Below are 57,671 nucleotides of genomic sequence, written 5' to 3' on the forward strand. Positions count from 1 at the left end.
TTCCTCCCGGTATACGCAGATGATCTACTGGCAGATCCAGCGGCTGCACTCCTTCCAGCTGTTGCTGCCAGTAAGACAACTTCTTTTCCAATACTTCCCCGGACAAGCATTCCCTCTGCCATACCGCATAATCTGCATACTGCACAGCCAACCCCGGAAGTATAGCGTCAGTTCCTGAACCGTTATATAAAACAGACAATTCATTCAGCAGCAACCTTACAGACCAGCCATCAAAAGCAATGTGATGGACAAAACCGAACAACAGGTATTCTTCTTCAGTCAATTTTACCAGCACTGATCTTATCATCACATCCTCTGAAAGGTCCAGTGCCTGCCCTTGTACAAACTGAACATAATCACTGATTGCCGCATAGCCTTCAGCTATTACCTCTGCCTGTGTTTTTTGCTCCAGTTGCCATTTGCACCCATCGGTCAGTAGCTGGTAACCAACTCCATCTTCCTCAAGGATCACGGTACGTAATACTTCATGACGACGGATCAGTTCTCGGAAAGCATTCTCCAGCGCTGTAACGTCCAATATGCCTTTTATTCGCAGGGACCATGGTACATGATATTGAATACTTCCACTTAATTTATCAATGAACCATAAACGTTCCTGGCCAAAAGACAATGGAATATGATCAATGTAACTATGCTTTGTTATAGCAGGCAGTAAAACATTCTCTTCAGTACTATTTAGCCAGGAGGCCTGTGATGCAATTGTCGGATAACTGAAAACTGACCTGACTGAAATCTCTTTACCCAGACGTTTACGTACTAATGCCACAAACATCATTGCCATTAGCGAGTGTCCGCCCAGTTCAAAGAAGTTATCGTGGATACCGATTTGTTGTCTGGGCAGCAGTTGCTCCCATATCTGTGTCAATGCTTTTTCCAGAGGAGTACGGGCGCTTTCATATACTGTAGTCAGCGGCATGTCAGCCACTAGCCCGGATAATTTCTTTTTATCGACTTTACCGTTAGCGGTTAGCGGGATATTATCAAGTTCTATCAGCATTTCCGGCACCATATATCCCGGTAATCTTTCATGCATCCATGATAATATCGCCGCATGATCGCATTGCATTTCCGGTACTATATATCCAATGATACGACCATTCAATTTCTTCTCCTCATATAATATAACTGCAGCCTGTTTCACTCCGGGAGCCTGATGCAGTACATGTGTGACCTCATCCAATTCAACACGGAAACCTCTTATTTTGACCTGGTCGTCTGTACGCCCCAGGTATTCAAGTGTACCATCTGGAAGCCATCTTACGATATCTCCTGTGCGATACAAATGGCTGCTCTTTTTACTATCAAAAGGATTAGTTATAAATTTCTTAGTAGTAAGTTCAGGCAGATTGAGATATCCTCTGGCCACGCCCATGCCTCCAATAAAGAGTTCAGCAGGCACACCTACAGGAACAAGTTGCAGGCGATCGTCTAATACATAGAATTTTGTATTGTTTACAGGTCTGCCTATGGGGATTCCTTTTTCTATTTTTAATACTTCGTCCTTTATATTAAACACGTAGGTGCTACTTCCCACAGTTGTTTCAGTAGGCCCGTATTCGTTAATAATTTCTACAGATGTTGCATCGTCAAGCAAATGCTGCAGATGATGTGGATATAGTGCTTCTCCGCCTATCACCAGTCTGTGTGTCAGCAAATCACCATTTCCGATGATAATATTTTCCAACAAGGGAAGATGTGCTGGCGTCAGCTTGATAAAATCATAGGGAGCATATTTCTCAAACACGGTTGAGCTGAAAGCATCTATTCCCTTTCCAGGGGCAATAACAATTGTCTTTCCAGCTGCAAGGGGTACAAAAAGAGCTGTCAAAGAAGCATCAAAAGTTGGAGACAAATGCATGAAACTGCCTGCGTTATTTGTTGTGTTTCCGCAGTAGTGCTCAACTCCATACAACACATAATTCAGCAAACTTCCATGCTCAATCATGACTCCTTTAGGCCGACCCGTACTTCCGGATGTATAAATAATATACGCCAGTTGACCTGCATCGATTTTTGTATACCGGAACATTTTATCAAAGGCATTTATCTTATCCCAATCATTATCCATCAAAATAAGCTCCTGCTCAAAAAACAATGCCTCAGCGACTTCTTTTGTTGTGAGTATAATGGACGCTTTTATATCTTCTAATATATAAGCGACTCTTTCCTGAGGATATGAGGGATCTACGGGGACATATGCGGCTCCCGCTTTCAATATACCGATCACAGATATGATGAACATCCATGAAGATTCCATACATACAGGAACCAGATCTCCTCTTTCTATTCCTTTAGATTTCAAATATGCCGCCAGCTGATTACTGTATTCATCCAGCTCCCTGTAAGTAAGCTGTGTATCATCAAACACTACTGCAATATTATCGGGTACGGCGACTGCCTGTTCGTTCCACAAATCAATGATCGTCGCGTTTTTCCGATGCTGCCTGTCTGTGTTATTAAATGTAATTAGCAGTTGTTGTTCTTCTGATTCAGAGAGCATACGCAACTGTTCAATACTGCAATCAGGATCTGCAACAACGGACTCCAGCAATTGCGTATAGTGCCAGAGCATTTTGCTCATTGTTTCCGGCTCGTAAAGATCTTTCAGATAGGTCAGGGATAAATAAAGTCCGTCGGGACGATCATTCACACTGAGTGTGAGATCAAACTGAGATGTAATATGCGGAAGGGCCTCTGCGCGGACAGTAAGTCCTTCGAGGTCCGGAACTACCAACCCTTGCGACGGCTGCAATACAAACATTACCCTGAACAATGGGTTATGGCTACCTTCCCTGTCTATACCCAACTGTTCAACCACTTTTTCAAAAGGCACATCCTGATGTTGATATGCATCCAGTGTTGTTTGCCTGACTTCCTGCAGGAAACTGCGGAATCCCTTATAGCCATTCACCCGTGTGCGCAGGGCCAGCGTATTCAGAAAGAATCCGATCAGTCCGGAGAGTTCATCCTGTTGACGCCCCGTAACAGGACTCCCTACACAAATATCTTCCTGTCTGCTGTAGCGATATAGTAATATTTTAAATACTGCTAAAAGGGTCATGAACATAGTCACTCCTTCCCTGCGGGATAGTGCCTGTAAGCTATCTTTCAGATGACTGCTTATCAGAAGATCAGTATGAGCACCGTCAATGCTGTTATCCGCAGTACGAGGATGATCTACCGGTAATGTTAACGGCTCTATGTCTGACAACTGCTGCTTCCAGTATGCCAATGGCGAAGACAGGATCTCATCTGTAAAATGGTTGCGCTGCCAGTTCGCGTAATCCGCATACTGCAGCGGTAATGAAACCCGGGTTGGCTTTTCATTAAGGGTATACGTCTTATATAATGCAGACAGTTCTTTTAAAAGAATACCAGTTGACCAGCCATCAAATGCGATATGATGTACAAAACCACATAACAGATGTTCTTTCTCCGACAGCCTTATCAGGACAGCTTTCAGCTTTATATCAGAGGACAGGTCAAGTGGCCTTCGTAAATAGTCAGTTATATAAGCAGATACATTTTCAAATCCATCTGATATAATATCATCTGGCATCATATAGTCAAGCTCCCATGACTCTCCATCTGTTATGATCTGATAACCGGTACCGTCTTCCTCTCTGATCACCGTCCTTAGCACTTCATGCCTTTGAATGATTTCCCGCAAAGCACGCTCCATAGATTGTAGATCGAGAGTACCTTCTATGCGGAATAACCATGGCATATGGTATTGCACACTTCCCTGCAGATGGTCGATAAACCACATACGCTCCTGACCGAAGGATAGTGGTATTTTGCCGGGAAGCGTGCTGTCACGGCGGTTGATCTTTTGATATACCTTTTTTGTCAGTGAGGGCTGCAATAACAACTTGCCTTTCAGCAAGTCCTTATATTCCTGTATCAGGTTCAAAAGATGCCCATCAACTGATTGATTCTTTGGGACCCTTATTCTCAGCTTGTCTTCTTCTATTATCAGAAGTATGCCTGCTTCTTCAGCTTTACTGAGGATTAATGAAGTGATCTGTTCGTCTGACATAAAAATTTCTTGGGATCAAAAAAAAACAGGGTTATACCGCCGTGGACACGAAAGTTATACGAGTTCTACAGGAGCAGCCTGGCGATCATATAACAACTCTTTCTCACCATATAATCTTTCTGCAATGATATTTCTCTCCTGACAGTAATTCACCAGATTATTCGATTGAATAATTGGATTTGATTCATCAGTATACTTGATGCTACTGATAAACTCAACCCATGGTTCCTGCCCCATTGCATAGACATAGGCCTCTTTGGGATTGAATATATTTACAAGCGAAATACCTCTTGAACAATCTGAACCATTCAGGCGTCTGGTTGCATCCTGATCTCTGGTAATTTTCTTCGTAAATAAAGGGCCATACAACCAGGTGAGTGGAGCACCATCACATTCCATTCCAAGGAAGAGAACGTCCACATCTCCAATTACCTTATGAATATGTTTATATATTGCCGGTTCCATTATTCTCGAATCAGCCATAAACAATAGTTTAAAGTTGCTTATCTGTACGAGGTGACAACACTTTGTAAGAATATTCAGATCGCTGTGCTCACCAGTAAAGGGAATACCGGTAATAACCGTATCTACAAATTCGACTGTTTCCAGTTCAGAAATTTCCGTAACATTTTTAAAGCCGATACTGTTAAACATCAGTTTCAGATTGGGGTCTTCCACTCTTCCACCTTCAGTACGCGGCACTATAATATTTTTTATTTTGTGGCGCAATGGCAATAATGTTTCAAATAATATGTGGTCCTGATGATTATGCGTTATGAGTACATAGTCAATCACATCCGGCAGGTCCGAGTCTGAGAAGTGGTCTACTTCAGAATCGTAGCCATAATAACTTATCAGGGGATCTACCAGAATGCTTACATCTTTAGTCTCGACAAGAATACAGGCATGCCCGAAATAGCGCATGCGAATCTTGTCGCCGGTATATTTATTATATGCAGGTAGTGGTGTGGTAGTGAAAAATGTTTTAAAGAGCGCTTCATCTTTTTCACTGACACCAAGTTTTTCCCTGATGTAAGAGAAGGTTTGCGGGCTCCTTTTCATCCTTGCCAGTTCGTCAATCCCTTCATGAGAGAATGGTATGTTCAGGTGCAATACTTCCGGTTCGTTCAGTCTTGGTGTACTGAGACAGAACGGACGATGATCATTGTTGGTAATCCAGAAGGCCATGCTTTGTGCACTTTCGTCATAGAATTCGCCCTTGTATAATAATGATTCAAAGAAACGGAAGCCGGGATTGTTTGAGCGGTCATAGAACAGTTCAACATATCCCTGTAAGATGGGTGGCACTTTCTGATACAGATCTTCCAGACCAAATCCTTTTGCTTCGGTAGCCAGCATTTTGTCCAGTTCCTTCACTGCTTTTGAGAACAAAATCATGTTAGCACGACGGGTTTTGGTATCGTCATTCAATTTCTTCACTTCCTCAAGTCTGCCACCACCGAAGTCCATGAATGGTCCTCCTCTCATTTTAGGATTGAGCACGGCTTCTGCATGGATGGAGGGAGCAAGGATATAGGATTCCATAATGGAAAGATGTCTGCCTGTAATATTCAACGCAGCCGTAGCCGGTGAAATAAGATGGCTCCATGCGTACCATCTGTCAATAAGCGGTTCAAATACCACATTGGGTTTTAGATACAATTTTTCTTCGCTCATCTTTGAAAGATTTTAGAGTGAGTGGTTAATTTATCCGATATAATATCAATGATTGCTTCCGGATGTTTGAAAATGAAGAAGTGCTTTCCGCTCATTTTCCGGAAGTCGATCTCCCGGATAGTAACATTTTGCCAGCGAAGTATATCTTCATCTTTCATGTCTTCTTCATCACCGGTGATTACCGTTACTGGCAAATCGAAGGGCAGGCTTTCCCTGTGTACATATGTTTCTGTTGCTGTAAAATCGGCTCTTAAAATCGGTTCAAAATATTCGATCATCTCTTCGTTCTTAAGAATTTCCTCCGGCATTCCATCCAGTGCAATGATCTCTTCGATAAACTCTTTTTTGCTTAAAAGATGCCTTTTCTTTCCCTGCCTTGAGATGGCTGAAGGACCGGTAGTTCCTGTAATAAACAACGTAATGGGAGCCATATGCCCTCGCTCTAACAGTTTCTGTGTAAGCAGGTAAGCACCAAGGCCCCCCATACTGTGACCATATATGGCATAAGGTTGCAGATCTACGATGTCTTTTATCTGCCGGTACATATCTTCTACAATAACTGACATGCTGTACATCAATGGCTCCCGGATCCTCACTCCTCTGCCCGGAGACTCTACCGGAATCAATTTGATGAATGGCGGACATTTCAATTCATAATCCCGGTAGGAATATCTATTACCACCCGCGAACGGCAGGCAGATAAGATTTATGGATTTCATATAGATTGGGTTTGCAGGTTACAATACAAGTTCCGTGTCGCTGACGATCTTGCCATAATTAAATCTGATAACTCTGTCCGCGACATGAAAGAAATCATCATCATGAGAAATAGCAATGATCGTTTTACCCATACGTTTCAACATGGGCAACCATTCCAGGTAAAACAACCGTCTGTTTTCGGGATCCTGTTCTGCTGCCCACTCATCCAAAACAATAATTGGTTTATCTTCGGTCAGCGCCAGCATTAATGCAAGTCGTTTCTGCTGACCTTTCGACAATTTTGTACTGAAGTTGCCAGTCTTTGCTTCTTTACTCAAAATCCCATTCAGATTAAAAATCTCAATTCTTTCCTGCAATAACTCATTCTCATCTGACAGATCATGCTCATCATAATTCTCAGTAAACAGGTAATGGTCTGAATAAACAACGGCCATGCTGTTACTGAACAATGACATTTCTTCCCAGCTAAGTTCTTGCTCGTCCAGCCAAACCTTTCCGGTATCTACCCGGCAAAGGGCAGTGAGCACATTAATGAAAGTTGTTTTTCCACTCCCATTTCCCCCAACAACGAAAATGATCTCTCCTTTTGATATCCTAAAATCAGGCAGATGAAGCTCAAAGGACCTTTTTTCATCCGGACTGTACATGTAACTCACATTTTCAAAACGCAGTGAGGTAAAATCTCTAAACGGAGGAGGGGCTATTATTGCAGGTAATGCATCCACCTTCAGTTCTCCATCCAAACGGTTGATCCGTTCCAGCGCAATCCTGATACCTGTAAGCGAAGGAATATAAACGATCAACTGTGAAACAGGAGACATCATGAATAATATAGTAGTAATGAACACTGCCAGCTGAATCAGACTGATGTGAAATAATACAGGTAAAAGAAAAATGATTACTCCTAATACAAAGTACCAGCTATATACACCAATCAGTTCGTTAACAATGTATTTTCTGGATACCCCCATGCTCAGCTCCTTTGCCTTGTTCCTGTTTGTGAAAATGAACTTGTTAAATATGTTCAGATTACGCAGAGTAGACACCCGAATCTGTTTAAACCCTACGAGCAGTTCTCTTAAGGAGTTATAATAGTTATCCTGCAGATCTCTCACCTTGTTCAGGTCTTTTTCAATAATATTATTACGGTACAGATATACCAGTAATAAGCCAACCATCAGCAAAGTGATTGTAATTCCGGCCCAGAGAGATATCCAATACAGATATCCCAGCGAACAGATAAGTGTGACTGCAGCATTGAGAATTGCCACAAAAATCTCCGGAACGCGACCTAACACCCGGGCATCGCTTACCGCGGCATATAGTCTGCTACCTCCCATTTTTTCAAACGACTCATAGGAGGCATTGCGTACCTTTTCAATGATAGACAATTCAAGGCTATACATAATGTTATTGGTAAGCTCGGCCATATACTTCTGGAAGTACAAAGTAGTAAAAAATGACAGGACGATCAGCCCTGCAAAGGCAAGAACATTGTATTTACCAAAATAGGATGCTCCTCCACCCAAAGCGATGTTTATCTGCATCAGTATCCCGAGGTTCGTGAGGCTGCTTACCATACCCAGTATAACGAGGAAAACATAAAAGGTTCTGGATCTTGTCTGGAATAATTTTAAAAGATTCATCTTCAAATCTGTTTAATGAAAATTTCTGTTTCGCATTCCCTTCTATAACTCAACAAAATCGTATTGTTTCTGCTCCAGCTTCTCTATAAGTGCACTCATTTCTTTCACTGTTGCGTGTGTAAACACATCCGAAATGGATATTTCAACCGACAGATCTTTATAGATCTTACTGACCAACTGATTTGCCATGAGAGAATGGCCGCCTATGTCGAAGAAATTATCTGTGGTGCAGATCTCCTGTTTTTCAAACGCATGGCACCATATATCGATCAATATTTTTTCGATTCTTGTTTCCGGACGTTTTACTATTCTGCCAACCGGAACGGCCTCCACTTCCGGCAGATTAAGCAAAAACTGTTTATCTGTTTTACCACTCGATGTAAGTGGTATTTCTTTTACAGACAGATAGCTAACCGGTACCATATAATCAGGGAAATAACGACGCAGATAATTTCTCAGATCATTACTACCTGTTTTTTCTATTTCTTCCGAGACAATAAATGCTACCAGTTTTTTATCGTCATCTGCCATGGACCGGGCCAGCACTACCGCGCTATTGACTCCAGGGAATTCCAGAATCCTGCTTTCTATTTCACCTGATTCCACCCTGAACCCTCTTATTTTCACCTGATCATCCATCCTGCCTATATATTCCAATCTTCCATCAGGCAGCCAGCGTACCAAATCACCTGTAGCAAAAATTTTTCCAGGGTGAACCGCCAATCCGGTTACAAACCGCTGGTCTGTCATTTCTTTCTGAGAAAGATAACCTCGTGCCACGCCTTTTCCTCCTATAAATAACTGTCCGGTAACACCTGTCGTCACCGGCTGAAAATAGTCATCCAATACATATACAGTCGTATTTTCAAGCGGACCACCAATTGTGATTACCTCGTCTATATTCATCAGACGACAACCGGTTGAAAAAATGGTGGTTTCTGTAGGACCGTAAAGGTTCCACAGACTCCCTGTATTTTCCAGTAAATCCTTTAGCAGATCTCTGTTTACAGGCTCCCCGCATGTAATAGCCGTTAATGTTTTATTCCCAGACCATCCACTTTGCACCAGTAGCCGCCATAATGAAGGGGTAGCCTGCATATAGTCTGGATTTAGCGTTTTCATCAGCCCTTGCAATAGTCTAACATCCGTAATCTGTTCTGTTGTTGCCAGAATAAGTGTCCCTCCGCTTATCAGCGGAAGAAAGAATTCCGAAACGGAAATATCGAACGTATAAGCACTAACAGATAACATTGTGTCAGCCTCTTTGACGGACAACCGTTCCCTGAGTCCATACAGGATATTTATGATAGAATGGTGATAAACTTCTACCCCTTTGGGCTTACCTGAAGATCCAGATGTAAATAATATATATGCGATAGCTGCTGCAGGTCGTATAGAAAAGTACGTTTGTTGCAGGCCTGCGGGGATGTATGAACAATTGAAAACATTAACGCGGATTTCCTGCTGTAACGCCAGGCAGATATCCAGATTCCGTTCATCTGTGAGCAACAGGCTGCATGAGGACTGCTCCAATAATTGCGCTAGTCTCAGCATGGGTGTTGCAGGATTTACAGGAACATATGTAGCTCCGCACATCCAAACTGCGAGTATAGAAAAAATGATATTTTCGCTACGGTCCAATAGTAATACGACCCTGTCATCCGGCCGTACATGATATGTATCAGTCAGCATAAACGCAAGCAGACTTGCCTTCTCATTTAATTCTCTATATGTATAAGACTTCCCGTCACATATCAAAGCCGTTCTATCTCCGTGCAAAGCCAACTGCCTGCGGATAATCGAGGGAATATCCGCATCAGGAAAAGGCTTAACAGTATCATTAAACTCAATCAATATTCTATTGAGTTCAGCTGTACTCATGTAAGGCAGTTGTGCTATATGGAGATCAGGATTTTCACACATTGCCTTCAACAGATTATTGAGATGAGCTGCCATCTGCCTGATACGCTCCTTTGTGAAAAGATGGCTATCATATACAATATTGACATTAACCTCTTCTTCAAGTTCTTCAAAATAAAATTCCAGATCATACTTACACGCTGCAATAGCCGGCTTTATCTTTCTATATGGAATATTTACCGGAGAAGAACTACTTAATACTTCTCCCGGTGCCAGGTTGATAAGCACATCAAATAAGGCAGACCTGCCCGAATCTCTTCTCACAGGCACATCTGCAATTATAAACTCAAAAGGATAAGATTGATGGGTATATGCATCCAGACAAACTTCTTTCGAACGTCTTAATAAATCTGTCACACATTCGCCTGCCTTTCCCTGTATCCTTAACGGTAAAGTATTGATAAAGAATCCTGGCATATTCCTCAGATCAGGATGTTCTCTCCCTGCCACTGCCGCTCCAATGATGATATCATGCTGCCCTGAATAACGATTCAGCAATGCGTAAAGACCCGACAATAAAAACATGAAAAGGCTAACTTCCTGCCGACTACATAATGATTTTATATTTTTATATTTCTCCTTTTCTATTACTGCCGTAACAATTCCTGCTTCTTCCTTTTTCACCGCAGGTCTTGTATAATCAGTGTAAAGGTTCAAAATGGGTATTTCAGCACTCAACGTACGCTTCCAATACGCTTTGTGAAGCTGTATTTCCGGTTTACCTGAAATATTATTTGCCCATTGAGCATAATCTTTGTATTGTAATACCGCTGACACAGGTACCTGGATTCCTTGCTCTAATGCACGATAAGTTGTAAAGAATTCATTAATGAGGATTGTGCCGGACCAGTCATCTGTGATGATGTGATGCATAAAAACAGAAAGAAGGCTCCTTTCTGCATCTGTCTTAATTAATATCACTCTCAGTAATGGCCCCTCCCTAAGATCGAACTTTATGCCTGCCTGTAGCGCAATATAATCGTTCGCAATATTCAGGCGGTCTTCATCCCGACTGAGATCAGTGTATGAAAAATAAAAGCGATCATCATCCGCAGCATGAACAATCTGTACAGCACCTTCTTTGCTATGATGGAAAGTGGTACGAAGTATCTCATACTTTTTAACAAGCAACTTCAGAACTGATTTCACAAGGTCTGGACGGAGTGTCTGATTAACCTCATAGACGCTGCCTTCATTATATGCTACAGAAGTACTGTAGATATCGGACAATAAGAACAAGCGTTGTTGCTGGGGAGAGAGACTATAAGCGGACGCTGGCGACACTGTACTGATCTCCTCCTGTTTCTCTGTCGGCAATTCCTCTATCCGGCCAGACAACAGCCTGACGTCGGGATAAACGAATACGTCCTGAATAGTCAACACTTTGCCCAATTCCTTGCGGATCATACCATTGATCTTCAAAGCCAGAATTGAGTTACAGCCCTGTTCAAAAAAGTTGTCGTTCACCTGTATTGTCTCTGACTTTAATACCCTCTGTACAATCGAAAGGATCTTTTGCTCAGTAAAACTATGCGGGGAAATATGTTCTGTTATGTTATCCGACTTCCCGATCTGTTGCGACAAGGCTTTTCTGTCAACTTTCCCTGTCAGCGTCAAGGGTATCCCTTTCAATATCTCAAACCGATGCGGAATCATATAATAAGGGAGCTGCCGGCTGATGAATATCCTCAGTGCATTTTCGCTGAAAGTACCTCTTACTGTCATACAGGCTGTCAACAAGCCATTCTCTTTATCCAGCAGTACTCCTGCTATTTTCACATCTTCGTACTGACTGATCACACGTTCAATTTCTTCGGGCTCTACGCGGTGCCCTCTGACTTTGAACTGAAAATCTGCGCGTCCGCAAAAAGCGATCTCCCCATTTTCAGTAATACGGCCAAGATCACCGGAGCGATAGATGCGTTGTCCTTCTTTGAAAGGATGTTGTAAAAATCTTTCTGCTGTTAATTCCGGATGGTTTAGGTAACCTCTTGCCAGTCCGCCTTCTATGTAGATTTCCCCAACCCTTCCCGCAGGCATTACCTGCCGGTTCTCATCCAGTATATATATGAATGAATTACAAACGGGCATTCCAAGAAGGCTGGCATTGTCCAAAGATGTGATGCTATGATAGGTTGCACATACCGTCGTCTCAGAAGGGCCGTATGAGTTGAATATGACAACATTCCGGAACAGCCTGCTGATATGTGCAGGATGCAGGACATCACCGCCGCTGATAATAAGCCGGAGTGTGGATATTCTGCTATCGACCTGTGTATTGATCTCATTCAGGACCAATGGCGTAGTCGATAATAATGTGACATTGTTCCCTTTTATCAGCGACAACATATCATCAATATCAGCTCCTCCCTTCACAGCAATAACTACGCTTCCCCCCACTCCCAGAGCAGGAAAAACCTCCTCTACAATTGTATCAAAAGACACGGATGCCTGTTGCAGAAAAATGTCCTGCGCCGTTATATTAAAGCGATAGATAAAATATTGTACATAGTCAGTGAGTGAGGCATGTTCTATCATTACGCCCTTCGGACTACCCGTGGAGCCGGAAGTATAGATAACATAGGCCAGATTGCTCATAAGCCCCTCAAATACGGGGTTATTTACATTTCCGTGCCTCAACCCATCCTCGTCGAGGTTGATCAAAAATGAGGCATCAAAATGCTGATCTATCTTAACAATGGTTTCCTGATCCACCAAAAGATATTTCATATTGCTGTCGGCCACGATAAATTCGCATCTGCCAACAGGTAATAACGGGTCTATTGACACGTATGCAGCACCTGCCTTCAGAATGGCGAGCATGGATATGATCATGTTCTCATTCCTGCTGACCATAAATCCTACCCTCTCGTCAGCATTAATTTTTACCCGGAGATAATTGGCGACAATATTTGCCCGTTCATTTAGTTCTCTGTAAGAGAGGATACTTTCACCTGCTTTTACGGCAACTGCGTTCGGGACATGGCGTGCTAGCTGTTCAAAGAGCTTATGTACCGGAAGGCGCAGACGCTTTATACCAAATGCATGCAATGTTGAAGGGAATAGTGTTACCTTTTCCCTTTCGGTCAGAAAACTGTAAAGTCCTATTGCCTTATCCGGTTCTTTACCTGCTACCAGCGATAAATTTTTCAAATGTTCATTGAGGGCAGCAATATCCCGTCCTGTAAATTTATCTTTATTATAGACGATACAAACAGATAATCTGTTTCCGGTTTCTTCAAATTCAATCAGCAGGTCAGTAAAGCTATGTTTCGTTACCATACGCTGCCTTTCCATATGACACCCGGTGAGGCTGATCCTATCTCTTTCCTGGTAAAAGTTCTGAAAAAGAACAAGTATGTTAAACAGCGCATTCCCTTGTCTATTATCATCCAGCATCCGCTCAAACGGATACAACTGGTTATCCAGAGCGGCCAGGAGTTTTCCTCTGACATGTTCCAGCAAGGAATGAAATTCATCCTCAGGTGAGAGTTTTACGCGCAGGCAAAGCGTGTTTAACATGTATCCTTTGAGCGCTTCCATTTCCTTAGAAATACGGCCCGAAGTATCAAAGCCTATTATAATGTCCCGGCTGTTCGTGTACCGGTAGACCAGTACATTCAGCAGCGTAAGCAAAACCCCAAATACAGATACATTATAGTCTCTGCTGAGCATCTTCAGCTGTTGAACAACATGCTCGTCCCACTCAAAGTATTCACTTTCCGCATTCACATGTCCATAAGTTATCTGCCCGCCGGCAACAACAGAAAGATCCACCGGTGGCGGCGCCTGAGATAGTTCCTGTATCCAGTACTTACGCTGGGCATCCAGCACTTCATTTTCTATTAAATCGCGTTGCCATAAGGCATAGTCCTTATATTGAAATATCGACAGCAGCGGTACAATTTCCCTCCCATCAATTTCTGCATTATAATACCGGCACAGATCACTGAACAGTGATTCCAATGACCAGCCATCAATCAGTACATGATGGATTACAAACACAAGTTTGCTAACAAACTCACTTATACGTATAACATTGAATGAAAACTGGCCGGGAGCCGAGAACACAAATGGGGTATTTACAATTACCTCTGTCATACGTTCTGCCGCGACTTCAGGATTTTCCGTATATCGCAGGTCAACTACTTGTATGTCCCATTCCATCCCGGACAGCGAATGTACCTGTGGCTTTATTGTATGCTCATCACCAAAAGAGGTTCTCAATATTTCAGAATTGGATAGCACCTTGTAAAGTGCAGTCTTCATAGCATTGACATCCAACTGACCTTCAATATTATAGACGACGGGAATGTTGTATGCTGCCGATTCTCTATTCAGATAACATTCCTTTAAAATTCTTTCCTGCGCAAGCGTACATATTACCTGTTTGCCGGAACTCCTGATCGCCGGTAACTGCTGTGTCCCTGTACATTCATCCAGATATTGTCCTAAAGCCAAAAATACCGGGTGATCATACACGGCTTCTACTGATACATGCTTGCCGGTAGCCTCAGATATTTCTCCTGCCAGCTGCATGATCATCAGGCTGTTCATACCTGCATCAAATATATCTGTTGCAGGTGTGAGGCTGTTATTACGCAACAGGCGGCGTGCGGCATCCAGGATTTTAGCGGTTGTATCTGCTGTATTATCTTCCTGAGGTACATAGGGAAGGTTGTTGTCTTTATTTCTGTATTGTTCCAGCAATGCAAAATGTTGAATCTTACCACTGGTTGTTTTAGGGATTTTTGTAACCGGAACAACAGCTTGTACCGCAATCCCAATATCGGCGGCAACAACATGCGTTATTTTAGACTCAATATCAGTGAAGTCTGTCTGGTTTCCTTTGTAGAGAACGAAAATAATAACACTACTGTCGCCACAGGCAACAACCTTCCCTTGTTCGGTGATACCTGCATCTGTAATGATCCTCTCTATATCCTGCGGATAATAATTTTGTCCGTTAACAATTATAATATTCTTGCGACGGCCTGTCACCACAAGGTGCTTGTCAATAAAAAAGCCGAGGTCACCCGTCCTTAGCCACCCATCAGTCGTGAAGATTTCCTTTGTTGCAACCTCATTATTATAGTAGCCCTTTGTAACGTTATTTCCTCTAACCTGAATATGACCTATATGTCCTGACCGCAGTGGTGCATCCTTATCGTCACAGATACGCACTTCGCAGGCAGCCACAGGAATACCTACGTCTACAAAACTAACAGCATCCGGAGACGCCGGATCTACAAACTGCACTTCATCACCGGTATTCAAAAAATGCCTGTTGGTTATATAAGATACAACTGAAGTACCTGGTTGCATCGCAGATACTTCTACTGAAGCCTCGGCCATACCATATGCCGTAAGTATTACATTATCTGCCATACCATAAGCCTTCAGTGAAGTGGAGAACTCATTACATAAGCGCTGAGAAATAGGCTCTGCTCCGTTCACAATGATACGGATACAACTCAAATCCCATATCTGCTCCCTCTTTCTGTCCAGCGCATTGAGAAAATACTGTAAGCCAAAGTTCGGAGAATAAAGTACTGTAGCGCGGTGATAATTTACCTGCTTCATCCATAACAACGGACGTCTTATAAAAAGAGCCGTGGACATACAAACAGCATTGATCCCCATACACAATCCTACCAGGTGAAAGCCAATGATTCCCATATCATGAGTCAATGGCATCCAGTTCAATAATGTATCCATTGCAGTTATACGGAGGCTGCTTACAATATCTCTGATATTTGTAATAAGGTTTAGATGAGTAAGACATACTCCTTTAGGCTCACCTGTTGAACCTGATGAAAACTGTATATACGCTATGTCTTCTTCATACACCTGACATTTTACGCCTGGCGACTTAAAATCCCAGGCAGTGTGTATTGACAATGCGTTATCCAATACAGACCGGTAGCCATCTGCTTCTTCCACAATTTTCAGACGTTCGAGCTGTTTGGCGTCGCATATTAGATGTGGGTTGGACAGATATTTACAGACTTTAAAAAGTTTACGTTTGTGTTCTGTTTGCGTCCCCTCCGACAAAGGAACAGGTATAATTTTTCCGAGCAGACATGCCCAGAAGATACAAACGAGATGTTGATTATTATTAACCTGTATGATCAGTTCATTCCCCTCTCTTATCCCCTGATCCTGCAGATATCCAAGCATACGCAATGCCCTGCTGTACAGATCCCGGTAATACAATTTCTCACCGGCATCATCCTGTTCCAGGAAGGTAATACCAGACTGGCTATGTAATGCAGCTTCAAACAATGATGATAACAGATTCATAAAAGAAGGGTAGATTAAAGGATATTTATCTCACATTGCGTGGCCACCGTAAGGAGCAGTAATTTTGTTACCATACCCAGAAAATGTTCATTGATGTCCTGGAACTTATCTTCCGGACTATGGTAATGTGGATTTCTGGAATAAGCCCCATCTCCAAGAGAAATTGCACTATAACCGTTATCCCAGAAATGTACATGATCACTTCTTCTGAAATCATCCATCCCTTCACCATTACCGGGTACGGGTATGTTTATTACACTTAATTCGGGAATGTAGGTATGAGCAGACTCCTCTACTGTACGTGCCAGTGAGCGGGAACGATCATTGGAAAAAGAAAGCAAAAAGTCTCCTCTGAATTCATTTTTTTCAACCTTCTTGTATAAATCCGGGAATACTGTTTTCAGACCCTGAGGGAATTGCTGACTGTTTTTCTGACTGGTATAATATCCAAGCATATCAAGATTTATAAATCCTATTATGCTATCGGTATTGAGTATCCCTCCATGTTCTACAAATGCCTTGCTGCCTTCTGTTCCTCCATGCCCGTTAATATTCCTGACAGCCTCTTCAAGATCAAAAGCTACGAACCTGATATTATATTTGAAGTCGTAGTGGGAAAGTATCCGTGCGAGTTCTATCAAAGTAGCCACGCCCGTGGCATTGTCATCCACTCCGGCACTGCCTTCGACCGTATCATAATGAGCACCTATGATCAGTGTGCCACGTGTTGATCTATTCTTAGCATATAGTTCCCCGATGATATTCATGCCTTGATAATTCTGTACACTGAACGATTGTGTATGCGAAGACATTCCGCCACTGCTGAAGGATTTTAAGATCAGTTTCCTTACTGTTTCAAGATGTGCATTTGCTGATGCACTATACTGATTCCGTTCCTTTCCTATGAGTAAAAGATTATCTCTCAGCCTGACACTATCAAAATCCTGTAGCAGCTTTAGCGTTACCGGAGGTGGTATTAAGGCGTATGTGCCGGTATCTGCTATATGCAACGGGACAGCGTATAGCGAACCGGGCAAAAGAAAAACCAGCAGCAGACGACAACATAGATTGGTAAAATACTTTGTTATATACATGAGGTGCACTAGTTAACAACGGGTCAGAAATCTTAATGATTAATCAAACAAAATTTATCGTGCTATGAAACTAAGAAGTTCCTTTTTTTTGACAGTAGTAGAAATACGAAATATCAATGCGGTATTTACGGGAATTCGTATACTACTGCAACCTTTTATTAATAAAATCAATGTGCATTGATGAACTGTATTCGTTACATCCCAATCTGTCTTCAAATCTCTTTTGTTCATCTTTGCTTAATTGAGATAAAAGAGCCAGTTCTTTTTTATTACCTTCTTTCTTCATCAGCAGACAATTTACAAGGGGTGCATTTCCCCACCACCCATAAGCATCCCAGCGTCCCGTATAGGTAATAAGCAGCGGAACATCCCCGGCTGGCATACCTTTTCGTACATAATTATTATATATTCCCGATGCACAATGTAGCAGACCAGTGCAAGGTCCCCACATGAGTTTCGTATAACGGGAACTGATAAGCCGAAGATCCTCACGGAATCCAAGTTGTTTTGAGAAGATAAATCGTCCGATATATTGCTCGCCAAGCCATTCGCGGTAAAATTCTTCTTTACCGGTGTTCTTCTCATCGAAAATTAATATCCTTGCATTCTCTTTATTAAGAAGAAATATCAGAAGGTCAAAATATACATCTGTTCTGACTATTTTGTGTTTTGCAGAAGATGAATCCAACAATATAAAAAGTCTTTCGTTTTTACGCATGCCTTTTTCTTCCAGCCAACGGTCTGCCCAATCCCGCTCGTCTTCGGAGATGAATAGTTCATGTGATGCCAGTCGGAATTGACGGGCAACGCTTAACAGTTCCTGATAAACAGGAAAACAGATAGTAAACGATCCACGTTCATAGAGTAAGATTTCCGAGAAGGAAAACACACAAAGATTTAAGTGCTGCAATAAGTCCTGTTCAGGGTATATCTCATAGATAGCATCTATCAATGGTGTTTCATCGTATGCTATACACAATAATACATCGTAGTCATCCAGTTCAATTTCATCGTAGGGTACAGAAAATACATTATCTACGTAAGGGCTGTTTATAGAAAAGCTTTTATAAAATCCGGCAAACCGTCTGTTCATACAGCATACATCTACGACAGTAGATTCGCCGAAGAATAATTTACATACTTTGAACTTATCAAACATTATACAGGTATCTCCTATATAAAAGTTGCCTTCATCGTATATTATCAGAATTCTCTTAACCTCTTCTTTATTGATCTTACGGTTATTTTGAATAATCTTATTAAGGATAATTTGATTATCAATAGACTGAACAGGGTAATTCATAATGGAACAAGTACTGGGTTATGACCTGGGAAACATGACAACAAATTACCAGTACTCTTAGAAAAATGCTATAGTGTTTTTACGAAATATTATTTCGGTTTTTACGATTTTAATAACAGGCTGTCTATTTCAATTATACCTTCCTGTATACCATATTTAAACAACCCGATAGTGGATTTTATACCTAATTTCTCTTTCATATCCTGCCGGATCTTCTCTATAGACCTGACACCAAGGAAAAGCTGACTGGCAATTTCCCGGTTACTCAGCTCCATCCATAGTAACTTCAGGATTTTCTTTTCCCGCTCATTCAATGTGATGGAATATTGGTTTACAGCTATCATCGTATTCATCTGCCGGTTAAAGTAGAGCGCATCTGTAAGGAGTTTATTACGATAAATTTTATTTTCCGAAATAGCGGCAATTGCCAGGAATATTTCTTCTGTTTCATCCATTTTAGACACATAACCATGAATACCAATATCCAGTAGTTCATTAACAACCTGCAAATCTGTAGATTCTGACAGCACAATTATTCCGATAGCCGGATATTCCTTTCTGATCTTCTTTAACATGTTATAAATATCCATCCTCGACAACGTAATGTCAAGAATCAATATATCTATGCTTACCTGTCGTAATTTGTTAAACAACTCCAGCGCATCTGAAGCCTGAAATATGACATTAATATTTTCAGAATCAGAGAGATATCCCCTCAGCATCTTCCTAAACAATCCGGCGTCAGCAGCTATCGCTAAATTAATTGTTCTACTAGATGGCATAATTTGAGTCTTCAAACGGTTAACTAATGGCACTTACCGAAGGTGTCCCTGAGTATACGGGTTAAGGCTACACGAATAACAATGCTATATCTGGTACAAAGACAACGTTAATGGATCCCGAGTTATTTAATATTAGTTGTTAATATTGAGCGAAATTTTGAAATAAATTGGTGGAATGTTGAGTTATAAACATAACTAAATATACAAAAAAAAGGAAAACACAGAAATATTTTACTTTTGCTTCCCTACCTATAATACAATGCTTCCTATCAGAGCATTTGATTGCCATTTGAGAACTGGATTATATAATGCTGCAGGAGACATCGTAACCGGCCCCGGACCATATCTGACTAAAAATAAACATGTATTAAACCAGCCAAAATAAGGATAAAGCATAAGACCCGCTCTGAGAGCAGGTCTTATGCTTTATGTCGGGACGACTAGATTCGAACTAGCGACCTCTTGCACCCCATGCAAGCGCGCTACCGGGCTGCGCTACGTCCCGAAAAACCGGTATCCGTTTTTGACGACGGGATGCAAATGTAATTATAAAATTGATTTTTTAAAATTTTATAGCCTACAAATATCCCCAATCTGCACGCCCTAATCTTAATTTCTATACTTTTGTTGCCGGCATTTAAAAGAACGGTATAGACACAGTTAGTTCAGCATGCAAATACTACTCAAAAACGTACAAATCACCGCTCCTTCCTCTCCGTTCCACGGACAGCAGCAGGATATTCTGATCGAAAACGGTATCATCAGCCAGGTAAGCAGCAATATTGAGGCGCCTGAAGCACAGGTAATTGAAGGTAATAACCTGCATGTATCGCTGGGTTGGACAGACATCTTCTCGCACTTCTGCGATCCGGGACAGGAATACAAAGAAGACCTGCAAACAGGCGTTGCCGCCGCAGCCAAAGGTGGATTCACTACCGTTATGGTAGTGCCCAACACCCAGCCTGCGCTGCACACCAAGCCGCAGATAGAATATGTGATCAGCAAAACACGCCACAGCGCCGTACAGGTCCTCCCCATAGGAGCCATTACCAAAAACCTGGAAGGTACCTCACTGGCAGAAATGTACGAAATGAGCCAGGCTGGCGCTGTAGCCTTCTCCGACGGATTAAAGCCTTTGCAGTCGCCTGGTATGATGCTCAAAGCGCTCCAGTATGTGAAAGCTATCAACGGGACTATCATCCAACTGCCGGACGATCTCACCATCTCCGCCCATGGCCTCATGCACGAAGGCATTTATAGCACACAGTTAGGCATGCCCGGCAAACCGGCTATTGCAGAAGAACTTATTATTCAAAGAGATATAGAGTTAGCCAAATATACAGACTCCCGCATCCACTTCACCGGGATCAGTACCCGCAAAGCGGTAGAACTGATTAAAAGGGCTAAAGCGGATGGCGTTAAAGTAACCTGCTCCGTAACACCTTATCACCTCTCCCTCACCGATGCCGGACTGGAAACCTACGATGCCAATCTGAAGGTAAACCCGCCTCTGCGCAGCGCCGATGATGTGAAAGCATTACAGGATGCCGTAAAGGAAGGAGTGATAGACTGCTTCGCTACCCATCACCTGCCGCAGGACTGGGACGCTAAACAGGTTGAGTTCGAATACGCTAAAAATGGCATGATAGGATTGGAAAGCTGCTTCGGGGTACTCCGCAAATACTTACCCGAAGTGCCACTGGATCAATTGATTAACATGCTCACAATAAAACCGAGAGAGATATTTAACCTGCCTGCACACACGCTGGCAATAAATGCAACCGCTAACTTTACCCTCTTCGATCCGGAAGAGGAATGGGTACTTACACCGGCTCACCTGGCAAGCAGGTCCAAAAATTCAGCGTATATTGGCGCTCAATTAAAGGGAACCGTGAAAGGAATTATTAACGGCACCCTCACCCAACTTTAAAATGTCATCTGAATATGAGTAATCCTGGTATTAAGTGGGGTTTAATAGCTGGCGCTGTAGCTATACTGGTTAATATAATAGTATGGCAGCTCAGCCATGAATTGTTTTTCAGCTTCGTACTGGGCATGATACTCCTGGCCGTATTCGTTATTTTCAGCGTATTCGCCGGATTACAACAAAAACGCGCACTGGGAGGGTTCATCGATTTCAAACAAGCACTCAAACCCGTTTTTCTCACCTTCGTGATAGGTGGACTGATGGCCGTTATCTGCACTTACGTTTTTTACAACTTTGTGGACCCTACCATTCCGGACCAGGCTAAACAACATGCAGTAGCCACGGCCGACAGGACCCTCCACTGGGCCCATATGCCGGAAGACGATATCGATAAGCAACTGGATGAAATCAGAAAGCAGGACTATCACATGCCTGCCACAGGGATCATACTGACTTACTTTTCGCTGGTGATACGCTATTTTGTACTCGCCGCCATCGTATCCGTATGCATCCGGAAAAAACGTACCGTATAAACTATCTTAGCAACATGGATATTTCAGTTATCGTTCCCTTAAAAAACGAAGAAGAATCACTGCCTGAACTCGCTGCATGGATAGACCGTGTAATGAAAGAGAATAACTTCTCCTACGAAGTGTGGATGATCGATGATGGCAGTACCGATACTTCCTGGAGTGTAATTCAGCAACTCGCTGAAGCAAATCCTAATATCAAGGGTATCAAATTCCAGCGCAACTACGGTAAATCAGCGGCCCTGAATGAAGGCTTCAAAGCTGCCCAGGGACAGGTGATGATCACCATGGACGCTGATCTGCAGGATAGTCCTGATGAAATACCCGAACTCTACCGCATGATCAAGGAAGATGGATATGATATTGTGAGCGGCTGGAAAAAGAAACGTTACGACAACGCCCTCGCAAAGAACCTCCCTTCTAAATTATACAACTGGACCACCACCAGAATGAGTGGCGTAAAGTTGCATGATATGAACTGCGGCCTTAAATCATACCGCAAGAAAGTTGCTAAAAGCATTGAAGTATACGGAGAAATGCACCGTTACATCCCCGTTATCGCCAAATGGAGCGGCTTCCGCAACATCGGTGAGAAAGTGGTGGAACACCGCGCCCGTAAATACGGCACCTCTAAATTTGGTCTGGAACGCTTTATCAATGGCTTCCTGGACCTGGCTTCCATCATGTTCATCGGTAAATTCGGGAAACGCCCTATGCACCTGTTTGGCGCATTAGGGACCGTTTGCTTCCTCATCGGTTTTATCATCACCGCAGACCTGGCAATAGAACGTATCTGGAACTCTGTATATAAAATGACAGAACGCCCGCTGTTTTATTTCGCCATGCTGGCCATGATCATAGGCTCCCAGTTATTCCTGACAGGTTTTATCGGAGAACTGCTCACAAGAAACTCCCCGGAAAGGAACGACTACCTGGTGGAAACTGTATTAGACCGTACCAAATAATATGAAGATCCTGATACTTGGCCCAGCCTGGCCCTTCCGGGGCGGTCTGGCTGCCTATAACGAAAGACTGGCAGAAGAATTACAGCTCACCGCAGAAGTGGAGATCTGGACATTCACTGTGCAGTATCCCAACTTCCTGTTTCCGGGTAAAAGTCAGTATGCCACTGAACCGGCCCCGGCCAACCTGCGCATCCGCAGGATGATCAACTCTGTCAATCCAATCAACTGGTGGATCACCGGCCGCAAAATCCGTCAGATGGCGCCGGATATCATCATCGTCAAATACTGGCTCCCTTTCATGGGGCCTGCGCTGGGTACCTTATTGCGCCTGGGCAAAAACAAACACACAAAAGTAGTCTCTATCTTAGATAATGTAATCCCGCACGAAAAACGCCCGGGTGATGTACCATTTACCAAATACTTCCTCAAACCGGTAGATGCTTTCATTGCCATGAGCCAGTCCGTGCTGGACGATCTAAAACTGTTTGAACCAAAGAAACCGGTATCACTCATCCCCCATCCTATCTACGATAACTATGGCACCCCTATATCCAAAGCTGCTGCCAGAGAAAAACTACACCTGCAACAGGATAAGAAATACATCCTGTTCTTTGGCTTCATCCGCCAGTACAAGGGCCTGGACCTGCTGATGCAGGCCATGGCCGATGAACGTATGAAAGATATCAGCCTGATAGTAGCAGGTGAGTTTTATGAAGATGCCACGCCTTACAGGCAACTCCTGGAGAAACTGCAACTGGGCGACCGTATCATCCTGCACACGGATTTCATCCCCAACGATGAAGTGAAGAACTTCTTCTGTGCGGCAGACCTGGTAGTACAACCTTACAAAAGCGCTACACAAAGCGGTATCTCACAGATAGCTTATCACTTCGAAAAGCCAATGGTGGTGACCCGTGTAGGCGGACTGATAGAAATGGTACCGGATAATGTTGTAGGCTTCCAATGCAGCCCCGATCCTACCGATATCGCTACTGCCATTGAGAAATTCTATGCCGGCAACAGGGAAGCAGATATGATTGATGCCATCCGTATCGAAAAAAAGCAGTACTCCTGGTCGCGCCTGGCAAACGAAATCTATAAACTCGCTGAGAAACAATAAACTACATTTAACTTTTTTTTAAGACAATTCGTTCCTGCTAATCGGGGATTGTTTTATCTTGCCGTTCTTATAAAACCAGATATATCGTGATCTATCGTAGCAAAGCACCTTTACGCCTGGGGCTGGCAGGAGGAGGAACAGATGTTAGCCCATACTCTGATATGTATGGAGGCGCCATCCTGAATGCAACCATCTCCTTATATGCACGTGCAGCCATTGAACCGCTGCAGGAAAATAAAGTCATTTTTGAATCTGCCGACAGGAAAGAACAACTTACCTGCGATGCCACTTTCCCTCTTCCTTTAGATGGTAAACTGGACATCCTGAAAGGTGTGATCAACCGGGTAGCAAAAGATTATGGCATCCCTTCAGGCTTTAAACTCACTACTTTCGTAGATGCTCCTGCAGGATCAGGACTGGGTACTTCCTCTACCCTGGTAGTGACCGTATTAGGCGCTTTTGCCGAGTGGTTAAAACTGCCTTTGGGCGAATATGACATGGCCCACCTGGCTTACGTGATAGAAAGAGAAGACCTGAAACAGGCTGGTGGTAAACAGGACCAGTACGCTGCTACCTTCGGTGGTGTAAACTTCATGGAATTCTATGATGGTGATAAAGTGATCGTGAACCCACTGAGGATCAAGGATAAATATCTCTATGAACTGGAAAATAACCTGGTACTGTATTATACCTCTACCAGCCGTTTATCAAGCAGTATCATTTCCGAACAACAAAAGAACGTACACGATAAAAAGTCGGCATCCATAGAAGCGATGCATCACCTGAAAGAACAGGCGGTGATGATGAAGGAAGCACTTTTAAAAGGTACGATAGACCGTATCGGAGATATCCTCGACTTCGGTTTCCAGCATAAAAAAAATATGGCTGTCGGGATCTCAAATTCTTCTTTAGATGATATCTATGATGCTGCAAAACGTGCAGGCGCAACCGGTGGTAAGATCTCCGGCGCAGGCGGCGGTGGTTTCATGATCTTCTATTGCCCGGCAAACACACGTTATGCGGTTGTAGACGCACTGTCTGCTTTCGGCGGTCATGTGAAACGCTATCATTTTACTAATCACGGATTAAATACCTGGACTATCTGATGACTAACAATATTATACGCATCCTCCGCGAAAGTATCGCCGTAAAAGAGGCTATCTGTAATGATGCAGCGCTTGTACACGCTATACAACAGGTTGCCAATGTAATCACCGGCAGCCTGCAGCAAAAACACAAGATCCTTTTCTGCGGTAATGGCGGCAGCGCAGCTGATGCACAACACCTCGCAGCTGAATTCTCCGGCCGTTTTTATAAGGACAGAACACCGCTGTACGCAGAGGCACTGCACTGCAATACCTCATACATGACTGCTGTTGGCAATGACTACGGTTACGACCAGGTATACGCGCGTATACTGCGCGGTATAGGCCAGGAAGGGGATGTACTGGTAGGTATCTCTACTTCAGGGAATTCCGCCAACATCCTGGAAGCATACAAAGTGGCCAAAGAGAAAGGAATGATCATCGTGAGCATGACTGGCTTCAGCGGCGGAAAAATGAGAGAGAACAGCGATTACCTGCTGAACATGCCTTCTTCAGATACTCCAAGGATACAGGAATCCCATATCACCGTAGGACATATCATTTGCGAAATAGTGGAAAATAACCTCTTCCCATGATTACGGAATGTATCGTTCTTGCCGGTGGACTGGGTACACGCCTGCGCAGCGTAGTGGCTGATAAGCCCAAATGCATGGCGCCTGTGGGCAAACACCCTTTCCTGTATTATCTGCTGAAATGCTTAAAAGAACAGGGAATCACACATGTGGTATTGTCTCTTGGGTATAAATCAGAACAGGTGATAGACTGGTGCAAAGAAGCCAATTTAGATATAGAGATCTCATTTGTGATTGAAGAAGAACCTTTAGGCACCGGCGGTGGCATCCTGCTGGCCATGTCCGAAATCAAAGGCAATGAATTCTTTATCACCAACGGAGATACTTTCTTTGGCGTACCACTCCATGAACTATACAGCTTCCACCAGCAAAAGCAAAGCGCACTGTCACTGGCTTTAAAACCCATGTACCAGTTCGAACGCTATGGCAGTGTGGAACTGGATGAAAACGGCCGCATCACCGCCTTCCTGGAAAAACAATTCCGTGAAGAAGGACTGATCAACGGTGGTATCTATCTGACTTCAAAACAATACCTGCAAAGCCTGGGACTTCCACAGCAGTTCTCGTTTGAAAAAGAAGTACTGGAGAAAAGCAAAGCCCTCTACGGGTTTATAAGTGATACTTATTTTATTGATATAGGTGTTCCGGATGATTATGCACGGGTGCAGACAGAACTGGGCAGTTAATTAAATATTATGCAGATAGATACTTCCTGGACATTATTCCTGGATAGAGACGGGGTAATCAATAACGAGATCAAAGACGGATATGTACTCAGCTGGGATATGTTCCACTTTGCCGATGGTGTATTGGAAGCCCTGCCTGCCCTGGCGGCCAAATTCGGACATATCGTAATGGTTACCAATCAACGCTGCATAGGCCGGGGATTACTGACCGTAGATGGCTTAAACGCCATTCACGCGAATATGCTGGAACAGATCACCCAACACGGTGGCCGTATAGATAAAATCTACTTTTGCCCGGATATAGATAACGACAGCCCCTGCCGTAAACCCAACAACGGCATGGCCCTGCAGGCAAAGGCCGACTTCCCCGATATCGATTTTTCAAAGGCTGTTATGGTAGGTAACACCCTCAGTGACATGAACTTCGCTAAAAATATGGGCATGTACACGGTATTCATTCCTTCCACACAACCGCATCAACCTATCCCCCATCCTTTAATGGACAGCCGTTACAATAGTTTATTGGATTTTTCCCGGATCATACAATAAATTTGTTCTATATAACGTAAATAGAATTATGTTCAGAGCCATATTACTTCTTTTACCAGCTTTCATTTACGGTAGTGTACAGGCACAGCGTATCAGCGCGGCTGATGCTGCTTCCATGGCTGTACAGCAGGATTCCCTGCACTACCTGTCAGACATGATCCTCCGGGGTAAAGACGAGCAGGCGAGACAGGATGCCAACGATCGCTTTATTCCAAAGCTGGTAAAGGCCCTGAAGACGCCTTATTCATTCAACTTCCGCTTCGATTCACTGACGACGGTTTCCATTCAATATCCACAGGATAGCTCTTTCCGCATCTTTACCTGGGGGCTGGAACTGGAAACAACCTTCTACCATCATTATGGTGCGATACAGATGAAAACGGATGACGGCAAACTGAAGCTGTTCCCTTTATTCGACAACTCCGATTACATGAACCCGGATACCATCGCCAATAACAAAAGCTGGTACGGTTGTTTATATTATAAGATCATTCAGCGTCATTATTTCAATGCTGAATTTTATACCCTCTTTGGCTGGGACGCTAATAATATCCGTAGTCAGAAGAAACTGATAGATGTACTGATGTTTAAAGACGGACAACCCATCTTCGGAGGTCCTTTCTTCAGCTTTATGGAAGATTCTACGCCTAAACCTACACGAAACAGGTTTATCCTTGAATATAAAAAGGACGCTACTATCAGCCTTAGTTATAATGCAGAAATGGATATGATCGTATATGATCACCTGATCTCAGAAACCAATCAGAAAAGTAAACCTTCTACCTTTGTTCCTGATCTCGATTATGAAGGATTTAAATGGAAAGCCGGTAAATGGATGCATATAGATAAGGTTTTCCATGATGCATTACCGTTAGGCAAATTCCCGGTGCAACAACCACTGGACCAGCGACGGAAGAATATGATGAAACCGCAGACAGCAGAGGATATCAACGCGGAACAACTGGAGAAAGCGAAGAAGAAAAATTAGTTATACTGATAAATAAAAACAGGCTGCCAAAAGTATTAGCAGATACTCAAAAGACTCCGTCAGGAGCCTCGTGTTTGTAGCTACAATCTATCTTCCACATAAAAGGCTCCGTCAGGAGTCCCCTGATATTAGCAGTCTTAGGGAACTCCTAACGGAGCCTATATTTTGTTGCACTTTTCCTATAAGTTAGAATAACTCTCCCTGTATATTTCCTTCATCCGGTTCTTCCTCATCAGAAGCCAGTTCCGCACTGATCAGCTCTTCTCCTGCAATTCTCGTCCCTACTGTTTTCCAGCCGGTCACTTCCACAAACTCAGACAGGTCAACTTCTTCCACATCAGGACTGCGTTTCTTACCGCTGCTTAACAACACAATTGGTTCTGCATGTGTTGTGATGAACTCCAGGTAGTTGCCTTTGCCTTCTTTAATAAAGAGGAACTTGTTATTCAGCGTCTGCGTTTCTATATGGAAACGCTTGGCGTTGAACTGTTTCTTATCCGCATCATAATAGATAGCTGAAACGATCTTTTCAGGATTGAATTTCTCTATATAGATCACATCATCCGCTTCGTAACGGTTGGTGAGTTCAAAGTTGGTGAGTTCATAATGACCGTTCTTGAATGCCACAAAGATCTTATCCTCTCCGTCGAAAGCACCGATATAAATACCTCTTTCTTCTGTATTCAGACGGCCCATTTTCTCATCGTACCAAAGCTTAAGACCGGATAAAGTAGATACCCCTTTCTCTTTGAATTTCACATTCTTGATCTGGTATTTGGTCACCTGGTTACCCATTGAATTACGGCCCTTGATGGCGATCGTTTCAAAGTACAGGTCGAACTCCTTGTTACGCGCAGGACTGTTAGGGCTTAACCTGATGGTCACTACTTCCGCTTCACCATTGGAGTTAGCGGAGAAGTAATGCACCTTGGAATTCTTCTCTCCCTTAATGGTAAGATCGTATTCCTTATCGCGGGTTATACCGGTTACATTAAAACGTTTGGCGTAGCTGATGCCGCTCTTACCATCTACATAGATCATATTGTAGGTAGTACGTTCGTCTCCTTTGCGGAAGATATCTATATGAATGATATCCTTACCCACGAAGGTTTTGTCTGATACTTTCGTGATCAGCATCTTACCATCCCTGCGGAAAATGATGATATTATCCAGGTCGGAACAATCCGCTACAAACTCATCCTTCTTAAGGGAAGTACCGATAAAGCCATCTGCACGGTTCACATAGATCTTGGTGTTAGCCATAGCCACCTGCTGTACCTGTATGGTATCGAAGGTTTTGATCTCAGTAATACGTTCACGTCCTTTACCGTATTTCTTCAGCAGACCTTCGTAGTAGGTTACGGTGTAATCTACCAGGTTCACAAGGTCGTGTTTCACCTGTTTGATATCTGCTTCAATACCTTTGATCTGTTCATTCAGTTCATTGATATCAAGGCGATAGATACGGCGTACAGGCTTTTCAGTCAGTTTCACGATATCCTCACGCAGGATCTCTCTCTTGAGTTGCTTCTTATAAGGGTTGAATCCTTTATCGATAGCCACCAGTACCGCTTCCCAGTCTTTATGTTTCTGTTCCAGTTCCTTGTAGATCTGCTTTTCAAAGAAGATCTTTTCCAGGGATGTATAGTGCCATTTATCTTCCAGTTCTGCCAGCCGGATCTGCAATTCTCTCTTCAGCAGTTCACGGGTAAAATCAGCAGAATATTTCAGGAGATCAGATACTGTGATAAAGCGGGGTTTATCATCCACGATCACACAGGCATTGGGAGATACGGAGATCTCACAGTCTGTAAAGGCATACAGGGCATCAATGGTGATATCCGGAGAGATACCAGGTGCCAGCTGCACTTCGATCTCTACATCTTTGGCGGTATTATCCACCACTTTCTTGATCTTGATCTTACCGCTGTCATTGGCTTTTACGATAGACTCCATCAGGGCTGTGGTAGTAACGCCATAAGGCACATCCTTTACCAGCAGCGTCTTTTTATCCTTCTCTTCGATATGCGCTCTTACACGTACTTTACCACCACGTTTACCATCGTTGTAGTTAGCCACATCTATCATGCCCCCGGTGATAAAGTCGGGGAACAGTTCGAATTTCTTTCCACGCAGGTATTTGATAGAGGCTTCGATCAGCTCTATAAAGTTGTGTGGTAATATTTTGGTAGATAGCCCCACCGCAATACCTTCCGCCCCCTGTGCCAGCAGCAGCGGGAACTTCATTGGTAAAGCCAGCGGCTCGTTCTTACGGCCATCATAACTTAACTGCCAGGTGGTAGTTTTGGGATTGAAACCTACGTCCAGTGCAAACTTGGAAAGGCGGGCCTCAATGTAACGGCCTGCCGCCGCACCATCTCCGGTGCGTACATCACCCCAGTTACCCTGGGTATCTATCAGCAGGTCTTTCTGCCCCAGGTTCACGATGGCATCACCGATAGAAGCATCCCCGTGCGGGTGATACTGCATGGTAGATCCAACGATATTAGCCACCTTATTATAGCGCCCGTCGTCCATTTCCTTCATCGCATGCAGGATACGGCGCTGTACGGGCTTTAAACCGTCTTCTACGCCGGGTACCGCACGCTCCAGTATCACGTATGAAGCGTAATCCAGAAACCAGCTTTCATACATTCCCCCGATGTGAATAATATTCTGTAAGGAATCGTCTGTTGGTTGTGTATTATCGATGTCGCTCATAATTTATTTATTGATCATCTTTTCAAAGTCATCTCGCCATATGCGTACAGAATCTTTCTGTACATCTGCCAGGGAGTTTAATTCTATAAAGCAGCAATCCGTTTCTGCTATCAGCTGATGCCACACATGCGCCGGTACTTCTATCCTTGCAGGCGCTTCTGCATACACGGTTTCTATCTTGTTCCCATCCAGTGCACACCAGTGAATAGCTACCTTTCCACTAAACAGGAAGAGTATCTCCGGATTCTTATTATCGCTTTTACCTTCATGATAATGCTGACCGCTGCTGCTGCCTGCATTCCGGTAACCAACTATAAAATTGCCCGAACGGCCGTCAGACGACCACTCGAAACTACTTCCCCTGTCATCTTTGCCACAAAGGTCTAAAGGTGTTATTGTGATCATGTTAGATTAGTTTCACTTCGAAGTCACGGATAGTCTTCAATTCCCCCTTACTCTCTATCTTCCCCTGTTTGATCAGGTCTTTCAGACGCCAGCCAAGGTACTGGTCCATCACAGGATATTTCAGCTTACCCGTTACCAGGCCGATTACTTTGGATGCTTTCTGGAATTCGGCAGTTGTCTGCGTCAGCAACTCCTTATCGTAAAAAGCGGTAGGTTCTCCTTTGATCTTCTTACCACCTTCCAGTAAACGGATACCGGCATTCTCGTTCATCATACGGCTCCATTCATCACCATCCAGTTCAAACTCTGCCAATGATACCGCACGTGCCAGTTTCTTTGCCTTCAGGAATTCCTTCGGCAATATCTGGTGCAGATGTGTAGGATAAAATACCCCCCCTTTCTCGTTCAGGAAAGGCAGGTTGTTTAAGTAGATGATATAAATGCGGCCTGCAAAGTCATACAATTGACTGATCAGCCAGTAGTAACCGCAGACATCGCGGGCGTTCTGCCCTGCCCATATCCATACTTCCTGTTCAGGTTCGGCTTTCAATAACGCCTTTAACTGACGGAATTTTTCAAAGTCATCCTCTTCAGGGGGTGCTTCCGCTCCTTCTGCCAGTACAGGCGCTACAGCACCTGTCAGCTGCATCCACCATTGTTTGCGGGCTGCCTGTCCGTCTTTGGTATCCAGTATAAACAAAGGACCAACCGAGAGGTCGTCCTCAAAAAAAAGTACATCTCCCTTCAGTTGCTCATCCAGTTCAAAAGCGCCGCTGAGTGCAGATACAGACGACTCGCCAAATACAATATGCACTACTCCCATATTAATCTATTATATCTTTTTCATAACGCAGGTTACCGATAATGAATTCCTGGCGGGTTTGTGTATTCTTACCCATGTAATACTCCAGTAACTTCTGGATATGTGTATCCTTGGAAAGGATTACCGGTTCTACTTTCATATCGTCACTGATGAAGGTCCCAAATTCGTCGGGAGAGATCTCTCCCAAACCTTTGAAACGGGTGATCTCCGGTTTAGAACCCAGCTTCTTAATAGCACGTTGTCTTTCCTCATCACTGTAACAATAAATCGTTTCCTGCTTGTTTCGCACCCTGAACAACGGTGTTTCCAGGATGTACAGGTGACCATTCTTTACCAGGTCCGGGAAGAACTGCAGGAAGAAGGTCAGCAGCAGTAAACGGATGTGCATACCATCCACGTCAGCATCGGTAGCTACCACAATTCTGTTGTAGCGCAAACCTTCCAGTCCTTCTTCTATATTCAGCGCATGCTGCAACAGGTTAAACTCTTCATTCTCGTACACGATCTTTTTGGTAAGACCGAAGCTGTTCAGCGGTTTACCACGCAGACTAAACACCGCCTGTGTTTCCACATTGCGTGATTTAGTGATGGAACCACTGGCAGAATCCCCTTCTGTAATAAAGATGGTGGTATTCAAACGCTTGGTTTCCATATCCGCTTTCTCTTTCCCTGTAATCTCTTCGTTCAGGTGAATACGGCAATCGCGTAGCTTGCGGTTATGCAGGTTTGCTTTCTTGGCCCTTTCATTCGCCAGCTTCTTGATGCCCGCCAGGTCTTTACGCTCACGTTCACTCTGCTCAATACGTTTCTTCAGCGATTCTGCGGTGGTCGGGTTCTTATGCAGGAAGTCATTCAGATGCTTGGACATAAAGTCCAGCACGAATGCCTTCACAGAAGGACCGTCCTCAGACACTACCAGTGAACCAAGTTTAGTCTTGGTCTGCGATTCAAACACCGGCTCCTGTACCCTGATGGAAACAGCGGCACAGATGGAAGCGCGTATATCTGTTGCATCGTAGTCTTTCTTATAAAACTCGCGGATGGTTTTTACGAATGCCTCGCGGAAGGCGGCCAGGTGGGTACCACCCTGGGTGGTATGCTGACCGTTCACAAAGGAATAATATTCTTCCCCGTAAGAATTCTCATGTGTGATCGCTACTTCTATATCTTCTCCTTTCAGGTGGATAATAGGGTAACGCAGCTCATCTTCATTGGTCTTACGCTGTAATAAGTCCAGCAGACCATTTTTGGAGATATATTTCTTATCGTTGAAATTGATAGTCAGACCGGCATTCAGGAAGCAATAGTTCCAGATCTGGTTTTCCAGGAATTCGGGGATATAGCGGTAGTTCCTGAAAACGGTATCATCCGGTACAAAGGTGACCAGTGTCCCATTTGGTTCCTTGGTAGGGGCTTCTTTATGTTCCTTTACCAGTACACCACGTTCGAATTCAGCAACTTTGGTACGGCCATCACGGAAAGACTCTACTTTGAAATAGCTGGCCAGTGCGTTTACCGCCTTGGTACCCACACCGTTCAATCCCACTGACTTCTGGAACGCTTTGCTGTCGTATTTGGCACCTGTATTGATCTTACTCACTACGTCCACAACTTTGCCCAGGGGGATACCGCGACCAAAGTCACGGATGGTAACATTATGTTCTGTTACCTTTATTTCCACCTGTTTCCCATATCCCATGGTATGTTCGTCGATACAGTTATCAACCACCTCTTTCAAGAGAATGTAGATACCATCGTCCATACTGGAACCATCTCCCAATTTACCAATGTACATACCGGGGCGAAGTCTGATATGTTCCCGCCAGTCCAGCGACCGGATTGAGTCTTCGTTATAGGCAGCGGCAAAAAGTTCTTTCTTATCTGTACTAGCCATAATTATATAGAAATTCCTATTTACTGTTTAAAAGTCGGGGCATCCCTTCCGGGTAGCAATATTACTAAATCTTTTAGCAAAATCCGGTTGCTGGCAAAAATACAGGTTTCATTGTATCATCCCAAGTAGAATTTATACACTATGCTTAATTTAATGAAAAACAATTCTTTACCAATCTATAAAACATACCTCAAAAACATGGATAAAATATTGTTTAAATGACAGAAAAATTTATTCACAAAAGTTATTCACATTATTAACTTTATATAACTAAATCTTTTATATTTACAATCAATCGTCTTGTCGCTAACACCTATGTCCTAAACTATGAAAACAACGAGTTTTATCCTACTATCATGTGTACTTTTAACGGTACTTGCCGTTACTTTCCTGGTTAAAAAAGAGCAACGCTCATTAAACAGGCTTAGTAGTACTTTTATCAGATTACTGCGGAAATTTGACTCCTGGCAGATGATGCGCTAAACAATATTCCTTAACTAAGATATTCTATCCCTATGAAAACCAGTCTATTATTCAAGCTGGCTTGTCTGCTGATTGCCTCTATGGTATTAGTTGCCCACCTGTTGCATAAATCTTATCAGAAATTACGCACAGCGAAGGTGAGCAATTCCAACTGATAATCTCAGTACAAACAACCTTTTGATCGGGGAGCAAAGACAGAAAGTGTCCTTGCTCTCTTTTTATGCAAAAAAAAACGACTCCGTAGATGATCTACGGAGTCGTTTTTTTTCAAATATAAAAGTATTATCTATTGTAGTATTTATTTACAGCATCTGTACGGCTGCGTACATGCAGCTTCTCATAGATGTTATGTACATGCCTTCTTACTGTTTCAATGCTGATAAACAGGTTACTGGCAATCTCTTTATACAGGAACCCTTTAGACAACTGGTCCAGGATCTCCTTTTCACGGGAAGTCAGTGCTTCCAGTGCCGGATTAGGTTTTGCCTGTTTCTGGAAATAGGCTACTACCCTTCTGGCAATCTGCGAACTCATTGGAGAACCACCTTCATGTACATCACGGATCGCTTCCAGTAACTCGCCCGGAGGGGTTTTCTTCAGGATATACCCGCTCGCGCCTGCTTCCAGTGCCTGGAAGATCTTATCATCATCCTCATACACTGTCAGCATCATAAAATGCATGTCCGGAAACTCGCCTTTTAACTTTGCAATGCATTGAATACCATTCATTCCACCAGGCAGATTGAAATCCATCAGCACTACATTGGGTAACAGATTGGGAATTTGTTCTACTGCCGTTTCTCCATTGTTAAAAGCGCCGATACATGCATATCCGTCTGAGCCATTAATCAATAACTCCATGGCTGTACGGATATCATAGTTGTCTTCCACAATTGCTACAGCAATGATATCCATGTTATCCTGCTTCTTTTTTGAGTATACAGTCATTTTGTATCAGTTGTAATGTTATAACTAAGGCTCACACAATAACACATCCATGTTATTGTACAAATCTATACTAATTTAGTGGTATGTCTAGTAAAACTATCGTGCCGTTGTGGGAAGTGATCTCTGCGTGTCCTCCAACAGATTCCATTCTCTTCTGTATATTCTTTAAACCGTTTCCGAACAACCGTACTTTTTCCTGATCAAAACCTTTACCATTATCTTTCAACAGGATAGTCATATTTTCATGCATCTCTATCTGTATCACCACTTCCGTTGCTTTTGAATGTTTTACAACATTATGCAGTGATTCTTTTACGGCCAGATATATATTACGCCTGGTACCTCCGCTTAGTTTAATATTAGGAATATTTTCAGGAATAAAAAACTGGTGTTTTATATTCGCATGTTCCAGGAAATCCGCCGCAAAACTTCGCATATAAGCAATCAGGTTTTCCAGCGAATCATTCGAAGAATTCATTGCCCAGATAATCTCACTCATTTTGTCTACCAGCTCTCCCGCTGCTTCAGAAATACGTTCCAGTTCTTTGGTCTGGGAAGTATCCTGCAACTTGCGTTTGGCGATCTCACTCAGCAAACGGATAGTAGATAATCCGGAGCCCAGGTCGTCATGCATGTCACTGGAAATACGCGCTCTTTCCTGGTCTACTGCCTGTTCTTTCTCCAGCTTCAGTTTCTCATGACGGATCTTATAATCCAGGTATAAAGTAGAGAAATAATATGCTACGCCCAGCAACAATAAAAGCAGCAGGAAACGAAACCATAATGATTGCCAGAAAGGTATTTTTATTACGATCTCTAAAGTTGTAGGCGTTGAATTCCAGATGTCATCATTATTGGATGCCCGTACATTAAAAGTATAAGTACCAGGACGCAGATTCGTATAACGTGCCATACGGAAGGCGCCCGCCTGTACCCAGTCTTCATCCGCTCCATCCAGTTTGTACTGCACCTTATTCTTCAATGGGTTCGTAAACTCCAGTGGTACAAACTCTATCGCGATAGTATTATGATTATAAGGGAGTTCTATTCTTTTTAATAAAGATAAAGCGGTATCAGATTCATAAGGCTTATCCAGCACTTCCATCCGCATGATGACCACCTTTGGTTTAGAAGGATTATTTTTAAAATCCTTCGGATAAAAACCATTCACACCACGTACACCGCCGAAGAACAGTTCGCCATCTAATGATTTGAAAAAAGCGCCTGTATTAAACTCGTTCGACTGTAACCCATCTTCATAATTGAACGTAGTAATTTCATCATCTACAGGATTGATCTGGGATAATCCTTTATTATGACTTACCCATATTCTATCCTTATCGTCCAGTAATACTCCGTAGAAATAATCATTGATCAGGGAAGGATAATCGTAACTATTATAATGTTTCAGAATACGGTTATTTTCATCCATCACGAACAATCCTTTGGACGTAGCCAATAACAACCTTTTACCTGCATTCTTATTGATAGATTTTACAATAGTACCCGGTGGTAATGCAATCATTTCCCAGCGCGAGCTGCTTACCCTTTTAACATATACGGCACTTTTAGTACCTACATATTTATTGCCCAGAAAATCCTCATAATAGGTAGTCAGTATTTCATCAGGGAATTCATGTACAATGGCTACCTGGTAGTTTTTTTCTGATGGTATGATCTGCAGCAGATAGCAGCCATAGTTAAAATATACTTCGCCACTGGTACGCTTGAACAGGAATGGATAGTTATCTTCCTGTTTCGGCATTCCCAGCACTGTTACAATTTTTGTGAGGTCATCAAACTTGCGCGTATGCACATTAAACAGTCCGATAGACATATCCGTGAAGTGAAACCAGAGATGTTCAAAGTCTTCCCGGCAGATAGCATTCAGATTAGCCCCCGGAAAAGGTGTGGGCCTTTCTTCATTCGGTAAACGCTCCAGGAACTTACCTCCTTTTTCATAGATATCCAGCCCGTCATTCATCAATCCCACATACAGTTTGCCGTCGTCATGTTTATAAACAGAACGCACCATATTATGTGTTGTAAAGGGAGAACGGTACAGGTTAAATACCTTTTTGTTAGGAGAATACTTTTTGATCCCGTCTCCATCCGTACCAACCCACATATTGTCCGCGGCATCGCGGTACAGATAGGTGACAATATTCCACGAACGTGCTTCAGAGCCGTTGAAACTTACAATATGATTTATGATCTCATTCCTGCGCACATTATAGACGATCACACCATCATTCCCCCCTATCCACACATTCCCGTTATGGTCCAGTTCCATGCATAAAGGCACGAAGGTGACATCCTTTTCTTTTTGCTGATCAAAAGGAAGGTCTGTGTATTTATTCAGTTTTTTATTGAAGATGATGATATGCCCTTTGCTGGCAATGATCAGGGAGTCTTTATTAAGGTTGCGCAGTACGGTATGTGTGGTGATACCTGGCAGGCAGTAAGTGGTGAGGCGCAATGTTTTAGTGTCCATCGCATGCAGTTCACCAGGCTCAAAATTCATCCAGACGGTATTTTCATCTTTTATCACGGCCTGCGCTACCAGTCCTTTGCGGGTCATGGCCGGCGGATACATGATCACCCGCCTGATGGCATACGTAGAATCATTCAGCACGTATAGTCCTTTCATCGGGCGCCATACCCACAGGAGATGTGCGATCGTATCCTCTCCCAGGATGCGGAACTTAATGCCACTGTCACGTTCTTCATTATTGGCCCATAAAGTATCTTCCAGTTTTGTTTTCTCGAAGGAGTTTTTATACTCGTCATATACACTGATGCCGTAGTTATGTGTGAGGATCAGCTGACGATGATAGTTCCGGTACAGGGAATACCCTTTATAGCCTTTTAGCTCAAAGCGGTTAATAAGGGCTCGTCCGCCCGTATTGGACCGGACACCCAGGTTTCCCTTTCCGTGCCCGTCAATGGCCTGTAAACTGGGATTAAAACGGTATTCATTGAACACGTAACCATCAAACCTGTTCACACCATCATGCGTAGCTATCCACATGAAGCCCTGGTTATCTTCCAGGATGTCATACACAGAATTTTGGGAAAGTCCTTCGTTTACTCCGTAAGAATCGAAGATGTAGGGCTTTTCCTGTGCATGCAACACAGTTAATGATAAGGTGCATAGGAAAGATAATATAATTCTCGTTATCTGCGCCGGCGATTGCAATGATTAAATAGTATTATAATAGAGGTTAGTAATTAGTACAAACTGAGTCCGAAAAAAACGCAGTGCTTGCAAATATATAAATCTACTTCACACTTTCGAATGATTTTGTAATTTTCTTCCCATACAACTTAACCATAAATTATCACAAAAAGATGTATAAAAGAAATTATCTGTTTTTTACCGTCGCTTTTTTCCTGTTCATTACACCTGCTATCGCACAGAATACCTATTCAATACACATGCTGGAAAACCCTCCTATTAAGAGTATTCGCGGGATGAGCGTTGTAAACGATTCCACAGTCTGGGTATCCGGAACAGAAGGAAAAGCCGGGGTAACAAAGAACGGTGGAAAAGATTGGAAATGGATCAGCGTACCTGGTTATGATACGCTCGACTGGCGCACGATTTTCGCCTTCAGTAGTGAGCGGGCGCTGCTGTTAAATGCAGGAGAGCCTGCATCTATCGTATTGACTACCAACGGTGGTAAAACCTGGCAAACAGTTTATCACAACGATACAAAAGGAATTTTCTTTGATGGCATGACTTTCAAAAATGCGAAAGAAGGGATGGCTATCGGTGATCCGCTGAATGGGAAATTTACCATTATTACAACACATGACGGTGGACTATCGTGGCAACAAGCTAAGCAACAACCTGTTGCAAAAGAAGGTGAAGCGATTTTCGCGGCCAGCAATTCCAGTATTACCACCCTGCGGGATGGCACGGCCTGTTTTGTTACAGGCGGTACTGTCAGTCGTTTTTTCAAAGGGGACAAACCCGTTAGCTGGCCTATGATACAGGGACGTTCCGGCACCGGCGCTTTTTCTGTGGCATTTTATAACCAGTTAAAAGGAATAGCAGTGGGCGGAGACTACATGAATGATACATTAACTACTGATAATTGTTTACTGACGGCAGACGGTGGTCTTCACTGGCAAAAGCCTTTGCTGCCACCACGCGGATACAGATCATGTGTGAAATACATTACTCCTGAAATATTGATCGCAACAGGTACTTCCGGCACAGATCTTTCTGAAGATGGTGGCCGGCACTGGAAGATGATCAGTGAAATAGGATTCAATGTAATTACTACTTATAACGGTAAGGTGTGGCTGGCAGGAAGGGGTAGAATAGCAGAGGCTGTTACCACCGGGAAAAAGTAAGGGGTGTTGCGAAAACACCCCCGGTAAAAATTAGGTTAAAGCAAAAAGTATATTATACTAACAAGATAATGTTTGATCAAATTGCGTGTATAAAGATTTTGGTCAATGTCTTATTTTTACAGGTAAACGCTGGTTAAACAGCGTCTATCGTAAAACAATGTTAAAACAATATTTTTTTGAGTATTTTGGGTTTCGATAAGGAACAGGAGTCTATATGTTTCAACTCAGTACATATGTATTATACTGACACGAACATGGGATTTGGTATTATTAAAAGCGAACTATGCAAGTAACAACCTCGTCAGGTAAGTATTCGGCCAAACACTATCCGGATACTATTAGAGAATGGAAAAAAGAAGGTAATTACTTCTATTTTTATACCTCAGAAACGATTCTTGAAGTCAGGATCATATCAGACAAAATCGTTCGCTTCCGCTATGCTGCCGACGGCAAATTTCAACGCGATTTCTCTTATGCTGTAAGTGACCGCCTGGAAGAATCTCCCGTAAATTTCGGACTCCGTGAATTTGAAGAAGCATTCGAATTATATACAGATGCATTACGTGTATTTATTGCACGCGATGATATGCGCCTTACCATCACCGATCCTGATGGCCGCATCATCAACCAGGACGAGATGGGCTTCCACTGGCAATACTATCTGCAAAAAGGCGGTAAGATCGTTTATTGCAGCAAGCAGATACAGGAAGGCGAGAGATTCTATGGGATGGGCGATAAGCCAACCGATCTGAATCTCTTCGATAAACGCATAGAAAACTATGGTACAGATGCCTACGGTTATCAGAAAGATACTGATCCGCTGTACCGCAATATCCCCTTCTATTATGGCCTGCACAAAGGTATGGGTTATGGCATCTTCTTCGATAATACCTTCCGTACCATCTTCGATTTTGGTAAGGAAAGAGAAGGTACTACCAGCTTTTGGGCAAGAGGCGGTGAAATGAACTACTACTTTATTTACGGCCCTGAATTAATGAAGGTGGCCGAAGCATATACCAGCATCACCGGCACACCGGAACTTCCTCCATTATGGGCGCTGGGTTATCAGCAATGCCGCTGGAGCTACTATCCTGATAAAAGAGTGAAAGAGATCGCTGCAGAATTCCGCAAACGCGAGATACCCTGCGATGTGATCCACCTGGATATCGATTATATGGAAGGCTTCCGCTGCTTCACCTGGAGCAAAGAAGGATTTCCGGAACCGGCCAAAATGATCAAAGAACTGGCCGACCAGGGCTTTAAAATAGTAGTGATCATAGATCCGGGGATTAAGGTAGATCCTGAATATGGCATTTATCAGCAGGGTACCCAACAGGATTATTTCTGTAAACGTGCAGATGGCGCCCTCATGGAAGGTGATGTATGGCCTGGCAAATGTGTGTTCCCGGATTATACCAATCCTGAAGTACGTAAATGGTGGGCCGGTCTCTTCAAGGAACTGGTGGAAATGGGAGTGAAAGGTGTGTGGAACGACATGAACGAACCTGCCGTTTTTGAAATGGGTACTTTCCCCGAAGATGTACGCCATAACTATGACGGAGACGCCGTGAGTCACCGTAAGGCACATAACATTTACGGCCATTTAATGAGCAAAGCTACGGCCGCGGGTATGAGGAAATTCCTGATGCCTAACCGTCCGTTCGTAATATCCCGTTCCTGTTATGCAGGGGCGCAGCGCTGGTCTTCCCTGTGGACAGGCGACAATGTTTCCAGCTGGGACCACTTATGGCTGGCTTCCATACAATGCCAGCGCCTGGCCATCTCCGGGATTTCCTTTGCAGGTAGTGACATCGGTGGGTTCATCGGTGAACCGGATGGAGAACTGTATCTGAGATGGATTCAGCTGGCGGTATTCCACCCGCTGATGCGTACCCACTCTGCCAGTAATGAAACAGGATTCAACCAGGAGCCGTTCAGCTTTGGGCCGGAATTCGAAGTACTGAATAAGAAGTTCATACAGCTGCGTTACCAGTTACTGCCTTACATCTACACTACTTTCAGACAATACAGTAAATATGGTACGCCTATGTTGCGTCCGCTGTCGTTCGTTGCACAGCACGATGAGAAAACACTGGACCGCTCTCACGAATTCATGATGGGAGATTCATTGCTCGTCACACATGTCTCTGAACCAGGTATGAAGGCAAAGGAATTGTACCTGCCGGAAGGCCAGTGGTATTATTACTTCAACGACCAGGTATATACAGGTGCGCAACTGATCACCATCCCAACTCCGCTCGACGAAATGCCACTTTTTGTAAAAGCAGGTGCGGTGATCCCAAACTACGACAAGATCCAGTACGTAGAACAGAGAGAGTTATCTGAAGAGATGATCCTGCACGTATATTACAGCGATCAGATAGTGAGCAGCTCCTTATATGAAGATGCAGGAGATCATTACGGATATAAAAATGGTTCGTATAATGATATCCGCTTTAAGCAAACATCCGACAAGCAACACTTCGAACTGAGGAAGAAGTTCTTTGGGCAATATAAGGCTGCTTACAAGCGTCACAATGTACAGGTGCATGGTTTACCTTTCAAGGCCACACAATACGTGGTGGACGGTAAAACATTCAAACTGAATAACAGCAACTTTGCCGGAGGTATCGTAAAGATCGTGGTAGAGCGAAACTTCGAGACACTTGTTATTAAGTAGTTAAAGACAAAAATCTTCAAGATATAAATCCCAAATTCGTAGTGTGAATATCAAAAAAAAAGGGCACTGTAGATTGAGATCTTAGTGCCTTTTCATAACCTATGCCAACTTTAGAGTTGATCAAAAATAGTATGTTATAGCGTACAGTCAAAGCGTTTGCAGCCCCTAATCCAATAATGAACAAAATGAACAGAGTTAAAATAACTGAACAGCTCATTTTTGTTAACGACTTGTTACAAACGTATTTTCGACACTAAATCTTCGCTAAAAAATTAACATCTGGTTCACCAAATATTCATAGTGTCCTCATCATGCTACATATTGTTAAGCATACTCCACGGTAATTACCCACTCCTCAACGCAAAAATGCGTAAAACCTCTGATACAACGTTTTAGGCAGACACGGCATGGTAGTTGTGCCACACTGTACAGAAGAAACGTACTCAATTTCTATAAAGTTAAATGGAACCCATTTTTTAAACCTTTCAAAATTGAATCTTATGGCTGCAGAACAAAGTAATCACTTCACACGTGAACAGGACAAGCAGGAAAGGGATCATTCAAATGAGCATCAACACCAGCATGCAGGTACATCGTCAGAACACAAATCCAATAACGACTCCAGAGAAGAAACAACAAGCCGTAAAGACAAACGGGGCTTTGCTTCTATGGATGCGCAGTTACAGAAACAAATTGCCAGTAAAGGCGGACGTGCAGCACACGCTCAGGGCGTAGCTCATGAGTTTAACTCAACAGAAGCACGCGAAGCCGGCCGTAAAGGTGGTGTTGCCGTTAGCAGAAACAGACAGCATATGGCAGAAATAGGAAAAAAAGGTGGCGAAGCCGCCCATAACAAACGGAAAAAAGATACTTCTCTTTAATCCTTCTTTATATTCAAATATTTTTAATGGGATTGGCTGATTTGTGGTATCACGGATTATCAATCCCATTTTTTATACTTTTGCGGGATAACATGCTGTTAACAATTGTGAAAACAGCTATTTAAAACATTTTAACTGATCCTGATTGCAAAAGTCCCTATCCCCCTATCATAATAATTGTGTGAATACTGCTTCGAGAATAAAAACACTCTTATTTCCCTACACTTTTATTCTCTCCGCAGCAATTGTTATTAAGATCATCTATACCAAAGAAGATATCTATTTCTTTATCAACCACCTCCATTTCCCGGCTGGTGATGTATTCTTTCCCTATGCTACTGAAATGGGAAGTACCACCACTGCCATAGTGCTGCCTTTGCTGTTGCTGTTTGTAAGCTACAGGAGCAGCTTATTACTGGCTTCCGGCTATATTCTTACAGCGCTGGTCGCTTTTCCGTTAAAATGGCTGTTTGAGGCTCCCAGACCTAAGCTTTACTTTCTCCATTCTACACTCCCAATTTATTATGTGCCTAAAATAGAAGTGTTGTCCAATCATTTCAGCTTCCCTTCCGGACATACGGTATGCGCCTTTACAGCAGCAGTAGTGCTGACATACATTGCACCGCGCAAAAGCTATGGCTGGTTATACCTGGTCCTGGCCTTACTGGTGGCATATTCGCGTATGTACATGAGTCAGCACTTCTTTGAAGATGTGACGGCTGGTTCATTTGTAGCGGTAAGTGTAAGTATTGCCTGGATTTCCTGGTTCGATCACCTGCCATTCCTGCAAAAAGAAGGCTGGCAGGGATCGCTGAGTAATAAATTTTAATGTTTGCTTTTCTTACCACCGGTAGCCTGATGTGGTAAAAAGTTAACAGGAGCTGTTTTTTGTGGGGTACTGGGCGCCAGGGTATCCATTTCTTCCGGAGAGACTGGTTCTCCCCTCTTATAGTATTCCTTAGTCATATGCCCATCTTCATCATATACTTTCCATACACCATTTCTCAGGGAATTGGAAGTCCGTGCTATTTCTTCCATTCTCTCTTCACCGGTAACAGGGTCTATTACACGGTACGTCTCTTTTTGTCCGTCTATATCTATTGCTATGAATGATCCTTCTGCACTTACCAGGCCATTGGAGTAAAAATACCGGCAATGCCCATTTAATACGCCATGTTTATAAGTTTCCTCTGCGATTATACCGCCGGATTCTGCATATTTCTTCCATACACCTTCCTTGAAATCATTTATGTAATTGCCTTCCCATGTATAACCGGGTTCCCCTTTCACTTCGGGCATCTGCTCAGACCACGGGCCCTGCTTGTGTTTCTGCGCATCTACCTGGTTGGTTTTCTCCTGTGCAAACGCCGCAAACATCATTAATTGTAAAAAAGATAGTATGAACAGTTGTCTCATAGGTTTATTTGATGCAAAGCTAACAAAAAAAAAGCCGGTGCAAAAGTATGCACCGGCCTCAATCGTATCTTATTGCGCTTGTCCCGCTATAATTACTTGCTCAGTTGAATCTGATCTACGCTTGTATTCTTACCCTTTTCTACGGTTATACCAGTGATGGTAGTATCCTTGTAGCCATTGGAAGCATTTACATACAAACTGTAGCTACCTGCTTTCAGGCCTCTCACTTTATACTGACCGTCTCTCCATGGTAATGCATAAGCAGTATCTGTGTCATTGTACACAGTGATCACAGGCCATGCATCAGCTGGTTTCACCACACCTGAAATACTACCGGTTTGTTTAGCAGTAAATACGTGGATCACAGGACGCAGAATGAACTTGTTATTTCCTGTCTGGATAATTGAACGATCGATGTCGAAATCCAGCCACAGACGGAAGTTACCGCTTTCAAATTCTTCCCATTCTTCAGGACGGATCTGTACTACCAGTTTCACCTGACCGGAAGGTGATTTCAGCGGATAAGTTACGCTGTCTTTCACCAGGTAGTTATTATCACCCAAAGTGATAACGATCTTCTTTACTTTACCGCTTGGTACTACACCATTACCCAGTAAGGTGTCTGTACCGTTGCGCAGCGACAACACATCATATTCCCCGGCGCGGATAGGTAATGAATCCCATACCTGGCAGGAGTCTTTACCAAAATGGTGGTCTTCACCCCACCAGCAACGGTTGTAATCATCTCCCCAATCGCTGTCACCAGTGGCAGTACAGGTATCAACCAGTACTTCTACCTTGCGGATATCCAGGAATACATTGTCAAAATAGCCTGGATTATCTGTAAAATAGACATTCAGTCTCTGCTGGTTAGCAGTCAATGATGTTTGTGCAGATTCGTCTTTCTTGCAGGAGTAAACGATGACAGCTAAGAGCATAGTAATGGCTAGCCACCATCCGTTGTTTCGGAGATAGGTTCTCATGATAAAGAGTGGTTTATGTTTTTAAAAAATACTTTATTTACAAAGCATTCCCGGCTATTAACGTTTTTTAACAGCCTTTATTACTTCTATAAGTAAAGCATTCTTTAGATAGAGAAAATAAACAAAAGTTTAACAGAGTTGAAAATATTTTAACGTATTAGCATTCAGCTTCTTTTGAAGATGGCTGAGCCTGAAGGTGGAATTTATATTAATTCTTTTTCAAAATTATGGCGCCCAAAGGTGGGAGCCGGAGTTCTAAAGTATAGTCCTTCCCGTTGTAAAATTGTTTCCGGGTTTTAACAGGCGATGTATTCATGACCCCACTTCCGAAGAACTGCGGATCATCACTGTTTAATACTTCTGTCCAGGTACCTTCTTCTGTCATCGCTACCAGGTAATTTTCCCTTGGTACAGGCGTCATATTTAATACTACCAGCAGATCGTCTTTCGGCTCAAAGCCTTTACGTTTATATGCCAGTATACAATTATCATAATCTGATACGATCACCCATTCAAAACCGTAATACTCAAATTGCTTTTCGTATAATGCAGGCCGGGAAGTATACAGATGATTCAATGCTTTTACAAAATTCTGTAAGCCCTGGTGAGATTCATGCTTTAACAGGAACCAGTCCAGCTCCGAACGGAAGTTCCATTCAGATGTCTGCCCGAACTCATCTCCCATGAATAAGAGCTTGGTACCGGGATGCGTGAACATATAACTGTACATCAGGCGTGCATTGGCAAATTTCTGCCAGTCGTCTCCCGGCATTTTATACAGCATGGGAGATTTGCCGTGTACCACTTCATCATGACTGAAAGGCACCATGAAGTTTTCTGTAAATGCGTAGGTAATACTGAAAGTAAGGCGGTCCTGTTCCCACTTGCGTAACAGCGGATCTGTTTTGAAATAACGCAGGGTATCATTCATCCAGCCCATCATCCATTTCATACCAAATCCTAATCCGCCCATGAATGTAGGACGTGATACACCATAAAACGACGTAGATTCTTCAGCGATAGTCTGTACATCGGGGAAAAGCCTGTAAATCGTTTCATTCATATTTTTCAGGAAAGAAATTGCTTCCAGGTTTTCCGGCCCTCCCTTTTCATTGGGTTCCCATGTACCGGCAGGACGGGAATAGCTGAGGTGGATCATGGATGCCACGGCATCCACACGTAATCCGTCTGCATGAAATTTATCTAACCAGAAGATAGCGTTGCTTAATAAGAAAGAGCGTACTTCGTTACGACCATAATTAAAGATATAACTGTTCCAATCCGGATGAAAACCTTTACGCATATCCGCATACTCATAGGTATGAGAACCGTCGAAGCGGAACAAACCATGCGCATCGTAAGGGAAATGTGAAGGTACCCAGTCGAGGATCACACCAATACCGGCTTCATGAAAAGCATCCACAAAAGCCATGAATTCCTGCGGGGAACCATAGCGGGAAGTAGGCGCGTAATAGCCTGTTCCCTGATATCCCCAGGAGCCGTCGAACGGATGTTCCATTACGGGCATCAGTTCTACATGTGTGAAGCCCATGTCTTTTACATAAGGCACCAGCCTATCGGCGATTTCTTTATAGGTGTAGAATAATTCATGATTGGAAGGATCTGGGCGGCGCCATGATCCCAGGTGTACTTCATATACGGAATAGGGGCTGGTAAGACTGTTATGTTTACCACGGCGTTCCATCCACTTTTTATCTTTCCATTTATAGTCCAGCTTCCAGGTGACGGAAGCGGTTTTAGGGCGTACTTCCCAGTAGTTGGCGTACGGGTCTCCCTTTTGTAGTTCCTCCCCGGAGTTGGAACGGATGAAGTATTTGTAGAGTGTGCCTTGTTTCACGTTCGGAACGAACCCTTCCCATATACCGGACTTATCCCAGCGCGGGTATAAGGTATGGCGGTAATGGTCCCATTCATTAAATGCACCTATCACTGAGACATAAGCAGCATTAGGCGCCCATACAGAAAAGTATGTACCGGTCACCCCTTCGTATTCTACGGCGTGAGCCCCGAATTTCTCGTAAAGGTGTGCATGCGTACCCGCCTGAAACAGTTCAATGTCTTTTGCAGAAAACAATGAAAAGGGAACTACTGGTGATAATGTCTGCTTTTTTACTTCTGTCATAACAAGGAATACACTAGAAATAACAAGATAGTTCAAATTTTAGATTTGCCACTCTATCCAGCTATTTTGGACACAGGATAAGGGGCAAGTATCCGGCCAATTAAAAATGAAACCCCAAAAACTCCGTTTTATAATATATCACAAAACATAATAGGCTCCGTTAGGAGCCATGGTTTGTTGTTCGATAGATTCTACCAACACGCCCCCAAAACAAAAAAAGGGTCCCGGTAATAATACCAGGACCCTTCTAAAATATCAACTAAAGATTAGTATCTTTTTTTGTACGCTGGTTTAGCTCTGCTGCTGCCACCTGCCCCTCTTTCGCTTCTTTCGCCGCCGCTTCCACTGCGTTCCCAGCGTTTACCGCCATCTTCACGTGGAGGACGACCGCCACCGGAACCTCCGGGGCCACCAGACCTTGGACGTTTATCACCGTCCTGAGACATTTCTATACGTACGCTGCGGCCATTGTATTCTGCCTTTTTGAAAACTTCCTGAAATTGCGCTACCACATCGTTTTCTACTTCAAAGAATGAATACACACCTTTCAGATCTATACGTCCGATCTTGTTGCCACGTACTCCGCTGGTATCGCAGAGGTAACGTAACATATCGCCACGGGTAAAATCGTCTACAGAACCCAGGTTGATGAACAGACGGGTAAATTTCCCGTTGCTTCTGCTACCGCGGTCTGCACCAACAGCGCCACCATCCAGTGAACGTCTTTCTTCTTTCACGTTCAGATCAGGTGCATCCTGGTAGTATTCCAGGAATTCGTTGAATTCCAGGGAAGCAAAACGCTTAATGATTTCCTCTTTGCTCATTTCAGCAAATTGTTCATATATGCGTTCCAGGTATGGTTCGATCTGTTCTTCGTTTACGGTTACGTTATGTACTTTATGTACAAGACCGAACAGTTGTTTTTCGCACACTGCAAAACCATCAGGTACTTCAGTTTTCACGAACTTCTTACCTAATACTCTTTCAATCTGACGGATCTTTCCGATATCACGACCTGTAATGATAGCGATGGAGATACCAGACTTACCGGCACGACCGGTACGGCCGCTACGGTGTGTGTAGTTCTCAACGTCATCAGGCAGTTCGTAGTTGATTACGTGTGTAACGTTATCCACGTCGATACCACGGGCAGCAACGTCAGTTGCCACCAGTACCTGTAAAGATCTGTCGCGGAAACGTTTCATCACCTTATCACGCTGTTGCTGTGTCAGATCACCATGTAAGGCATCTGCATTGTAGCCATCGCGGATCAGGGATTCGGAAATTTCCTGAGATTCGATTTTAGTACGGGTAAAGATGATACCGAAGATATCGGGGTTGTAATCCACAATACGTTTCAGCGCTGCATATTTCTCACGGGGGCGAACCACGTAATATTCATGCTCGATGTTCACGTTACCACTGTTCTTGTTACCTACCGTCAGCTCAAAAGGATCTTTCATGTATTTCTGAGCAATACGGCGAACTTCCTGTGGCATGGTGGCAGAGAACAACCAGGTGGTCTTCTCATCCGGAGTGTTGGATAATATATTGTTGATGTCTTCCTGGAATCCCATGTTCAGCATTTCATCTGCTTCATCCAGTATTACATAACGAACGTTGGTAAAGTTAACTGCCTTACGCTCTATAATGTCCAGTAAACGGCCGGGAGTAGCAACGACAATATGCACGCCTCTTTTCAGATCACGTAACTGCTGTACGATGCTGGAACCGCCGTAAACTGCTACTATGCTCACGTCACCCAGGTGTTTGCTGAAATTCTTCAGGTCATTGGTGATCTGCAAACACAGTTCGCGTGTTGGGCATAATATCAACCCCTGCGGGTGACGTTGTTTCAAATCGATTTGCTGTAATAACGGCAGGCCAAAAGCTGCGGTTTTACCGGTGCCCGTCTGGGCCAGTCCTACGAAATCCCTGTCGCCGCCAAGCAACACTGGAATTGCTTTTTCCTGTATGGGTGTAGGTGCGATGAATCCAAGATCCAGGATTCCTTTTAAAATTGGCTCTTGTAAGCCGAGTGATTCAAATGTTATCATTGATTTGCTTTGTTCAGGCTCCGTCGGGAGCCGTTGTATATCATCAGTCGTATTAACTGATTTAATTCTTAGTAATCAGATTAATTCCCCTTCCAGGTCATAATCAAAAGCCTTCGTGATCTTCACTGTTACAAATTCTCCTGGTTTCAGGCGTTTGGTAGTGTTGATGATCACTTCGTTGTCTACCTCTACAGAGTCAAACTCTGTACGTGCCAGGTAACGGCCGGACTCTTTCTTGTCCACTATTACCCTAAACACCTGGCCAATTTTCTCCTGGTTCTTCTCCAGGGAAATTTCCTGCTGTACTTCCATGATCTCCTGGGCCCTGCGTTCTTTCTCTTCTGCAGGAATATTATCTTCCAGGTCATGTGCAGAAGTACCTTCTTCATGACTATAGGTAAATACTCCTACCCTGTCGAAACGCATTTTTTCGAGGAAGGCTTTCATTTCTTCCACGTCTTCCAGTGTTTCTCCCGGGAAGCCGGTAATGAGCGTGGTACGCAGGCAAATGCCCGGCACCTTCTCCCTGATAGCTGTTACCAGTTCTTCCATTTCCACACGGGTGATCTGGCGTTTCATGGCTTTCAGCATATTATCGGCAGCATGCTGTAAAGGCATGTCTATGTAATTACAGATGTTCGGGAACTCTTTCATTACATCCAGGATCTCCATCGGAAACTTATGCGGATATGCATAATGTAAACGAATCCATTCCAGTCCTTTAATACCGGCCAAAGCACGCAGCAGTTCAGACAAACGGCGTTCTTTGTACAGGTCCAGACCATAATAAGTCAGTTCCTGTGCGATCAGCATGATCTCCTTTACGCCTGAATTCACCAGCTTCTCAGCTTCTGCAACCAGGCTTTCTATGGGCCTTGATACGTGTTTACCACGCATCAGGGGGATCGCACAAAAAGAGCAGGTACGGTTACAGCCTTCAGCTATCTTCAGGTAAGCGTAATGTGTAGGGGTACTGAGCAAACGCTCTCCCAACAGTTCTGCTTTATAATCGGCATCAAATTGTTTCAGGATCAGTGGCAACTCCATTGTACCAAACCAGGCATCTACCCCGGGTATCTCCGCTTCCAGGTCTCCTCTGTAACGTTCACTGAGGCAACCGGTAACGTATACCTTATCAAGGCGACCGCGCTGTTTCAATTCTACCTGGTCAAGAATGGTATTGATAGATTCCTCTTTTGCTTTATCGATAAAGCCACAAGTGTTCACAACCACTATGTTATGATCTTTACGGCCACTTTCGTGAACTACATCGATATCGTTGGCAAGCAACTGTCCGCTAAGGACCTCAGAATCAACCATGTTCTTGGAACACCCAAGCGTAATTATATTAACCTTATCTTTCTTTAAAGTTTTTGTCTTCAAGCGCGATTTGTTTTATAGGTAAACCAGCCTTTGGCTTGTTTACTTACCGCCACGAAGACATCCAGACACGAACGAAGAGAACAGCAGACTTACTGTTTAGTGACTATGAGCCTTAGTGGGGGTTATTTGTTTTAAGAATTGCAAAGGTAACTAATTAATTACGAAATGTCAACCCCCAATTAAAATGCGTTCCGCTCTTCTCTTTGCAACCTTCCTTTTATAGTGGTACCACCACTCGGGCGCCAGTTTTATCAGCAGGTTATTCATCCCCCTTAATCCTACCAGGTGATATAACCCGTTCAGCTTGCCGGACAAAGTATGATCCATTGCCCTGAGGCTCATGGCAAAACCACTGTCCAGGTATTCCATATGATGCCAGTAACCGGCCGGCATAAACATCGTATCCCCATGTTCCAGGATGGTCGTATACCCTTTGGCATGTTTCAGGGCCGGGAAATGTTCCGTATCCAGTTGCTCGCTCCAGTTCACAAAGCTGGCGGCGCTTTCTACTGTCAGTGGCATTTTATAAATATAAGGCGATTGCTGGTTATCAAACAGCAGTACCCTTTTACGTCCTATAAACTGGGTATGAAAAATATGCGACAGGTCGATATCGTAATGCATGTGCGCCACCGAACCTGCTCCGCCTACGAATAGCATAGGGTACTTTTTAAGGAAACGGGGAGTATACTCATCCGGCCAGATGATATCTTCTGCTATCTGCGGAGCATGCTGGAAGATATTAAACAGGAAGATGCGCAGTTGCACCGGCCCCTTCCTTACCATATCCAGGTAGTCCCCGAAAGGGATGTAGGCATCGGCCCCGTTCACCAGGGTCCTGGCCCCTGCCCGGGAATTGTCATATAATCCTACGGTCTGTTTCCCCACAACAGATTTAAAATAGTCCCAGGTCCACTTTGTGTAAGCAGGCCATCTTTTACTGAGCCCGGTGATAATAACGGGTTTGCGTTTGTCGTAATAGTATTTTCTGAAATCTTGGGGGCTAATGTTCTCAACTCGGTCAATGGAGGTGATCTGCATATCAGGGCGCTTTGTTAAGGAGTATGTTAAAACGATTAAATGATAGACCATGTAACACAAGAAATGTGCCGCTGGCATACCCTACCACATCCTCCAATAAAAAAGGTCCGGGGAATATACCCGAACCTAATTCATCAACATACGTTATAACTTATATGATAATCAGCTATTTATACTAAATAGTGAGTCTACGAATTCTTCCTTGTTGAACACCTGTAAATCCTCCATTCTCTCTCCTATACCAATGTATTTAACGGGGATTTTGAACTGATTGGCGATAGCCAGTACCACCCCACCTTTTGCAGTACCATCCAGCTTGGTGATGGCCAGGGCGGTTACTTCAGTCGCTGCGGTAAAGTGACGTGCCTGTTCCAGGGCATTCTGCCCGGTAGAGCCGTCCAGTACCAGTAACACCTCATGAGGCGCTTCCGGTAATACTTTCTTCATTACGCGCTTGATCTTGCTTAATTCGTCCATCAGGTGCGCTTTGTTATGCAAACGACCGGCGGTATCTATAATGATCACATCCACATCCTTTGCGGCCCCGCTTTGTACCGTATCGAAAGCCACTGCTCCGGGATCAGATCCCATTTGTTGTTTAACAATGGGTACACCCACACGCTCGCTCCAGATAGTGAGCTGGTCTACTGCTGCTGCGCGGAAGGTATCCGCAGCGCCTAACAGTACACTTTTGCCTGCTTTCTTGAAGTTATAGGCCAGTTTACCAATGGTGGTGGTCTTGCCCACACCGTTCACGCCTACCACCATGATCACGTATGGTTTTTTACCGGCCGGTACGTCAAAATCGCGAAAGCCGCTGTCCGGTGCATCTACCAGTAATGCTGCAATCTCTTCTTGCAGCATCTTGTTTAATTCACTGGTTCCCAGATATTTATCTTTAGCTACTCTCTTTTCTATCCGGTCTATGATCTGAACGGTGGTATCTACCCCTACGTCCGCGGATACCAATGCTTCTTCCACGCTGTCCAGCACTTCTGTATCAACGCTGGATTTGCCGGCGATCGCACGACCGATCTTTGTCAGGAAGTTTTCTTTCGTCTTCTGTAATCCCTGGTCTAAGCTCTCTTTCTTCTCCCTTGAAAATAACTTATTGAAAAAACTCATGGTAGTTTATTTTGAGTCTATGACCTGACAGGCCACAGTACAATTTCGGAGCGTCAAGTTACTGAATTTAAAGTACAAGTGATCCGCAGCAGCTATTGCACAAAGGATGCCAAGGCAGGCAGAACAGACAAAATGACGCTATAAACACGCGAGCGGAGCTAAATGATGCAAATAGATCCGGCTCTGTTTTTCGCTATCTGATCTTCACCTGCTACCAACACAAAAAGCTGTCCCTTGTAAGGACAGCTTTTATAGTATCATTAGTAAAGCCAATTACTTGCTCATGTATTCCTGCACCTTATCCTTGTGCACGATTGATTCCTTAAAGGTATAAGCACCAGTTTTAGGAGAACGAACCGCCTTGATCACTTTCGTCCACACTTTCGAATCAGCGGCTGCTTTAGTATCTTTTACTTTCGCGTTCTTAGAAGCACCTTTTGCCATTGTTTTATTGTTTTACGGTTTCATGGCTGTATGGAACAAATAGCTGCATTTACAACCATCTTACCATACAACAACTCAACAATTATTTAATTTCTTTATGAACAGTTACTTTCCTCATTATAGGATTGAACTTTTTCAGCTCCAGACGTTCCGGAGTATTCTTTTTGTTCTTGGTGCTGATATAACGTGAAGTACCAGCCAGACCAGAAGTCTTATGCTCTGTACATTCTAATATCACCTGCACCCGGTTGCCTTTTTTTGCCATTGTCTATACAAATTAAAGTGAATGCTTATAATTAGATGCTTTGACCAGCTGCACGCAAGTCTTTCACAACTGCATACAAACCATTCTTGTTGATAGTCCTTAAACCATCAGCAGAAACTTTCAAAGAAATCCAACGATCTTCTTCCGCCAGGAAGAAACGCTTTTTCTGCAGGTTAGGCAGAAATCTCCTGTTAGTCTTAATATTGGAGAAGGAAACATGGTGACCCGTGATCGGCTTCTTTCCTGTCACCTGACATACTCTTGCCATGATACAAAAATTTTGGACTGCAAAAGTCGCATTTATTATTGATTAATGCAAATATTTACACCCCGATTTTATTAACAATACCCTAATGTGCAAATCTTGTAATCGTATAAAATAATACAAACTGCTGATCTTCATTTAATTACAAGGGCTACCTGCCATTTATAATATAGATATCCACATCCCCTATTATCGCCACTATTTACACAAAAAGGTGGTTTACTTTACAAAAGTACGACCAAACTTCTTAATACCGCGCCTAATCTTACAGCTTCTAAAATCCGCTGCTGTTCAGTCCCATGTTTCAGCAATGCTTCTTCGTGGGAAGTCACACACATTTCACAACCGTTCAGGGCAGAAACCGTCAGGCTTACCAGTTCAAAGAACTCCTTACCCAGTACCGGATTGGCCATGATGCTCATACGGATACCTGCTGGTGTAGCAGTGTAAAACTCCTTATTCACAAAGTGACGGAAACGGTAGTAAACATTATTGGCGTTCATCAGGGAGGTACAACTGATAATTTCAGCAATGTCCTTAGCGGTAGCGCCTTCTTCGGTAGCCAGCTTTTCGAAGGAAGCCTGCAGATCTGTATGCTTCTCGTTTACAGCTACTGCCAGTCCTAACAGGTAAGCTTCTTTCTTTGATAAAGTAGTAGCCGTGAGGGAGTTGGTAACGTTTATCTTAAGGTCTTTCAGGTAACGGGCATCGGTATCAGCCAGGGAACGTAAACGCGTGGAAAGCTGCGCTTCTGTTAATCCTACTGCCTGTAATAACTGTATAGCCGTATCCTGATTTGTTGTTGCGAACATAATAAGTATTGTTTAAAAGAAAAGGGCTAAAAGCTCCGCAGGAGCTCCGTGTCTGGAGCTTCTACGGAGCTTTTAGCCCATGTAAATTAATTAGTTAGCCAGTGTAGCTTCTCCTTTCACCCAGTTGCAAGGGCACAGCTCATCTGTCTGCAGTGCATCCAGTACACGGATCACTTCTTTCACGTTACGGCCTACGTTCAGGTCGTACAGGGAAACCCAACGTACAATACCCTGTGGATCAATGATGTAGGTAGCACGGTAAGCTACTTTCTCATTTTCTTCCAGGATACCCAGTTCTGTTGCCAGAGACTTAGAGGTATCAGCCAGCATTGGGAAATGCAGACCACGCAGGTCAGCATGATCCCTTCTCCATGCAGCATGTACGTACTCGCTGTCGGTAGAAGCTCCGATCAATACAGCATCGCGATCAACGAAATCCTGGTAGTGATTATTAAATTCTGCTATTTCGGTAGGACAAACAAAGGTGAAATCCTTAGGCCACCAGAACATTACTACCCATTTACCGGAAGCTTTTAATTCTTCAGATGACAATTCGTAAAACTCCTTGCCTTTCTCGATAGATATTACTGCGGTTTTTTTGAACTCAGGAAATTCTGAGCCTACAGATAAAATTACATTTCTCATGATCGTATGTCAAATTTTGATTTACTGTGCCTTAATCTTGTTATTCGGGTGCAAATATTATATTGAATGACCTATAAATCAAATAGATTTTTTCCACCGTGCATATTGAAAAACTCTATACAACTACGGAATCAGCCTGTGACAGCTATTTTGGCCAATTTTACCCTTTAAAGAAGAAGTCATAATATAATCTTAACGATTTATGAAGAAAACCGTAACATTTTGGCACAGTATTTAGTTATATAGTCGTATACGATACTTTAAAAAACGATCAGAAAATGAAATTCAGAAATGTACTATTAGTTGTGTTCACAATCGGACTGGCACTTATCCCATTCATTAAAAACAGCCTTAGCAAAAGTGATGAATTTGATGCTACACAGGATCTTTTCATTTAATGCATAATTAGTGGCAGACCAATCCTATTGTAGAAAATATCTCGTGCGTACCCTTCCTTTTAGAGGAAGCAGGGTTGTCATTGTTCTCACTATTCCAATTTAATTATATTAAAATGGACCAACCTCTCAGTTGGTCCATGGTGCTCAAAATATCCTCCTTGTCAACAGATCACGTAACATTACCGATAAGGTCTTTAAAACTCTTCACTCCCAACATCTTTACAGTCGTAAATCCTTCTGCATACGCTACCCCTACCATCTTACCCATCGTCTGATCCCTGCTTATCACACTTTCAAAGAAAGCCGGTGACGAAATATAGGTTTTAGGCTCGTTGTCTGCTGCGGGTGCTAAGAACTGCGTTTTAAAGCACTTTATAGCCTCTTTCTTGCGCTCGATCACTTCACTGATATCTACTACAAAATCGGGGTGCGTGAAGCTGTCCTGCAGGAAATGGAACACCTGGGGGGGACGCCATGCTTCCTGCGGTTTCCCATCCTCATCCAGCGTTTCTATCTTCCTTAAACCGGATAAGAAACAACAATCTGAGATTAATTGTGCAGCACGCCCATGGTCCGGGTGACGGTCTACAAAAGCGTTGGCCAGTACAATACCCGGCCGGTACTTGCGGATAGCTGCTATTAACAGCATTTGTTCCGGCCTTTCGTTGCGGAAGAAACCGTCGGCAAGGCCTAAGTTATCACGGACGGCCAGGCCCATTACTTTAGCGGAAGTGGCCGCTTCCACTTCTCTTATTTCTGCGCTGCCACGGGTACCCAGTTCACCGCGGGTGAGGTCCAGCACGCCTACTTTCATACCCTGGGCAGCGTGTACCATCAGGGTACCTGCACAGGCAAGCTCTACATCATCAGGATGAGCTGCTATAGCCAGTATATCTAATTTCATCGGAAAATTCCTGTCTTTTGGTGGAGTGCAAAGATAATATCTATTTAGACCGGATTACCACTCCGGCTTTCATGTCTGTTACCTTATATTGTTCTTTAAGGATTTTAGGACTGATAATGGAAATATCAGCTATCCCCTTCTTTTCAAGGGCTGCGAGTAAGGGTTCAATACTGTTCGTCAGTACAGCCCCATCCAGGATGTACTGGAAACTGCTGTCGTTGCCATATTTCTTTAAAGCTTCAGCGTAAGCGGGAGAAAGCTCACTGAATAATTTATTATACCGTTCGTGGGCAAATGGCTTGGTTTCTATGTAGATAACGCTGTTGATCCCTCTGGCTGCATACTTTTCCGGTACTTTCTTAAACTTCACCACGTTGATCATCGCTATCCTGTCGGGACTTAATCCTGTCATTCCACCGGCTGTTTCCACGCTGTCTACGTAAAAAAGCGTGCTGTCAGCCGTTCCTAATGATAATAGCTCCTGCCCTAAGCAGGTAATACTTCCCAAAAGCAGGCAGGAGAGAATAATTCTGAATTGCATCCTTAAAGTTAGCTAAAACCTTAACTAAACGACATAGAATTTGGGGTTATGACAGCGTAGATTGCCAGATGTTGTTGATCATAAATACACTGCATCTGACTGTT

At 43.4% G+C, this 57,671-nt stretch carries 42 protein-coding genes and 1 tRNA gene; 14 read left to right on the plus strand and 29 right to left on the minus strand.

Annotated elements, in window-relative coordinates:
• From GO495_RS24485 to GO495_RS24525, 9 genes are all read right to left on the minus strand, one after another.
• Positions 1–4,060, minus strand: a 4,060-nt coding sequence (locus tag GO495_RS24485; protein WP_157302592.1) for a non-ribosomal peptide synthetase, incomplete at its 3' end; no start/stop codon positions are given.
• 54 nt (positions 4,061–4,114) lie between these two features.
• Complete coding sequence (locus GO495_RS24490) at positions 4,115–5,737, minus strand: MBL fold metallo-hydrolase (RefSeq protein WP_157302593.1); 1,623 nt, start codon at positions 5,735–5,737, stop codon at positions 4,115–4,117.
• The gene (locus GO495_RS24495; RefSeq protein ID WP_157302594.1) at positions 5,734–6,456 is read right to left on the minus strand and encodes a thioesterase II family protein; all 723 of its coding nucleotides are present in this window, start codon (positions 6,454–6,456) and stop codon (positions 5,734–5,736) included. Before GO495_RS24495 ends, GO495_RS24490 begins: the two co-directional genes overlap by 4 nt.
• Before the next feature lie 18 nt (positions 6,457–6,474).
• Positions 6,475–8,103 (minus strand): cyclic peptide export ABC transporter, encoded by a 1,629-nt coding sequence (locus tag GO495_RS24500; protein WP_157302595.1) that lies wholly within the window; start codon positions 8,101–8,103, stop codon positions 6,475–6,477.
• Between the two features lie 42 nt (positions 8,104–8,145).
• Positions 8,146–16,326 (minus strand): non-ribosomal peptide synthetase, encoded by an 8,181-nt coding sequence (locus tag GO495_RS24505; protein ID WP_157302596.1) that lies wholly within the window; start codon positions 16,324–16,326, stop codon positions 8,146–8,148.
• 14 nt (positions 16,327–16,340) lie between these two features.
• A complete protein-coding gene (locus GO495_RS24510) occupies positions 16,341–17,420 on the minus strand; it encodes a M28 family peptidase (RefSeq protein ID WP_157302597.1) in 1,080 nt (359 codons plus the stop codon).
• Between the two features lie 142 nt (positions 17,421–17,562).
• Positions 17,563–18,723, minus strand: coding sequence for a hypothetical protein (locus GO495_RS24515; RefSeq protein ID WP_157302598.1), 1,161 nt, complete (start codon positions 18,721–18,723; stop codon positions 17,563–17,565).
• Positions 18,724–18,824: 101 nt separating this feature from the next.
• On the minus strand, positions 18,825–19,505 hold the full coding sequence (locus tag GO495_RS24520; RefSeq protein WP_157302599.1) for a response regulator transcription factor: 681 nt from the start codon (positions 19,503–19,505) through the stop codon (positions 18,825–18,827).
• 431 nt (positions 19,506–19,936) lie between these two features.
• Positions 19,937–20,010, minus strand: a tRNA-Pro gene (locus GO495_RS24525).
• Between the two features lie 165 nt (positions 20,011–20,175).
• Between GO495_RS24525 and GO495_RS24530 the strand changes: the two genes are divergently transcribed.
• The 9 genes from GO495_RS24530 to GO495_RS24570 all read left to right on the plus strand — a co-directional run bounded on the left by GO495_RS24530 (position 20,176) and on the right by GO495_RS24570 (position 27,948).
• On the plus strand, positions 20,176–21,435 hold the full coding sequence (locus tag GO495_RS24530; protein WP_157302600.1) for a dihydroorotase: 1,260 nt from the start codon (positions 20,176–20,178) through the stop codon (positions 21,433–21,435).
• A 14-nt stretch (positions 21,436–21,449) separates the two neighbouring features.
• Positions 21,450–21,965 carry a DUF4199 domain-containing protein gene (locus tag GO495_RS24535; RefSeq protein WP_157302601.1) on the plus strand — a complete coding sequence of 172 codons (516 nt, stop codon included), beginning with the start codon at positions 21,450–21,452 and terminating at the stop codon, positions 21,963–21,965.
• 14 nt (positions 21,966–21,979) lie between these two features.
• Complete coding sequence (locus tag GO495_RS24540; protein WP_157302602.1) at positions 21,980–22,927, plus strand: glycosyltransferase family 2 protein; 948 nt, start codon at positions 21,980–21,982, stop codon at positions 22,925–22,927.
• Position 22,928: 1 nt separating this feature from the next.
• Positions 22,929–24,047, plus strand: a complete 1,119-nt coding sequence (locus GO495_RS24545; protein WP_157302603.1) for a glycosyltransferase — start codon at positions 22,929–22,931, stop codon at positions 24,045–24,047.
• Between the two features lie 86 nt (positions 24,048–24,133).
• Positions 24,134–25,153, plus strand: coding sequence for a GHMP family kinase ATP-binding protein (locus GO495_RS24550; RefSeq protein WP_338075460.1), 1,020 nt, complete (start codon positions 24,134–24,136; stop codon positions 25,151–25,153).
• Positions 25,153–25,728, plus strand: coding sequence for a D-sedoheptulose-7-phosphate isomerase (locus GO495_RS24555; protein ID WP_157302604.1), 576 nt, complete (start codon positions 25,153–25,155; stop codon positions 25,726–25,728). The genes GO495_RS24550 and GO495_RS24555 overlap by 1 nt, the downstream gene beginning before the upstream one ends.
• The gene (locus GO495_RS24560; protein WP_157302605.1) at positions 25,725–26,411 is read left to right on the plus strand and encodes a nucleotidyltransferase family protein; all 687 of its coding nucleotides are present in this window, start codon (positions 25,725–25,727) and stop codon (positions 26,409–26,411) included. The genes GO495_RS24555 and GO495_RS24560 overlap by 4 nt, the downstream gene beginning before the upstream one ends.
• A 9-nt stretch (positions 26,412–26,420) precedes the next feature.
• A complete protein-coding gene (locus tag GO495_RS24565) occupies positions 26,421–26,960 on the plus strand; it encodes a D-glycero-alpha-D-manno-heptose-1,7-bisphosphate 7-phosphatase (protein WP_157302606.1) in 540 nt (179 codons plus the stop codon).
• Positions 26,961–26,988: 28 nt separating this feature from the next.
• Positions 26,989–27,948, plus strand: coding sequence for a hypothetical protein (locus GO495_RS24570; RefSeq protein ID WP_157302607.1), 960 nt, complete (start codon positions 26,989–26,991; stop codon positions 27,946–27,948).
• Between the two features lie 186 nt (positions 27,949–28,134).
• Here the strand turns inward: GO495_RS24570 and GO495_RS24575 are convergent, their stop codons facing one another.
• From GO495_RS24575 to GO495_RS24590, 4 genes are read right to left on the minus strand one after another with little or no spacing between them, the layout of a single operon-like run.
• Positions 28,135–30,669 (minus strand): DNA gyrase/topoisomerase IV subunit A, encoded by a 2,535-nt coding sequence (locus GO495_RS24575; protein ID WP_157302608.1) that lies wholly within the window; start codon positions 30,667–30,669, stop codon positions 28,135–28,137.
• A 3-nt stretch (positions 30,670–30,672) separates the two neighbouring features.
• Positions 30,673–31,074: a cupin domain-containing protein gene (locus GO495_RS24580; protein WP_157302609.1), complete on the minus strand. Its 402-nt coding sequence runs from the start codon at positions 31,072–31,074 to the stop codon at positions 30,673–30,675.
• 1 nt (position 31,075) lies between these two features.
• Entirely contained in the window at positions 31,076–31,897 is an 822-nt protein-coding gene (locus tag GO495_RS24585) for a DUF1835 domain-containing protein (RefSeq protein ID WP_157302610.1), read from the minus strand.
• A 1-nt stretch (position 31,898) separates the two neighbouring features.
• Positions 31,899–33,791: a DNA topoisomerase IV subunit B gene (locus GO495_RS24590; protein ID WP_157302611.1), complete on the minus strand. Its 1,893-nt coding sequence runs from the start codon at positions 33,789–33,791 to the stop codon at positions 31,899–31,901.
• Between the two features lie 515 nt (positions 33,792–34,306).
• Between GO495_RS24590 and GO495_RS32465 the strand changes: the two genes are divergently transcribed.
• Positions 34,307–34,429 (plus strand): hypothetical protein, encoded by a 123-nt coding sequence (locus tag GO495_RS32465; RefSeq protein WP_276611839.1) that lies wholly within the window; start codon positions 34,307–34,309, stop codon positions 34,427–34,429.
• Positions 34,430–34,556: 127 nt separating this feature from the next.
• Here the strand turns inward: GO495_RS32465 and GO495_RS24595 are convergent, their stop codons facing one another.
• Positions 34,557–35,222: a response regulator transcription factor gene (locus GO495_RS24595; RefSeq protein ID WP_157302612.1), complete on the minus strand. Its 666-nt coding sequence runs from the start codon at positions 35,220–35,222 to the stop codon at positions 34,557–34,559.
• Between the two features lie 70 nt (positions 35,223–35,292).
• The gene (locus GO495_RS24600) at positions 35,293–38,358 is read right to left on the minus strand and encodes a triple tyrosine motif-containing protein (RefSeq protein WP_170302721.1); all 3,066 of its coding nucleotides are present in this window, start codon (positions 38,356–38,358) and stop codon (positions 35,293–35,295) included.
• A gap of 215 nt (positions 38,359–38,573) precedes the next feature.
• On the opposite strand from GO495_RS24600, the gene GO495_RS24605 reads away from it, so the two are divergent.
• The 4 genes from GO495_RS24605 to GO495_RS24620 all read left to right on the plus strand — a co-directional run bounded on the left by GO495_RS24605 (position 38,574) and on the right by GO495_RS24620 (position 43,974).
• Positions 38,574–39,584: a WD40/YVTN/BNR-like repeat-containing protein gene (locus GO495_RS24605; protein ID WP_157302614.1), complete on the plus strand. Its 1,011-nt coding sequence runs from the start codon at positions 38,574–38,576 to the stop codon at positions 39,582–39,584.
• A 283-nt stretch (positions 39,585–39,867) separates the two neighbouring features.
• Entirely contained in the window at positions 39,868–42,264 is a 2,397-nt protein-coding gene (locus tag GO495_RS24610) for a glycoside hydrolase family 31 protein (protein ID WP_157302615.1), read from the plus strand.
• 500 nt (positions 42,265–42,764) lie between these two features.
• Complete coding sequence (locus tag GO495_RS31995; protein ID WP_170302722.1) at positions 42,765–43,145, plus strand: KGG domain-containing protein; 381 nt, start codon at positions 42,765–42,767, stop codon at positions 43,143–43,145.
• 145 nt (positions 43,146–43,290) lie between these two features.
• Positions 43,291–43,974 carry a phosphatase PAP2 family protein gene (locus GO495_RS24620; protein ID WP_157302616.1) on the plus strand — a complete coding sequence of 228 codons (684 nt, stop codon included), beginning with the start codon at positions 43,291–43,293 and terminating at the stop codon, positions 43,972–43,974.
• Here the strand turns inward: GO495_RS24620 and GO495_RS24625 are convergent.
• From GO495_RS24625 to GO495_RS24690, 14 genes are all read right to left on the minus strand, one after another.
• Positions 43,971–44,561, minus strand: a complete 591-nt coding sequence (locus GO495_RS24625) for a toxin-antitoxin system YwqK family antitoxin (RefSeq protein ID WP_157302617.1) — start codon at positions 44,559–44,561, stop codon at positions 43,971–43,973. The genes GO495_RS24620 and GO495_RS24625 overlap by 4 nt on opposite strands.
• A 92-nt stretch (positions 44,562–44,653) precedes the next feature.
• Positions 44,654–45,544, minus strand: coding sequence for a DUF4382 domain-containing protein (locus GO495_RS24630; protein ID WP_157302618.1), 891 nt, complete (start codon positions 45,542–45,544; stop codon positions 44,654–44,656).
• Positions 45,545–45,752: 208 nt separating this feature from the next.
• Positions 45,753–47,687 (minus strand): 1,4-alpha-glucan branching protein GlgB, encoded by a 1,935-nt coding sequence (glgB, locus tag GO495_RS24635; RefSeq protein WP_157302619.1) that lies wholly within the window; start codon positions 47,685–47,687, stop codon positions 45,753–45,755.
• A gap of 266 nt (positions 47,688–47,953) precedes the next feature.
• The gene (locus tag GO495_RS24640; RefSeq protein WP_157302620.1) at positions 47,954–49,744 is read right to left on the minus strand and encodes a DEAD/DEAH box helicase; all 1,791 of its coding nucleotides are present in this window, start codon (positions 49,742–49,744) and stop codon (positions 47,954–47,956) included.
• A 75-nt stretch (positions 49,745–49,819) separates the two neighbouring features.
• Positions 49,820–51,127: a 30S ribosomal protein S12 methylthiotransferase RimO gene (rimO, locus tag GO495_RS24645; protein WP_157302621.1), complete on the minus strand. Its 1,308-nt coding sequence runs from the start codon at positions 51,125–51,127 to the stop codon at positions 49,820–49,822.
• Positions 51,128–51,295: 168 nt separating this feature from the next.
• Entirely contained in the window at positions 51,296–52,168 is an 873-nt protein-coding gene (locus GO495_RS24650; RefSeq protein ID WP_157302622.1) for a cupin-like domain-containing protein, read from the minus strand.
• Between the two features lie 162 nt (positions 52,169–52,330).
• Positions 52,331–53,293: a signal recognition particle-docking protein FtsY gene (gene ftsY / locus GO495_RS24655; RefSeq protein WP_157302623.1), complete on the minus strand. Its 963-nt coding sequence runs from the start codon at positions 53,291–53,293 to the stop codon at positions 52,331–52,333.
• A gap of 273 nt (positions 53,294–53,566) precedes the next feature.
• Positions 53,567–53,737, minus strand: a complete 171-nt coding sequence (locus GO495_RS24660) for a DUF4295 domain-containing protein (RefSeq protein ID WP_157302624.1) — start codon at positions 53,735–53,737, stop codon at positions 53,567–53,569.
• An 82-nt stretch (positions 53,738–53,819) separates the two neighbouring features.
• On the minus strand, positions 53,820–54,002 hold the full coding sequence (gene rpmG, locus GO495_RS24665; protein WP_089784713.1) for a 50S ribosomal protein L33: 183 nt from the start codon (positions 54,000–54,002) through the stop codon (positions 53,820–53,822).
• Between the two features lie 31 nt (positions 54,003–54,033).
• Complete coding sequence (gene rpmB, locus GO495_RS24670; protein WP_089784710.1) at positions 54,034–54,270, minus strand: 50S ribosomal protein L28; 237 nt, start codon at positions 54,268–54,270, stop codon at positions 54,034–54,036.
• A 221-nt stretch (positions 54,271–54,491) separates the two neighbouring features.
• A complete protein-coding gene (locus GO495_RS24675) occupies positions 54,492–55,079 on the minus strand; it encodes a carboxymuconolactone decarboxylase family protein (protein WP_157302625.1) in 588 nt (195 codons plus the stop codon).
• Positions 55,080–55,169: 90 nt separating this feature from the next.
• Complete coding sequence (locus tag GO495_RS24680; RefSeq protein WP_157302626.1) at positions 55,170–55,724, minus strand: peroxiredoxin; 555 nt, start codon at positions 55,722–55,724, stop codon at positions 55,170–55,172.
• Positions 55,725–56,291: 567 nt separating this feature from the next.
• The gene (bshB1, locus tag GO495_RS24685; RefSeq protein WP_157302627.1) at positions 56,292–57,026 is read right to left on the minus strand and encodes a bacillithiol biosynthesis deacetylase BshB1; all 735 of its coding nucleotides are present in this window, start codon (positions 57,024–57,026) and stop codon (positions 56,292–56,294) included.
• A 40-nt stretch (positions 57,027–57,066) separates the two neighbouring features.
• Positions 57,067–57,567 carry a hypothetical protein gene (locus GO495_RS24690; protein WP_157302628.1) on the minus strand — a complete coding sequence of 167 codons (501 nt, stop codon included), beginning with the start codon at positions 57,565–57,567 and terminating at the stop codon, positions 57,067–57,069.
• Between the last annotated feature and the right edge of the window lie 104 nt (positions 57,568–57,671).

Origin of the sequence: Chitinophaga oryziterrae (genome assembly GCF_009758125.1) — a bacterium.
Taxonomy (GTDB): domain Bacteria; phylum Bacteroidota; class Bacteroidia; order Chitinophagales; family Chitinophagaceae; genus Chitinophaga; species Chitinophaga oryziterrae.

What these genes read in the sequence shown, in the direction of transcription:
- GO495_RS24490 (WP_157302593.1), bottom strand. Translation starts at nt 5,737, where the DNA reads ATGAGCGAAGAAAAATTGTATCTAAAACCCAATGTGGTATTTGAACCG.
- GO495_RS24495 (WP_157302594.1), bottom strand. Translation starts at nt 6,456, where the DNA reads ATGAAATCCATAAATCTTATCTGCCTGCCGTTCGCGGGTGGTAATAGA.
- GO495_RS24500 (WP_157302595.1), bottom strand. Translation starts at nt 8,103, where the DNA reads ATGAATCTTTTAAAATTATTCCAGACAAGATCCAGAACCTTTTATGTT.
- GO495_RS24505 (WP_157302596.1), bottom strand. Translation starts at nt 16,326, where the DNA reads ATGAATCTGTTATCATCATTGTTTGAAGCTGCATTACATAGCCAGTCT.
- GO495_RS24510 (WP_157302597.1), bottom strand. Translation starts at nt 17,420, where the DNA reads ATGTATATAACAAAGTATTTTACCAATCTATGTTGTCGTCTGCTGCTG.
- GO495_RS24515 (WP_157302598.1), bottom strand. Translation starts at nt 18,723, where the DNA reads ATGAATTACCCTGTTCAGTCTATTGATAATCAAATTATCCTTAATAAG.
- GO495_RS24520 (WP_157302599.1), bottom strand. Translation starts at nt 19,505, where the DNA reads ATGCCATCTAGTAGAACAATTAATTTAGCGATAGCTGCTGACGCCGGA.
- GO495_RS24530 (WP_157302600.1), top strand. Translation starts at nt 20,176, where the DNA reads ATGCAAATACTACTCAAAAACGTACAAATCACCGCTCCTTCCTCTCCG.
- GO495_RS24535 (WP_157302601.1), top strand. Translation starts at nt 21,450, where the DNA reads ATGAGTAATCCTGGTATTAAGTGGGGTTTAATAGCTGGCGCTGTAGCT.
- GO495_RS24540 (WP_157302602.1), top strand. Translation starts at nt 21,980, where the DNA reads ATGGATATTTCAGTTATCGTTCCCTTAAAAAACGAAGAAGAATCACTG.
- GO495_RS24545 (WP_157302603.1), top strand. Translation starts at nt 22,929, where the DNA reads ATGAAGATCCTGATACTTGGCCCAGCCTGGCCCTTCCGGGGCGGTCTG.
- GO495_RS24555 (WP_157302604.1), top strand. Translation starts at nt 25,153, where the DNA reads ATGACTAACAATATTATACGCATCCTCCGCGAAAGTATCGCCGTAAAA.
- GO495_RS24560 (WP_157302605.1), top strand. Translation starts at nt 25,725, where the DNA reads ATGATTACGGAATGTATCGTTCTTGCCGGTGGACTGGGTACACGCCTG.
- GO495_RS24565 (WP_157302606.1), top strand. Translation starts at nt 26,421, where the DNA reads ATGCAGATAGATACTTCCTGGACATTATTCCTGGATAGAGACGGGGTA.
- GO495_RS24570 (WP_157302607.1), top strand. Translation starts at nt 26,989, where the DNA reads ATGTTCAGAGCCATATTACTTCTTTTACCAGCTTTCATTTACGGTAGT.
- GO495_RS24575 (WP_157302608.1), bottom strand. Translation starts at nt 30,669, where the DNA reads ATGAGCGACATCGATAATACACAACCAACAGACGATTCCTTACAGAAT.
- GO495_RS24580 (WP_157302609.1), bottom strand. Translation starts at nt 31,074, where the DNA reads ATGATCACAATAACACCTTTAGACCTTTGTGGCAAAGATGACAGGGGA.
- GO495_RS24585 (WP_157302610.1), bottom strand. Translation starts at nt 31,897, where the DNA reads ATGGGAGTAGTGCATATTGTATTTGGCGAGTCGTCTGTATCTGCACTC.
- GO495_RS24590 (WP_157302611.1), bottom strand. Translation starts at nt 33,791, where the DNA reads ATGGCTAGTACAGATAAGAAAGAACTTTTTGCCGCTGCCTATAACGAA.
- GO495_RS32465 (WP_276611839.1), top strand. Translation starts at nt 34,307, where the DNA reads ATGAAAACCAGTCTATTATTCAAGCTGGCTTGTCTGCTGATTGCCTCT.
- GO495_RS24595 (WP_157302612.1), bottom strand. Translation starts at nt 35,222, where the DNA reads ATGACTGTATACTCAAAAAAGAAGCAGGATAACATGGATATCATTGCT.
- GO495_RS24605 (WP_157302614.1), top strand. Translation starts at nt 38,574, where the DNA reads ATGTATAAAAGAAATTATCTGTTTTTTACCGTCGCTTTTTTCCTGTTC.
- GO495_RS24610 (WP_157302615.1), top strand. Translation starts at nt 39,868, where the DNA reads ATGCAAGTAACAACCTCGTCAGGTAAGTATTCGGCCAAACACTATCCG.
- GO495_RS31995 (WP_170302722.1), top strand. Translation starts at nt 42,765, where the DNA reads ATGGCTGCAGAACAAAGTAATCACTTCACACGTGAACAGGACAAGCAG.
- GO495_RS24625 (WP_157302617.1), bottom strand. Translation starts at nt 44,561, where the DNA reads ATGAGACAACTGTTCATACTATCTTTTTTACAATTAATGATGTTTGCG.
- GO495_RS24630 (WP_157302618.1), bottom strand. Translation starts at nt 45,544, where the DNA reads ATGAGAACCTATCTCCGAAACAACGGATGGTGGCTAGCCATTACTATG.
- glgB (WP_157302619.1), bottom strand. Translation starts at nt 47,687, where the DNA reads ATGACAGAAGTAAAAAAGCAGACATTATCACCAGTAGTTCCCTTTTCA.
- GO495_RS24640 (WP_157302620.1), bottom strand. Translation starts at nt 49,744, where the DNA reads ATGATAACATTTGAATCACTCGGCTTACAAGAGCCAATTTTAAAAGGA.
- GO495_RS24650 (WP_157302622.1), bottom strand. Translation starts at nt 52,168, where the DNA reads ATGCAGATCACCTCCATTGACCGAGTTGAGAACATTAGCCCCCAAGAT.
- ftsY (WP_157302623.1), bottom strand. Translation starts at nt 53,293, where the DNA reads ATGAGTTTTTTCAATAAGTTATTTTCAAGGGAGAAGAAAGAGAGCTTA.
- GO495_RS24660 (WP_157302624.1), bottom strand. Translation starts at nt 53,737, where the DNA reads ATGGCAAAAGGTGCTTCTAAGAACGCGAAAGTAAAAGATACTAAAGCA.
- rpmG (WP_089784713.1), bottom strand. Translation starts at nt 54,002, where the DNA reads ATGGCAAAAAAAGGCAACCGGGTGCAGGTGATATTAGAATGTACAGAG.
- rpmB (WP_089784710.1), bottom strand. Translation starts at nt 54,270, where the DNA reads ATGGCAAGAGTATGTCAGGTGACAGGAAAGAAGCCGATCACGGGTCAC.
- GO495_RS24675 (WP_157302625.1), bottom strand. Translation starts at nt 55,079, where the DNA reads ATGTTCGCAACAACAAATCAGGATACGGCTATACAGTTATTACAGGCA.
- GO495_RS24680 (WP_157302626.1), bottom strand. Translation starts at nt 55,724, where the DNA reads ATGAGAAATGTAATTTTATCTGTAGGCTCAGAATTTCCTGAGTTCAAA.
- bshB1 (WP_157302627.1), bottom strand. Translation starts at nt 57,026, where the DNA reads ATGAAATTAGATATACTGGCTATAGCAGCTCATCCTGATGATGTAGAG.
- GO495_RS24690 (WP_157302628.1), bottom strand. Translation starts at nt 57,567, where the DNA reads ATGCAATTCAGAATTATTCTCTCCTGCCTGCTTTTGGGAAGTATTACC.